This is a genomic window from Cedecea davisae DSM 4568 (assembly GCF_000412335.2).
Taxonomy (GTDB): domain Bacteria; phylum Pseudomonadota; class Gammaproteobacteria; order Enterobacterales; family Enterobacteriaceae; genus Cedecea; species Cedecea davisae.
In genome coordinates, this window is sequence record NZ_KE161030.1 from 2,184,370 (window position 1) to 2,242,040 (window position 57,671).

At 52.5% G+C, this 57,671-nt stretch carries 39 protein-coding genes (2 of these 39 only partly in view); 14 read left to right on the forward strand and 25 right to left on the reverse strand.

Annotation, left to right across the window (positions count from 1 at the left end; translation table 11 throughout):
- Positions 1–5,454 carry the 3' portion of a cytotoxic necrotizing factor Rho-activating domain-containing protein gene (locus HMPREF0201_RS10085; protein ID WP_244878506.1) on the forward strand. The gene continues 1,845 nt to the left of window position 1, outside the view, so only the last 5,454 of its 7,299 coding nucleotides appear in the window; its start codon lies off the left edge, out of view; its stop codon occupies positions 5,452–5,454.
- A gap of 425 nt (positions 5,455–5,879) precedes the next feature.
- A complete protein-coding gene (locus HMPREF0201_RS10090) occupies positions 5,880–13,199 on the forward strand; it encodes a cytotoxic necrotizing factor Rho-activating domain-containing protein (RefSeq protein ID WP_039898244.1) in 7,320 nt (2,439 codons plus the stop codon).
- A gap of 53 nt (positions 13,200–13,252) precedes the next feature.
- On the opposite strand, the gene HMPREF0201_RS10095 is transcribed toward HMPREF0201_RS10090, so the two are convergent.
- The 5 genes from HMPREF0201_RS10095 to sad form a co-directional block, all read right to left on the reverse strand.
- On the reverse strand, positions 13,253–14,305 hold the full coding sequence (locus HMPREF0201_RS10095; RefSeq protein ID WP_016536515.1) for a diguanylate cyclase: 1,053 nt from the start codon (positions 14,303–14,305) through the stop codon (positions 13,253–13,255).
- 82 nt (positions 14,306–14,387) lie between these two features.
- Positions 14,388–15,857: a GGDEF domain-containing protein gene (locus tag HMPREF0201_RS10100; protein WP_016536516.1), complete on the reverse strand. Its 1,470-nt coding sequence runs from the start codon at positions 15,855–15,857 to the stop codon at positions 14,388–14,390.
- A gap of 449 nt (positions 15,858–16,306) precedes the next feature.
- The gene (gene glsB / locus HMPREF0201_RS10105; protein ID WP_016536519.1) at positions 16,307–17,233 is read right to left on the reverse strand and encodes a glutaminase B; all 927 of its coding nucleotides are present in this window, start codon (positions 17,231–17,233) and stop codon (positions 16,307–16,309) included.
- 69 nt (positions 17,234–17,302) lie between these two features.
- A complete protein-coding gene (locus tag HMPREF0201_RS10110) occupies positions 17,303–18,904 on the reverse strand; it encodes a methyl-accepting chemotaxis protein (RefSeq protein WP_039898248.1) in 1,602 nt (533 codons plus the stop codon).
- A 194-nt stretch (positions 18,905–19,098) separates the two neighbouring features.
- Positions 19,099–20,490: a succinate-semialdehyde dehydrogenase gene (gene sad / locus HMPREF0201_RS10115; protein WP_016536521.1), complete on the reverse strand. Its 1,392-nt coding sequence runs from the start codon at positions 20,488–20,490 to the stop codon at positions 19,099–19,101.
- Between the two features lie 102 nt (positions 20,491–20,592).
- Here sad and ptrR point away from each other — a divergent pair, with 102 nt between their 5' ends.
- Both ptrR and HMPREF0201_RS10125 read left to right on the forward strand, forming a co-directional pair.
- Positions 20,593–21,459, forward strand: coding sequence for a putrescine utilization regulator PtrR (gene ptrR / locus HMPREF0201_RS10120; protein ID WP_039898249.1), 867 nt, complete (start codon positions 20,593–20,595; stop codon positions 21,457–21,459).
- A gap of 175 nt (positions 21,460–21,634) precedes the next feature.
- Positions 21,635–22,570, forward strand: a complete 936-nt coding sequence (locus HMPREF0201_RS10125) for a ChuX/HutX family heme-like substrate-binding protein (RefSeq protein ID WP_016536523.1) — start codon at positions 21,635–21,637, stop codon at positions 22,568–22,570.
- A gap of 111 nt (positions 22,571–22,681) precedes the next feature.
- Here HMPREF0201_RS10125 and HMPREF0201_RS10130 read toward each other — a convergent pair whose 3' ends face one another.
- Positions 22,682–23,473 carry a PhzF family phenazine biosynthesis protein gene (locus HMPREF0201_RS10130; protein WP_016536524.1) on the reverse strand — a complete coding sequence of 264 codons (792 nt, stop codon included), beginning with the start codon at positions 23,471–23,473 and terminating at the stop codon, positions 22,682–22,684.
- A 196-nt stretch (positions 23,474–23,669) separates the two neighbouring features.
- Between HMPREF0201_RS10130 and HMPREF0201_RS10135 the strand changes: the two genes are divergently transcribed.
- Positions 23,670–24,869 (forward strand): sugar transporter, encoded by a 1,200-nt coding sequence (locus tag HMPREF0201_RS10135; RefSeq protein ID WP_016536525.1) that lies wholly within the window; start codon positions 23,670–23,672, stop codon positions 24,867–24,869.
- Between the two features lie 29 nt (positions 24,870–24,898).
- Here HMPREF0201_RS10135 and HMPREF0201_RS10140 read toward each other — a convergent pair whose 3' ends face one another.
- On the reverse strand, positions 24,899–25,567 hold the full coding sequence (locus HMPREF0201_RS10140) for a MarC family NAAT transporter (RefSeq protein ID WP_016536526.1): 669 nt from the start codon (positions 25,565–25,567) through the stop codon (positions 24,899–24,901).
- A 176-nt stretch (positions 25,568–25,743) separates the two neighbouring features.
- On the opposite strand from HMPREF0201_RS10140, the gene marR reads away from it, so the two are divergent.
- From marR to marB, 3 genes are read left to right on the forward strand one after another with little or no spacing between them, the layout of a single operon-like run.
- The gene (gene marR, locus HMPREF0201_RS10145; protein WP_039898250.1) at positions 25,744–26,178 is read left to right on the forward strand and encodes a multiple antibiotic resistance transcriptional regulator MarR; all 435 of its coding nucleotides are present in this window, start codon (positions 25,744–25,746) and stop codon (positions 26,176–26,178) included.
- A 21-nt stretch (positions 26,179–26,199) separates the two neighbouring features.
- Positions 26,200–26,592, forward strand: coding sequence for an MDR efflux pump AcrAB transcriptional activator MarA (marA, locus tag HMPREF0201_RS10150; RefSeq protein ID WP_016536528.1), 393 nt, complete (start codon positions 26,200–26,202; stop codon positions 26,590–26,592).
- Between the two features lie 40 nt (positions 26,593–26,632).
- Positions 26,633–26,851 carry a multiple antibiotic resistance regulatory protein MarB gene (gene marB, locus HMPREF0201_RS10155; protein WP_016536529.1) on the forward strand — a complete coding sequence of 73 codons (219 nt, stop codon included), beginning with the start codon at positions 26,633–26,635 and terminating at the stop codon, positions 26,849–26,851.
- A 58-nt stretch (positions 26,852–26,909) separates the two neighbouring features.
- Here marB and eamA read toward each other — a convergent pair whose 3' ends face one another.
- Complete coding sequence (gene eamA / locus HMPREF0201_RS10160) at positions 26,910–27,812, reverse strand: O-acetylserine/cysteine exporter (RefSeq protein ID WP_016536530.1); 903 nt, start codon at positions 27,810–27,812, stop codon at positions 26,910–26,912.
- Between the two features lie 198 nt (positions 27,813–28,010).
- Here eamA and HMPREF0201_RS10165 point away from each other — a divergent pair, with 198 nt between their 5' ends.
- Complete coding sequence (locus tag HMPREF0201_RS10165; protein ID WP_055696362.1) at positions 28,011–29,222, forward strand: MFS transporter; 1,212 nt, start codon at positions 28,011–28,013, stop codon at positions 29,220–29,222.
- 13 nt (positions 29,223–29,235) lie between these two features.
- On the opposite strand, the gene HMPREF0201_RS23480 is transcribed toward HMPREF0201_RS10165, so the two are convergent.
- The 13 genes from HMPREF0201_RS23480 to HMPREF0201_RS10230 all read right to left on the reverse strand — a co-directional run bounded on the left by HMPREF0201_RS23480 (position 29,236) and on the right by HMPREF0201_RS10230 (position 46,479).
- On the reverse strand, positions 29,236–30,414 hold the full coding sequence (locus tag HMPREF0201_RS23480; protein ID WP_016536532.1) for a GNAT family N-acetyltransferase: 1,179 nt from the start codon (positions 30,412–30,414) through the stop codon (positions 29,236–29,238).
- A gap of 94 nt (positions 30,415–30,508) precedes the next feature.
- Positions 30,509–31,207 (reverse strand): urea ABC transporter ATP-binding subunit UrtE, encoded by a 699-nt coding sequence (gene urtE / locus HMPREF0201_RS10175; RefSeq protein ID WP_016536533.1) that lies wholly within the window; start codon positions 31,205–31,207, stop codon positions 30,509–30,511.
- Positions 31,208–31,216: 9 nt separating this feature from the next.
- Positions 31,217–32,014 (reverse strand): urea ABC transporter ATP-binding protein UrtD, encoded by a 798-nt coding sequence (gene urtD / locus HMPREF0201_RS10180; RefSeq protein ID WP_016536534.1) that lies wholly within the window; start codon positions 32,012–32,014, stop codon positions 31,217–31,219.
- Positions 32,014–33,087 (reverse strand): urea ABC transporter permease subunit UrtC, encoded by a 1,074-nt coding sequence (gene urtC, locus HMPREF0201_RS10185; RefSeq protein ID WP_016536535.1) that lies wholly within the window; start codon positions 33,085–33,087, stop codon positions 32,014–32,016. The genes urtD and urtC overlap by 1 nt, the downstream gene beginning before the upstream one ends.
- The gene (gene urtB, locus HMPREF0201_RS10190) at positions 33,087–34,658 is read right to left on the reverse strand and encodes an urea ABC transporter permease subunit UrtB (RefSeq protein ID WP_016536536.1); all 1,572 of its coding nucleotides are present in this window, start codon (positions 34,656–34,658) and stop codon (positions 33,087–33,089) included. The genes urtC and urtB overlap by 1 nt, the downstream gene beginning before the upstream one ends.
- A 121-nt stretch (positions 34,659–34,779) precedes the next feature.
- Complete coding sequence (urtA, locus tag HMPREF0201_RS10195; RefSeq protein ID WP_016536537.1) at positions 34,780–36,051, reverse strand: urea ABC transporter substrate-binding protein; 1,272 nt, start codon at positions 36,049–36,051, stop codon at positions 34,780–34,782.
- Positions 36,052–36,083: 32 nt separating this feature from the next.
- Entirely contained in the window at positions 36,084–36,764 is a 681-nt protein-coding gene (locus HMPREF0201_RS10200; protein ID WP_016536538.1) for a GntR family transcriptional regulator, read from the reverse strand.
- Between the two features lie 4 nt (positions 36,765–36,768).
- On the reverse strand, positions 36,769–40,389 hold the full coding sequence (uca, locus tag HMPREF0201_RS10205) for an urea carboxylase (protein ID WP_016536539.1): 3,621 nt from the start codon (positions 40,387–40,389) through the stop codon (positions 36,769–36,771).
- 9 nt (positions 40,390–40,398) lie between these two features.
- Complete coding sequence (gene atzF, locus HMPREF0201_RS10210; protein ID WP_016536540.1) at positions 40,399–42,195, reverse strand: allophanate hydrolase; 1,797 nt, start codon at positions 42,193–42,195, stop codon at positions 40,399–40,401.
- A 230-nt stretch (positions 42,196–42,425) separates the two neighbouring features.
- Positions 42,426–42,659: a DUF2526 family protein gene (locus tag HMPREF0201_RS10215; RefSeq protein WP_016536541.1), complete on the reverse strand. Its 234-nt coding sequence runs from the start codon at positions 42,657–42,659 to the stop codon at positions 42,426–42,428.
- Positions 42,660–42,726: 67 nt separating this feature from the next.
- On the reverse strand, positions 42,727–44,325 hold the full coding sequence (locus HMPREF0201_RS10220; protein ID WP_016536542.1) for an ABC transporter substrate-binding protein: 1,599 nt from the start codon (positions 44,323–44,325) through the stop codon (positions 42,727–42,729).
- Between the two features lie 136 nt (positions 44,326–44,461).
- Positions 44,462–45,181, reverse strand: coding sequence for a glutamine amidotransferase (locus HMPREF0201_RS10225; protein WP_039898256.1), 720 nt, complete (start codon positions 45,179–45,181; stop codon positions 44,462–44,464).
- A 98-nt stretch (positions 45,182–45,279) separates the two neighbouring features.
- Complete coding sequence (locus HMPREF0201_RS10230) at positions 45,280–46,479, reverse strand: MFS transporter (protein ID WP_039898257.1); 1,200 nt, start codon at positions 46,477–46,479, stop codon at positions 45,280–45,282.
- A gap of 92 nt (positions 46,480–46,571) precedes the next feature.
- On the opposite strand from HMPREF0201_RS10230, the gene HMPREF0201_RS10235 reads away from it, so the two are divergent.
- Entirely contained in the window at positions 46,572–47,090 is a 519-nt protein-coding gene (locus HMPREF0201_RS10235) for an Lrp/AsnC family transcriptional regulator (RefSeq protein WP_016536545.1), read from the forward strand.
- Between the two features lie 2 nt (positions 47,091–47,092).
- On the opposite strand, the gene HMPREF0201_RS10240 is transcribed toward HMPREF0201_RS10235, so the two are convergent.
- The 4 genes from HMPREF0201_RS10240 to HMPREF0201_RS10255 form a co-directional block, all read right to left on the reverse strand.
- Positions 47,093–48,154 (reverse strand): DUF2955 domain-containing protein, encoded by a 1,062-nt coding sequence (locus HMPREF0201_RS10240; RefSeq protein ID WP_016536546.1) that lies wholly within the window; start codon positions 48,152–48,154, stop codon positions 47,093–47,095.
- On the reverse strand, positions 48,144–49,205 hold the full coding sequence (locus HMPREF0201_RS10245; protein ID WP_016536547.1) for an HlyD family secretion protein: 1,062 nt from the start codon (positions 49,203–49,205) through the stop codon (positions 48,144–48,146). The genes HMPREF0201_RS10240 and HMPREF0201_RS10245 overlap by 11 nt, the downstream gene beginning before the upstream one ends.
- A gap of 59 nt (positions 49,206–49,264) precedes the next feature.
- Positions 49,265–49,723, reverse strand: a complete 459-nt coding sequence (locus tag HMPREF0201_RS10250) for a MarR family winged helix-turn-helix transcriptional regulator (RefSeq protein WP_039898258.1) — start codon at positions 49,721–49,723, stop codon at positions 49,265–49,267.
- Between the two features lie 162 nt (positions 49,724–49,885).
- Complete coding sequence (locus tag HMPREF0201_RS10255) at positions 49,886–50,437, reverse strand: flavodoxin family protein (protein WP_039899314.1); 552 nt, start codon at positions 50,435–50,437, stop codon at positions 49,886–49,888.
- A gap of 279 nt (positions 50,438–50,716) precedes the next feature.
- On the opposite strand from HMPREF0201_RS10255, the gene HMPREF0201_RS10260 reads away from it, so the two are divergent.
- From HMPREF0201_RS10260 to HMPREF0201_RS10275, 4 genes are all read left to right on the forward strand, one after another.
- Positions 50,717–52,087 (forward strand): SrfA family protein, encoded by a 1,371-nt coding sequence (locus tag HMPREF0201_RS10260; protein ID WP_016536550.1) that lies wholly within the window; start codon positions 50,717–50,719, stop codon positions 52,085–52,087.
- A 2-nt stretch (positions 52,088–52,089) separates the two neighbouring features.
- Positions 52,090–55,062, forward strand: a complete 2,973-nt coding sequence (locus HMPREF0201_RS10265) for a virulence factor SrfB (protein ID WP_016536551.1) — start codon at positions 52,090–52,092, stop codon at positions 55,060–55,062.
- The gene (locus HMPREF0201_RS10270; protein WP_016536552.1) at positions 55,059–57,200 is read left to right on the forward strand and encodes a virulence factor SrfC family protein; all 2,142 of its coding nucleotides are present in this window, start codon (positions 55,059–55,061) and stop codon (positions 57,198–57,200) included. The genes HMPREF0201_RS10265 and HMPREF0201_RS10270 overlap by 4 nt, the downstream gene beginning before the upstream one ends.
- Positions 57,201–57,583: 383 nt before the next feature.
- A protein-coding gene (locus tag HMPREF0201_RS10275; RefSeq protein ID WP_016536553.1) for an ABC-F family ATP-binding cassette domain-containing protein crosses the window boundary here: on the forward strand, positions 57,584–57,671 show its start. It continues 1,643 nt past the right edge of the window; 88 of the gene's 1,731 nt are visible here — the first part of the coding sequence; the start codon lies at positions 57,584–57,586; its stop codon lies off the right edge, out of view.

The window sequence follows — 57,671 nt, forward strand, 5'->3', positions numbered from 1 at the left end:
GGCGACAGCCTGGTGACGACATTTGATTCACTCTGGGCGCAATTGCCGGAATTCAGCGACCCATTACGCTTTCCTGAAGCCGAGGCGGCCGCTTTTCCACAAGCACAGAATGATGAAAAAGAAGAAACAGAATTCTTGCTGGAACTCTTCTCTATTGCCGGGGAATACAACAAAGGCAATAAGCGAGTATGGGTACAGGGGGATGCTTCTCTTACGCAGGATGCGGGAGTGGTTGCCGGGTTGTCTGCCGGATGGCTGGCTTCTATTTATATGCTCTGGCGTGCTTATAATTACCCTGCGTCACACCAGGAAATAGCCTCTGACACAGAGATGCAGGTACTTCAGCCGCAGCGCATATCCGGGGCGCGCCCGAGAATTACTCCTGCTAATACATCTGCCTCTGCTGGTATCGCTAATGTCAATAAATATATCTTACCAATGGCGCTCCTTTCAGGCATGGGGGCCGCTACAGCATGGGTTGCCTGGCAGGCATGGGGAGCCGAAAAGACTTTAACGCTCCAGCAGGTATTCAGGGATATGCTTGGTGACGAGCGGGAATATCTGAATAACCAGCATAAGTTAATATTGGGTACAAATAATGGTAGAACAAAACGTATGTTGCCGAATATTCAGAGCAGAACAGTCAGACAAGCACCCTTATCGCCCGATCATGAGATAGGTTATGAAGCGCTTGAGGCAAACTTAAGTATCTGGAATGTCTCAGCTAACACTAAAATCAAACAACACACTGACGCGCTTATTCGGGTGTTAAAGAACACCCGAAAAGATATACGCAAAGAAGAAATCATTATTGCTGGAATGATAATGCATTTGGTTGAGGCTCTGGGAAAAAAAATCAACGCAGTATACCCGAAGGGAAGCATCAAATCTTCAGTCCAAATTAATGCATTCGATGTGGAATTTTTCATTTACACTCTTATATTAATTTCAAAAATAATAAATAGATTACATAGAATAAATTCAGAGATAAAAATAATATCAAGGCTGGAAAAAACTGGCCCTTATAAAAAAATCATCCATTTCATAGAGAATGAATTAGCATCGATTCTTAATGAAAAACACAACCATAAAGATGATGTTTCTACTGCGACTTATGATTTTATGTGTAATGACACATCCTTTGGCTTTATAAAGTTTCCTCAAATAAAAAGTGAAATGGAGAAAAACAACCCAAGCCTTTCTCTACGGAATGCCGTAGGAGTGTATAACAGTAAAACTATTGAAACAGTGAGGAAGTTGGTCTCCGCGCAAATGTTACCCTTTGAGACAAGCGAAAGTATTATTTCCAACAAAAAGGAAACCTTTAAGTTTTTCATGAGAGAAATAAATGAAATGCAGAATGATGCTCCCCTTGATGCATCATTGGACGAAGTGGAAGATATTATGATGCGTGCCGGAACCGCTATTATAGACATGCTTACCCTCTCCGATTACGAAAAAATCACAAATAATGCCCGGGAAAATATATCTAAAAATCTTTATGGCATAATAAATGAAGAACAGCTGCATATATATGTAGAGCAGTGGGAAAGATTTAATAAGAGTTATGCGAATGTGATAAATGATTTTCTGGATAGAAAAGTCAACCAGCATAATGCTGATTCATACACATTAGCTGCATCTGATGCGATCAATTGTTTATTTAATGAAAGAATTATGGTTTTTAAAGATCTTCTCAACAACTTTACAGACATCCCTGGGGCTGAACAGCAATATGCCTTGTATATAATAACATCAACACTAGTCAACAAAATAATTTCATTCAGGCAGGACTGGTATAAAATCCAATTTTACTGGAAAACCGTCATTGAAAACCAGGAAATAAAAAAAGCCATCATCTCTCTCTATCAGCAAACTGATTACAGCGTAGATCGAACAATCAGGGTTATAAAAATACAATCAATTAAAACAACGCTTAAGAAGATAAACATCACGCCAAGCGACAATGATGCAATTGCATTTTATGATGAAATCACCACCAGCAGCCATAAAGATGTGATAATAATCAAAGAAGAGCTTAAACACTATGTGCAAGCTGGAATGTATTTACTCTACCAATATATGACGAAAAACATTCATGAATATACAAAAAACACATACTCTCCAGAGAGTTATTATTCGCTGGACCTTAATACACTTGAAAAAGCAGCTATCCCCTATATGTTTGGCAGCATTCATGACAGAAATATTCATACGCTGGAACAGGTAAGCAGAGAGTCTCTCGGATCATCTATAACCACTAAAATGTTTTACAACCTTTACGATAATTATATCGCAGATGATGCACGAGCAGAGGCAAGGATTGCTGCAACTAATATGATTTATAAATATGGAGACCAGCTACTGACATGGCATAGCGTTGTGAAAAAGATAAAAAGCATTGAAAATTTCAAATTTACTCATTCGTTTTATATTCATGCACAAGACTCACCTGCCTATGTGTCTGACTGGACCAATGTTGGCGAGGCAAAAATTATTACAATTAACGATGACGAGAAGTATTTGTATGCCAATTTTCTTAGCTACCCTGCAATTGCTTTTCTCGGTAAACAATCAAAAAACAGGTTAAGTACCCCACCAACGTATGAGGAAATATATGAGATCTTATACAAAATCTCAGACATAATTGAGAGCGATAAACTCAAATTAATTGCCCCTTATAAAAAGGAAAATATTAGTTCCACAATTAAAGTTGATGCTATTGCAAAGGATATAACAGATTTTACCACCATCAAAGATATCTTCATAGATGAGTTCTACAAGCAATATGTAAATGCTGCCAGGGCGCAAAGGGAAAAAGGTAACGGTTCAATATTAGATTCAATACTCAGTATTATCCCATTCTACACTATAGTTAAACGGAAAATTAACGATCCGCTATATCACCCTACGCTTGCAGATATGAAATGGGACATTATTAATGTCGGCATAGCTCTATCTCTACCGGGTATCAAGCTTGGTAACACTGCATTTTTAGCTCTTCGAAGAATATTCATGGAATCAACCCGAGTATTAGAAGAATCTGAACCTGAACTGAAAGGGCTTGAAAAGTATCAAAAAATAGTTCAGCTCTCATTACCCTCCTTGAGAGAGAAATTACCCATAGCAAGAGAATCGCTGATAAACGCCCTGAAGACTACGGCCAATGCTCTCAATCCAGTCGAACCTTTTCAGTATGTTGGCACCAAAATTTCTCAGATTCTTGATCAGAGCATTCGAAATGTACCCGCCCGTGCGCGAAAATTAGCCGAGGACAGTGAGCTATATAATATGTCAGTTTTCTTACCACAGCTAAATATTACGCCGCCTTATCAGGCGTTTCAATCAATCGGAGCGAATATTATAGACGAATTTCAATATATCGATGAAATCCCACCTGAGCATCTGTCCATAGCAAAGAACCAGCTTCCTGATAGTTTGGTTACAGATGTGCAATTAAAAGAATTTACTCTTTCACCTGAGGGGAAAAGTGCAGAAGCCACACAACTTGCAATTAATGTATTACAACTCCACGGATATGACACTCGGGTTATTGGTTGCCTTATATATAAGAATCCTCTGGATAAGTCACCTCTCAGTTATTATGCAGCTTACGCTAGCAAACAAGGGGATGAATTAATGATTGATATAACCTATGAGCAATTCATCGCTAAGACAAAAAGAAAACACCAGCCAATGTTTACTTCATGGGAAGACTGGGTAAAATCAATAACTAGTTCAGAAAAACTGCAAAACAAATTGATTATTATTAAGCAGTTTAAAAACATTACTGATGCAAAGTCAGATCTTGCATTTTTCGAGGGTGTTAACTACCTTGAAGCTAATAATATAAAAGATGATGAGTTCCAGATTATTAACACTCCAACCAGATTTATAAAACACTATGCCCAGGTTTATTTTAGAGATATGCAATGGATGAAAAACCCTGCGGTGCTAAGTATGCTTGACTCACTTGATTCGAAGATAGATGAGCAGCAGATAAAACTAAATGAACTTTATAAAAATGAATCCTCTTATATTCAAAAAGGAATAGAAGTACCGCAATCAATTTCTGACGAGATAATAAAAGTCAAAGAGACATTGTATTCCCTGGAAGAAACCAGTCATTTACCTAATCGGCTGTATAACTATCCTTATTATAATAAAAGACAGTTTCTGACCGACAACAAGGAAGTTACCTTTAGCACCCCGGTTTCTAATGAAATAGTGACATTGCTGTCGACTCCCGGTGCCCTTTCCACCTCTGAAAACATCCCCCACCCTTTGATGAGGATGATTGAAACCATCGATGAACATGGATTGGTCTATGCTGATAACCTAACTTATCTCGCCAATAATGGTAAGCTTTTCAGGGTAGATAAAAGCAATCGCGGGTTCAAAAACAGCCTGCGTTTACAGCTTGAAAGCAGAACTCTTAATATGAATTTCGTCAATTTCAGATGGGTTCTTGAAAAAGGGTCAACCATGACTATTCAACAAAAAAACATGGCGATAACGAAAACTTTGCTTTCTGGCTCAACCTTGCCACTAAGAAACAAAGGATTATTAAACACGCTTGAAAATAGCCCTATCCAAACTGCATTTGATTTTTTTAGAACAGATGAAAAAACGCGCATGGCTGGCTTAAAAAAATTTTCTCGTTCTGATTTGAAGGATTTACTGGCAGGAAAAATAAGCACCACTACAGGAAATAATCTCACATCAAGAACTCTCGAGGGTCCCATTCTTGGAGAGTGGAAGCAAGGCGATATCAATAATGACGTAGATTTTATCCATGTTAGCAATGGTAGTTCTGGATGTGTTGGTATACGAATCGCTTTCGCAGACTTACAGCCAGACAGGCCATTAATCATTTCCGCGGGTCGCCTGAGTGGTTGCACTATGGTCTATGCTACTGATAATAAATATTTTTATGCTTACCATGCCGGGCAAGAACGCGGCGACGCATATTGGTTCACAAGCCAGCAAGGTGTCGGCAGTATTTATGAGGCGCATCTCGCTTTAAAAGGAACGACAATAGATTCAGTTGCACCGGCAGACCTTAAAAACCAGCATCTCCCTACAATACTTTCTGATTATAACAGCAGTTTGATAACCTATTTCGGAAAAAATACCCAGGCAACAGGTGATACCCGCATAGCAATTGATCGGTTCTCTGATATCAAAGCTTTTGATTATAACAAACATAATACTATTCAGAACCAGGCCAGAGTGGGTCTGGCTTATGCCGTAATAAGTAAAAGCGATGGTGTTGTTAATGCCGTAGCTTACTCGGAAGATCTATCAATATCTGTTGAAAATAATAAATTGACAACCCTCTCCAGACTTCACCAAAGATTAACGGGGAACGTAACCAACACCAATAACTCAATCTTCGATACCTCGGAAGACACATTAAGCGATCTTTATTTTGCATTTGCGATGACTCGATAGAAATAATCATCTACGAAGCGCTATGAGCTTGCTGGATGTTGTCGTCTACGCCTGTTACACCAGCAGGCGTACTTCCCATTATTTTGACTCTTCCAGGCAAATAAAAATATGCTTATCCCCTGCACTTAACATTGCAAAGCACAGTCCCTGCGGTCCATAACCCACTCCGGCATATCTATGACGTGGACGATATCCATGCCCAAAGCACGAGCATCCTGGCCAATACACTCTTATTTGGTCCAATGGCGCCATACGCCGTGGTAAAGGCGCTTTTTCTGCAAATAGCTTACCTGGCATTGCGCATAAAACCGCGCATAGTATCAGGCCGGTTAATCGATATTACGGGCCAATGTGATTATTGAAATCTCTGAATCGGTTAGTCCCTGACGCAATTTCCCCTTACAACTCACAAAGAGAAAATGGATATGAATATTTCCGATTGCAAAGGAACATCCTGGCAAGGAATAAATAATGCCTCCTCGCATCAACGCGACGTGGTGGAAAATGTAGATTCCGAAGACGATATATATTTTGACGCGCTTGACCATTTCCCCCAAACCACAACACCGGCATCTGAACCTGAAGCATTGGGTAACAGTGGAAACGCCCCCGCCACTTCTCCCGTTAATGCGCTCTTCGGGCATATGGTGGATAAAATTCTCTACAGTATTTCGCTAAGGCTCCTCTCGCGGCTGGGCGGCCTGGAGGAGTTACATTCCGAGTTACGCACCCTGGCGCAAAGCCATGGTGTATTAAGCGCTCGCCTGAGGATGCTCTGCGAACTCCTTTCCCGCTACCACCAACATGTTCCTGAGCACTACAGACCCCTGCTCAAAAACCTCAGTGAACTAGCTCGTGCAGGGCTGAGTATTTACCAGCTTTCTGCCACCAGGCTCCCCACGCTTTGTGCTGAAATACGGCAATTCGCCAGCCAGGCTGAATACCTGTTGTCCCTGGGCGTTGTGAAAGAGCAATTACCTGCCACCCTGCTCCATCAGTTATCCGCGCTTCCCATGCAGCTGCGCAAGGTGGCTGATGTACTGCTTCAGGCCCGCCTTATGCCGGAGGGCACCACCCCAGAAGAATGGCTACTGGTTATCCAGCAGCATGACATATTACCAAAGCCCTTACAGCACATGCTCGTCAGTTATACGCAGCTTTGGACGCAACTGCGTGCGCTACATGAAAGCAGCAGAGAGCTGGCCAGTCGCTTTCCTTTACCTACCTGCAGCGACTGGCCGGAGCGCATCAACTGGTTTTTGCGGCTTTTAAACGATCCGCGTGTCGTACGCCATATTGCAGCAGAACGCCCCTCAGCTTTAATTGATGCGGTAAAACTGAGCACGCCGTTACTGCGTATGGTCAGCCAGTTTCCTTCAGAAGGAACGCTGGCTCAACAGCTGGAATGGGCCAGGCAGAATGCAAATGCTCCTACCAGCGAGCTAAATCCTTTACTGGCGCAGCAGCCTCTCAGCAAATTTATTAACGCGCTCCGCCAGCAGGTCGACAGTAGAGTGGTCAATCCCACCCTTTTTAATGCGCTTATTATCCTCGCCAACCCGGAATCACCCATCCGGGAGAAATCCAACCGGATTATTTCACTATGCCTGAGAAATTTTAGATTTCGCGCGGGCGTTGCCTACGCCATGCGTGAAGCGGTGCGAACATTTTCCGGGGGCTCGCTGGCTCTCAGCACCTGGGACTGGTATCAACAGCTTCCCGCCAGGCTCACCTGGCAACAAACAATGGAGCGATTTTTTACCGATCTTCAGCGAGAGATTAATACTACGCCTGACCTGCTCAGGGAATTACTGCCCGACTATGTTCTACAGAGTGCAGAAACGCTCTCAGCCCTTGTTGAACTGCCCGTCGACCAGCCGTGGCAGGATACGCTGCGCTGGGCCATCAGAAAACTTGGCCTGTCCCAAGTTAATGACTGGCTTTGCCAGCGATATATTGAGCTGTGTTTGATTCGGGGCATTTATGAATCCCTGCTGCAAGGTGATGCCCTGGAGCGTGAAGCCATACTGCGCGATCTTACTGTTAACCTGAAAGATTATTTTGCAATCCGGCCCCACTCGGAGCTTGCTGGATTAGTCGATCTGGTGCCTTACCTGCCGCTGCTTTCGAACCTGCACGACACAATAAAACAAATACCGCCTACCGACAGCTGGTTAACCTGGACCACCAATCTGCTGGCGGCAATAGAGCAGGATCCTCATCCCGGGCTGGCAACTTTGCGTAGAGAGATGGAAACACGAATAGCCAATTACCTTAGCGACAGTCTGGTCGCGACCTTTGATTATCTCTGGGCGCAATTGCCGGAATTCAGCGACCCATTACGCTTTCCTGAAGCGGACGCGGCCGTTATACCGCAGGCCCAGGTAGAAGAAAACGACGGTGTAGTTCAAAAGGAGGAAAGCGAATTCCTACTGGAACTCTTCGAAATTGCCCAGGAATACGACAAAGGCAATAAGTCAGTATGGGCAAAAGGTGATGCCTCTCCCGCAAAAGAAATTGGCGTGGTTGCCGGGTTGTCTGCGGGGTGGCTGGCCTCGCTCTATATGTTCTGGCGCGCCTATAATCCCCAGGCTCCTCAGCGGGAAATCGCAACCGGGGCTGAGATGCAGGAACTACAACCACAGGGCGTAACGACGATCCCCCCGACTACTGCACCGGCTCATGGCCATAAATATATTGTACCAATAGCGCTTCTTTCAGGTATGGGGGCCACTACAGCCTGGGTTGCCTGGCAGAACTGGGGAGCAGAAAAGACGCTAACGTTGCAGCAGGTTTTCAGGGATATACTTAATGATGAATACCGCGACCAGGCTAAACATCACGAACCAGCATTAAATACCAGAGCAACGAGGGTGAAACGCGAGTTAAGTCCTGGCAATAATGCAACACGAATTGCTCAAAATTACAACAGACCAGAGCCAGAGTTAGGCCTCAGTGATATTAATCTCCGTTTCAAAACATGGAATATTTCGTCCAATAAGATAATTAATAAACACATCAGCACATTTATTAAAATATTAAATGCTGAAAATCCCCCCATCAAAGAGGAAACGAAAATTGTTTCTGGAGCAATCTTATTTTTCATGAAAATCCTCAGTAATTATGTGAAAAATCTTCATCCTCCAGGTAACTCATCTTCGTCTTTATCTCCAACTCAATTTGATGCAGACTATTTCATCTACAGCCTCATCCTATTAGATAAATTGATCTCAAGAATAAACAAAATAGGTCCAAGTGTAGAAATAAATAAAAGGGTTTCAGCAACCATTGAATATCACACCCTATGTTATTTTATTGAAAATAATCTCTCTGCAAATTTATATACAAAACACGCAACAAAAAATAACATTCCTGAGATAATTTACGACTTTATGTGCAATAGTGTTACCTTTGGATTTAACCAGTTTCCACACCTCAGAGATGTAATGGAGGGCGAAAATAAAAATCTTTCATTCCGTAATCAGATTGGTCTGTACGCAGAAGACACTTATAAAAAAATAGAAGAGTTGATATCGAAAGAATTATTTAAACTTGATAAAACCGATGATATCATCACTGATAAAAAATCAGCCTTTGATTTCTTAATAAAGAAAGTAAATTCCTTACAACAGGATGATCGCTATGATGTGTCTCTGGATGAGATGGAATACATGCTAATACGCGGCAGAGATAAAATTATTAACATCATGCTCACAAGTGATTATGATGGATTTATAAAAAACTCTCAGTCTATAGCATTCAAAACTGATGTGAGCTTTATCAATTCATCAAAATTATTAAACTACCGGAAAAAATGGGCAAAATGTAGCATTGATTATATGGAGATCATAAAAAATAATTTACCCAAAACAACAACAGGCAATCATGGTAATTTATATTCTCGTGCAGCAACTTCAGCCATTAATGATTTATTAAACGATAGAGATGAAATCTCAACTCTTTTAATTGAAAACTTCACTAGTCCACCTGATGCTTATCAGCAGTACGCATTATACATTATGCTTTCATTGCAAATAAACAAAATAGCCTCTTTCAAACAGGAATGGGATAAAATAATGTTGTATTGGCGAGACCTTATTAATGATAAAGAAATAAATTCAAAAGTAATAGCTCTTTATAATACTAAAGATGACAATATATCTAATTTTCTAAAGATTTTAAAATCAACCGCTATTCAAAAGACATTCGACGAAGTAGAAAAAATCCAAAGCATTGAAATTAGAAATGACTTCTATGATGCACTGGCGTTGGATCTATCCAATAGAGCAATAACATTAAAAAATGAAATTGATAATTATATAAAAACAGGAAGTTACCTGCTGTATCAATACATGTCGAAAGGCACCAAAAAGTATAAAAATGCAGATTTTTCCCCTGAGTCATTCTATTCAATAGACCGCAGCATGCTTGAAATAAAATCCGTTCCATTATTAACGGGCAGCTTCTTTGAAAGAAACCTACATCCTCTTGAACAGGTACAGAGAGAAGCTCACGGTGCCTCTATAACCGCAAAAAAATTGTACAGGATTTATAATGACTACATTGTCAGCGATTCAAAAAAGGAGGCCATTATAACGGCAACAAATTTCTTTTATTTATTTGGAGAGCAATTTATTTCATGGGAAAGTCTTATAAAAACGGTTAAAAGCACACAGGAATATAAATACATACGTGAAATCTCGATAAAAGACTCCAGAGTGGGCCATTATCCGATAAAAAGAGAGTACCTTGGTTCAGCGATAACCATAGAACTTGAAGACTCAGAAAAATATTTATATACCAACATGCTTGGTTATCCGGCACTAATTAATCTCGATAAAAAACTAACAAAAAAAATCAGTGCAACACCAAAATATGAGGAGTTATACACTCATGTGTATAAAGCATTAAATATTGGCGATGATCTTTCATTCCAGGCAAAAATGCCTTTTAATGATAACATAACAATTGCGGAGATTTTGATAGAGGCTGACAAAAAAAATCATTCAGATTCTGTGATCTTCAAGAATGTAATTATCGATGATTTTCATAAAAGATACACCCACGCCGCTAATGAGTTAAAAAACAAAGGTAATCAATCTATTTTCGATGATTTACTTTCATTAATACCATTCTATTCGATGCTAAAAAGAAAAATTTACGACCCACAGTATCAACCTGTTATGGCAGACATGGTGTGGGATATTATAGATGTCGGCGCAGGACTTTCTTTTCCCGGCATTAAACTCGCAAATTCTGCTTTCCACACTTTTAAAAAAATCACAAGAAAAACTCAAAAAATGTTATTAAAATCTGACCCCACCCTTAGAGGAACAGAAAAATATATAAAAACCCTCCAGCTATCATTACCTATGGTGCGAAAAAAAATACCCAGAATTCAGGATGCTATTGTTAACACCATTGAATTCTCCGCTTCTCTACTAAACCCTATTGATCCTTTTATACTTATGGGTTCTAAATTAGCAGGTCTGGGTGACCGTGCCATAATAAAAATATCAACCAGAACAAGGGGGGCAATTCCAGGTGATAGTAATAATATATCGATCAAAATACCCGCTAAAGGCATGACAATTACCAATCCAGAATCAAAATATTTTACAGGAAACCCGGCCTATAATTACAGATATATTGATGAAATAACAGGTATTGAACTGGATGAAATGATATCACGAGCCCCCAATAAATTATATACAGATCAAATACTAGAAAAATTTGTTCGAATACCTCAGGGGCAATCTGATAAAGCCTGCCAACAAGCGTCTAATATATTGCAAAGTCAAGGCTACGACACAAAAATCATCGGATGTCTGGTATATAAATTCCCGTCAGATACCGCCCCACTTACCCATTATACTGTTTTAGCTAATAAAGCTGATGATAAATTGCTCATCGATGCAACTTTTGAACAGTTTGTTTCCTTAATGGATCGGAAGTATAAAATTAGGATCACATCCTGGGAACAATGGGTTAGAGATATTACTCAATCTGATAAGCTAAAAAACAATCTAATTATCCTCAAAGAATATGATAATCTCACTGCCGCAAAGTATGAATTATCTAATGTTAGTAGTTATAATTACCTTGAATCATCATTTGTAAAAGATCCTGATTTTCATATGGTAAATATCCCTAAGGGATTTATTAATGATTTCGCACACACATACTCTACAGATAGTCATAGAGTCAAAAATGCAACAACCTTAAGTATGCTTGACTCAATTGATGAGAAAATAGATACGCAGAAAACTATTCTGCTAAATCTTCAGGATGAAGAAATTAAATACGTTAATAAAAACATTCCCGTACCCAATAGGATTGAAACTACACTAACAAAAACCAGAAGAATAATAGAAGAATTGGAGTGCGTGCAACGTTTACCAATCAGGCTATCTAACTATCTATATTTCAGCAAAGTAAACCTATTAACCGAACACAATAAAATTATATTTAACACCCCGGTTTCTGATGAAATTGCATCATTCTTATCAACTCCGGAGGCGATATCTATTTCAGAGGATATTACATCACCTGTGATGAATTCGATACAATCTATTGATGAGTATGGTTTAGCCACAGTGTCAAACATACGTTATGTTATCAATAATGGAAAATTATATAAAATATATACCGGAAGAGCTATGGCCAGACAAACAGCATTAATAGAGTTAGATACCAGCCTCATTTGCATGAACTTTATCGATTACCGATGGGTTATTGACCACCGCTCTACAATTCCTGGTAAGGCCAAAACCAATGCGTTACAGAAACAATTAATTTCAGGTTCGACGCTTCCTTTTAGGAGTAAAGGCATTCTTGATGTTAAGAGCAACACAAAAATCTTAACGCCATTTACATACGTTCGTCGTGATAATAAATTTAATATGGCAATAACAAAAGAGTTCGCCCATTCTGATCTAAAAGGCACTTTACAAGGAAAAATAAAATCAACAACTGGAAATCATCTGTCGTCTCAAACCATAAATGGGCCTATTATCGGGAAATGGAAACTCGGAGAGCTGGATGAAAATGTAGAATTTATACAAATATCTAATGGAAACTCAGGGTGTGTAGCAATAAAAATAGCCTTTGACCTACTACCTGAAGGCAAACCGGTGATTGTTTCAGCCGGGAACCTCAGCGGCTGCACAATGATTTATGCAACTGACAACCACTATTTTTACGCTTATCATACCGGGCAACAACCCGGTGATACCGAGTGGCTAACAAGCCAACAAGGGGTCCGAAGCATCTATAATGCTCATGTTTTAATGAAAGGAACGTCGGTATCTGGCTTTGAGACAGCACTATTAAAAAACCAGGATCTGCCATCAATTTTCTCTGATTATTCCAGTTCTTTAATAACCTATTTAGGGAAGAATACAAAAACAACAGGAAGTACGAGAATAACATCAAACTTATATACTAACGTAACGACATTTGACTACAATAAATATCATACAAATCAGGATCAATCCAGAACGGCGCTCGCTTATGCTGTGCTAAGCAAAAACAAGGGAGTTGTTAATATTTCAGCCTATTCAGAAGACCTGTTAATAAACCATGCGAACGGAGATTTAACCACTCTCTTCAGCCAGCATCAAAGATTAAACGGCATAGACTCCACAATAAATGATTCAATTTTTGATACCTCAGTGGATACCTTAAGTGACCTTTACACTGCGTTTATCGGTATGCGTATTATATCTAAAACAAATAAAGAGTAACCCGGTTGCACGCCTGCACCTGCCGCAGGCGTGCTTTCATTACGAAGCCATTTTCAGGAAGCAAAGATACGGTTCTTGCCTGCCCGCTTCGCGTTGTAAAGCGCATCGTCGGCGGCCTTTAGCCATTCAACGGCATCCGGCATCTCCTTCGTCGCGCAGGCAATGCCGATACTCAGCGTGCAGTAAGCGTTCTTTTCCGGCAATACACGTACGTTAATAGACTCCAGTAATATCCTCCTGGCAATACCCTCTGCTTCTTCCATCGTGGTTATCGGCATCAACACGACAAACTCGTCGCCACCCAGCCGGGCCGGAGTGTCGGTCGAGCGTGTTACGACCCGCAGTACGTCAGAAACCGCCATCAGAATTGAATCCCCGACTTTGTGCCCGAAGCGATCGTTAACTTCTTTGAAATTATCGATATCGATAAACATTAACGCCGAGCTGCCGCAGGCGCTGCGCAGCTTGGCGAGTTCATTATCAATCTTTTTCTCAAGCAGGCGACGGTTGGCTATACCCAGCAGCGGATCCATCATCGCAATGCTTTCCAGCTCGCGGCTTTTCTCACGCAGCTTTACCGCAATCGAGGCGGTAAGCATGCTAAGCGCGATGGTGTAAACGGAAATAAGCGGAAGCGTGGCGTACATCGTTCGCGTCGAAACGGCAGACTCAAACGGCATGCCGTGGCTCAGCCAGGTTAGCAGGAACGTCACGACCATCGCCAACATGGCTTTGATCATCAGCGGTTTTCCCCCGGCGGCCAGGCGGTCGGAGATGAGTATCGTGACGATGGCAACCGACGGCAGCGGGCTTAGCGCCATCATGGCAATCCAGAAACCGCCGGCGGCAGCATCTATCACCAGGTTTTGCTTTTCACTGTTTACCGGGGAGCGTGAGAAACGAGCCTTCAGCAGTGCAACGTGCGGCCACACAAAGGCGTTAGCCACCAGCAGGCAGATAACCGGTAACGACGCGCCGTGTTGGTTCAGCACCGACAAGATAGGAAAAAAACACAGCAGCGTGCCCAACATCCGCATCAGATACATGCGGTTGACGAATCGTGAGCCTTTTTTTCTGGCTTTTGGTGCAGGATCGGGGGCTATCATAAATTTCTCAGGCAAACAGACCGGCAGCAACACTAACAATAGAGTGTAAGAGATCTCATATGGACAAAGCTATGCCATAAGATTACCGAGGCGTCGCGGGCATCTCTTCGCCTCCGCTATCCGTGATGCTCGTCTTGTTTCTCCCCTGTCGCTTCGACAAATAAAGATTCTTGTCCGCTTCCGGGATAAGCATATTAAAGGTATCTTCCAGCGTTTTTTCTGCCACTTCTCCGGCTGCAAGTCCGATGCTCACGGTAATAAATAACGGCTGCTGCTGGTACAAGAAACTGCCCTGCTCGATGGTTTTACGGATCTGCTCTGCAATTTCGTAGCCTTCCTGCAGATCATGGGTTCGGCAAACCACCACGAACTCCTCGCCGCCGATACGAGCCACCATCCCCCGATCGCCTACGGTGTCCAGTACCCTGGCGGCAAAAGATGCCAGCACCGCGTCTCCGCATTCGTGGCCCCAACTGTCATTTATGCGCTTGAAGAAATCGATATCAAGCAGCATTACACACAGCAGCGGCTGCTTGTTCAGCGGCAGATGCCCGGTGCGTTTTAATGCTTCAAACAGGCCGGAGCGAGAATAAACGCCGGTAAGATAGTCGAAGTCGGCGCGCAGTGAGGTCTGCTTTATTAGCTGATTGATCGCATCCACGCTGATAGACACAATCAGCGGGCAGATGGCAATTGTTGCAATCCCCAGGCGGGCGGAAAACATCTGATCGACCAGCAGTAAAGGCTGCTCGGAATGCAGGTTAATCGCGGCGTGGGAAACCAGCACTATCTCCGTCGCACCCGTGATAAGCGTCAGCAGCGCAGTGACCGGCAGCGGATAACGAATGGCGCACCAGATTAACGCCGGAAGCGGGAAAGCGAGGCTACCCGCCCCACCGATAGCAATAGCGGTGCCGACTGCGATAACCACAGCAAACAGCGGATAAAGATCGGAAGGCACCAATGAGGGCCGTTTGCGCCATTTCGGCCAACTCGCGCTGAGCAAACAAGGCAGCATAAGCACGCCGGTTGAGAACTGTTCGCTCACCCAGTCGGCGTACAGCGGCATAAATTTTTCATGGTAGTCGCCGCTTATGCCAAGTGAACCTATTGCACCGAACAACGAGCTTAATATCGCCGCAATGAGCGAAAAGTTGAAAATATTAAAGGCGTTTAGCGCCCAGTTGCTCTCGTCCATATTCCGCGAATAGCGCAATAATAGCCGCGCCGCGGTAACGATAAACACCATGTTGGAAAAGTTAATGATGGTTGACTGCCAGCCCCACTGCGTAGTGAACGCGTCATAAACCAGCATTGCCGCATAGCTAATAAAGTAATATACGGCTTTATTGAGCCACGGATTACGCACAAAAATGGCGGCCAGCACCGCGTTCAGCGGCCAAAATAGCGACAGATCGTTAACCAGCCGCAATGAGGCGCCGAAGAAGTAAAACAGCGTGGTAAAAACGAAGATACTGACAGCATTTAACAGCATCTTTTCCGGGGAAAAGAATAAAAACTTAGGTCGATTAATCATGCCATCATGATTCATGTTTATTCATTCACCGCTGAAAAGAATAGCGCCATCAGGTGATTGCGGAAATAAGCAATAGCTTAGCATGTTTGCTGCGGCCAGGAGCCCGGTTGTTGAGAGAAAAAGGGAAAATCACCGCCCTGGCCCGGCTCACCGCATCAACTATTACTCATAAGCTAAATTCTCGCCACTTGATAACCTGGTGATGGAAAGCTTCGGGATTTCTGACTAAAAATTCAGACTTATTGCCAATTAATAATTAGCAGCCTCAGGTTTAACCGATGTTTAAAGTGACTGCCTTATAGTCACAGCATACAGGTTTTCCCGGAGATGAAATGCGCAAAACACCTTGGGCGGAACGATTAATCATCACCGCCATTATGCTAACCGTTCTGGCAACCGTTAGCCTGGTTGGCGTCCTGTGGTTGCGTGTGCCGGGATTGTTGCTGCTGTAAGCCCCGGCAAGTTTAGAAAATTGAACGCCCAATGCGCTGAGAAAGTATTTCCAGCGCTGCCGTGCCCGCCAGAGAGTTACCTGACGCATCCAGTTCAGGGCACCACACCGCGATAGACATCTCGTTCGGCACCACTGCGATAATCCCGCCGCCGACGCCGGACTTACCCGGCAGGCCAACACGATAAGCGAATTCGCCCGCTCCGTCATACATCCCGCTGGTTATCATCAGGGCGTTAATCTGCCTTGCGTGCTGGGCCGAAACCACCGGCTCCTCGAGATGCAATGCCTGCCCCTGGTTTGCCAGGAACAGGAAAGTTTTCGCCAGTTCAAGGCAGCTCATTTCCAGCGCACAATAATGGAAATAAGTTTGCAGCACCGTTATTACGTCATTTTCAAAGTTGCCGAAGGACTTCATCAGCCAGGCAATGGCGGCGTTGCGGGCAGAATGTTCAAATTCGGAACGCGCCACGCGGGTGTCGTAAACCAAATCGTCTGCGCCTGAAAGCTGGCGTACCACTTCCAGCATGCGTTGTTTTGGCGCACTGAGCCGCGTTTGCAGCATATCGCACACGACCAGCGCCCCGGCATTAATAAACGGATTTCGCGGCTTGCCCTGCTCCAGCTCCAGCTGCACAAGCGAGTTAAACGGCTGGCCGGAAGGCTCTTTGCCCACGCGCTGCCAAATTTCATCTTCTTCGTAGCGGCCCAGCGCCAGCGTCAGGCTCAGAACTTTTGAAATCGACTGAATAGAAAAGCGTTCAGCGGCGTCCCCGGCGCTAAAGAATTCCCCGTCAACGGTACACACCGCGATGCCAAGCTTACTGCCGGACACTTCTGCCAGCGCGGGAATATAGTCGGCAACCTTCCCTTTACCGAGCAAAGGACGGACTTGTTCGAGGATCTCTTCCAGTAACTGATTATTTAATTGGACCGGCACCGTGCTCTCCTGAGCGATGTGTTAAGCGGCGCAAGTATATCAGAGCGACGGGCCGATAATAAAACGAACTCAGGCCGTCATCTGGAAGCGAGCAACGGCTTTTTCCAGTCGCTGCGACTCGCTGAGCAGCCGCTGGGAGGTATGCGTCGAAGCCTTAATCAGCCGTCCTGTTTGATTCACCGCATGGTTGAGCGTGGTAATACGACTTGTCACATGATGGACGCTGGTCCCCTGGTCTACCGAAGCGCTGGAAATTTCGTTTAACAACCCGCTCAGACGGGTGACCTGAGCAATAACGCTCTTGAGTTGATTCTCCAGTTCCGACACCGCCTCGCTGCCCTGTTCAATGCCCTGCAACGAGTTGTTGATAAGCGCCTGAATATTTCTCGTTGACTGGCTGCTCTGCTTCGCCAGCAGGCCAACTTCACGCGCCACAACGGCGAAGCCACGCCCCTGATTACCGGCATGAGCAGCCTCAATTGCGGCATTAAGCGCCAGGATATTAGTCTGGAAGGCGACATTATCGATCATCGCCACAATGCCGCGCATTTCCGCAGAACGGGTGACAATATCCTGCATCGAGGCGTTAACCGTATGCATCATCTGGTCACCTCCGGCTACCATCTCCCGCGCTTCATCGGCGCGCTGGTTGGCCTGAATAGCATACTGACTGTTTTCCTGAACGCGAGATTCCAGCTCGGTAATGTGCTGCGTCACCCTTTCCAGCTCCTGCTCTTGTTGAGAGGATTGGTTAAACAGCTCATTATTACTCTCGGCGAGCTGGCCGATATTACTCAGCAGCGTAGCGGAAGATTCTCGCACCTCCAGCACCAGCTGCTGTATTCCCTGCTGCATTTCCAGCACGCTGCCGTGGAGCTGCTTCACTTCGCGGTTTACCAGCCTGCGTTCGGCTGGCAGGCGCGATAAATCTCCGGCTGCCAGCACATGCAGATGCTCAATCAACCCTCTAAGCGGGCGGATAACCCAGCGTGCGACGCCGAGCCATACCGCGATTGCTACAACCAACAGAATACCCAACGCGATAATAAACAAAGTCTGCGCCTGGCTCAGGCTGCTCAGAAGCGAGCCGCTGGCCTGCACGGTTTGCTTTTCACCCTCGCTCTGGTAGCGCGCGTACTGCTCGTTGAAATCGGACTGAAACGCCTGAATCGGCACTTCAAAGAATGCGTCTATCGAGGCGTGTTTCTGCATCCCTTCTAGTTGCTCTTTCAGGCCGCTGAAAAATAGCTGATAGCTGCTGGCCAGCGCGTCGCTGCTTGCCGGGTGCAGTTTTTGCCAGGCGGAGAAGTTTTGCTGCGACTCTTTTAACGACTTATCGGCTTCATCTACCAGGCTGTTCCAGCTGCCGACCGAGCCGGTTTCTTTATCCTGCATAAAGTAGACACCCGCGCGGTTTAAGAGGTCGCTGGTCATTAACAATGAAGTTCTCGCCTTTTCCATTACCACCTGCTGCTGGTGAAGCTGGCCGCTTTCAAGCACGCTTTGGCGGGTATCACGGAGGATGTTGGAAAGCGAAACGGTCGAGAGAATTTGCAGCACCGAAAAAAGCGCAATCACGCCAACAACCCCGCTCAACAACCCAAACTCGCGCGGCCGCCCGGTGAACAGGTTAAGGGGATTTAAACGGCGAAAAATTTGACTTATGTTCATGATTTTCTTCAGTAACACAACGATGCCGCGAGTGTACTGAGCGAAAATGACAGAAATATTTCACTCCCATGACAAACAAGGCCACCCGAAGAGTGACCTTGTTTAGTGCTGGCTAAATCGCCAAAATCCAGCTCTATCTCTTAATTTGAGGCGACAATAGAGCATTATCCGCCGGCAGTCTGGTGTCGTTTAAACTAGCGACGATCCTTCCATACGGTCTGAATGTTACAGAACTCATGCAGGCCAAAGTGGGAAAGTTCGCGGCCAAAACCGCTCTTTTTCACCCCGCCAAACGCTACTCGTGGGTCACTGGCGCTGTAGCCGTTGATAAATACGCCGCCGCACTCAAGGCCAGCCGCCATTTCCAGCGCCAGGTTCTCGTTAGCGGTATAGACCGTTGCCGACAGGCCGAAATCGCTGTCGTTAGCCAATTCCAGGGCATGTTGGCTATCGCGGGCAACGGTAATAGCGGCCACCGGGCCAAACAGTTCCTGGCGGAAGGCGGTCATATCTGGCGTAATACCAGCCAGCACTGTTGGCGCATAGTAGTTGCCTTCTCCGGCCAGTTTTTCTCCGCCAATCAACAATTTTGCACCCTGACTAAGTGACGTTGTCACTTGCTCATGCAGCTCATCTCGTAGATCGTAGCGAGCCATAGGCCCGATACGGGTTGACTCTTCCTGCGGCGCACCCAGCTGGTAGTGTTTAAGCTCGGCAATGAATTTGTCGGTAAAGGCATCGGCGATACCCGCTTCAACGATAAATCTTTTCGCCGCGGCGCAGACCTGCCCGGTATTCTGGAAACGGCCCGCCACCGCGGCTTTTACCGCCTCGTCAAGGTCGGCATCGTTCAGGACGATAAACGGATCGGAACCGCCAAGCTCCAGCACACATTTTTTCAGCGCCGCGCTTGCCTGAGCGCCAATTGCCGCCCCCGCTCTGCCGCTGCCGGTCACCGTGACGGCGGCAATTCGTGGGTCGTTAATCGCCTGGCTAACGCCTTCCGGCGTGACGTTAAGCAATTCGAACAGCGAGGCAGGGAAACCCGCAGCGATAAACATCTGGCGAATAATCTCGGCGCAGCCCATCACATTTGGAGCGTGTTTCAACACATAGCTGTTACCGGCCAGTAAAATCGGCACCGCACCTCGCAGAACCTGCCACAAAGGGAAGTTCCACGGCATCACGGCAAGGATCGGCCCCAAAGGACGGTACTCAATAACCGCTTTATTATTTTCAACCAGCGTGGACTCTGCGCCGAGCATCGCCGGGCCGTGTTCCGCATACCAGTCGCAGAGGTTGGCCGACTTAGCGACTTCGGCACGAGCCTGAAGGATAGGCTTACCCATCTCGGCGCTTATCATCTGCGCCATCGCCTCACCGTGCTGGCGCACCGCTTCACCTAAATCACGCAGCTTTTGCGCGCGGGCTTCCAGCGGCGTAGCCCGCCACTGTTTAAAAGCCTGGTGGTTGCGGGCAAGCGCGGCATTAATCTGCTCTGCGTTCTCGAAAGGATAAACCGCAATGCGCTCACCGGTAGCGGGATTGCGTGAAATGGCGTGGGTTTGCCCGGTTACTGATTGCATGGTGGTGCCTCGACAGGTGAATGAGATGTTAACAGTAGCCTTGAGGCACGAAGTTTAAAAATGAATAATACTGAGCAAACCATTCACGATTTGAGAAAGCTTATGGACCTGAACCAGCTGGAAATGTTTAACGCCGTTGCCGAAACGGGCAGTATCAGCGCCGCCGCGCAGCAGGTACACCGCGTACCGTCCAACCTCACTACCCGCATCAAACAACTGGAGGCTGACCTCGGGGTTGCGCTATTTATCCGCGAAAACCAGCGGCTGAGGCTTTCGCCTTCCGGCCACAGCTTCCTCGACTACAGCAAACGCATTCTGGCGCTGGTGGATGAGGCCCGAACGGTCGTTTCCGGCGATGAGCCTCAGGGGCCGCTGGCCTTAGGCTCGCTGGAAAGCACAGCGGCTGTACGCATTCCCGGGCTGCTGGCGAACTTTAACCAGCGCTACCCCAAAATCCATCTTTCACTGGCTACCGGGCCTTCCGGGGACCAGATTGACGGCGTGCTTGAGGGCAGGCTTTCTGCCGCTTTTGTTGACGGGCCGGTGCTACATCCGTCGCTTGAAGGCATTGCGGTTTACCGGGAGGAGATGGTTATCGTCGCGCCCGCCGACCATCCGCCAATTGTGCGGGGAAGCCAGGTGAACGGCGCTAATATCTACGCCTTCCGGGCCAATTGCTCCTATCGCCGCCACTTCGAGGGCTGGTTTCACGATGACAAAGCCATACCGGGGAAAATCCACGAAATGGAGTCGTATCACGGCATGCTGGCCTGCGTTATTGCCGGAGCCGGGCTGGCGTTAATGCCCAAAAGCATGCTGGAGAGTATGCCTGGCAGTCATCAGGTGAGCACCTGGCCGCTGCCGGAGGAGAAGCGCTATCTGGACACCTGGCTGCTGTGGCGACGGGATGCTAAAACGCGGCAGCTTGAGGCTTTTATTTCCCTTATCGATCGGGCTCAAATTGATTAAATATTGCATAGGAAACATGGCGATCGGGTTATTTATTGAGCATTGCCACTAATTATTACGACAATAACTAACCGGTCGTCACTTTATATAATATAGCTCTTTTTTGATAGATTATTTTATGGGGGTAAACTAAAAGTAAAATGATTTTTAATATTTTTTAAAACAGGAGTTCATTATGATTAACAATGTAAACTATTCAATAAAGGAAACAAGTAATGCCTGGGGCGTTGATTTAAACAAAACACCAACTCCCTCATCATTGAAAAAAATAATAGAAAGTATAAAAAATGTCGCTAACTCAAATGTTGAGGTCGCTACCCCAGGGCCACTTAATCGTTCGAACATACGCGTGTGTGGGCGGGTAAAACAACCCTCCGCCAATGGTCATCTAATCCTCAATCCGGAGGGTGTTGACGTCAGAATAATACCAGGAAAAATAAATAACGTTGAATACGAGAACGTTTCAGGTGATAGATACAAGGCCCGGTTTAAAGATTGTGATAGCAATGATGTGATGAGCATGAGCTTTACCTCGAATGAAAAAATTGATCGCGGCGTCAGGCCTGTCTACTCCAGACAAATCCAAATGAAGAATATCGACAGTCAAAAAAGCATTGAGGAACTCTGGAGAGGCATGACGGACCCTCATCATTTTTATCCTATGTTACAGCAGCTTGGGATAAGCAAGCTGGACGCTTTTCGGCGTGTGCCGCCCGATCTGGCCTCCCGGGTTGACACCGATAGTTTAGGGCTAACTCTACAGAATATACATAAGAGAAAAGATAACATCATGGCCTTCGTTGGCAACAATGCCGTTGTACAGATTTATACCGGCCCGGTATTAAAGATCGCCGAAGTGAAAGGCAGTGATAAAATATTTATTCATGGAGTAACAAAAGAAGGAGAACCAGCAGTCATTAATTTATCAAAAAAAGATATTGCTCAGGCATGGGTGGTAAATAAGAGATCAAATGACGGTTACATTACTAGCCTGGAGATTTTCGATCATCAAGAAAATCACATCGCACAGTTTTACGGGGTCAGAAAAGAAGGTCAGAAACAAAATGAAAATTGGCATAAACTGATGAAAGAACTTCCAACCATCATTTAGCCATACTCGAGCCTTCCGAACGGTAACTTGCTTTCAAAAAGGCTCGTTTGATATCTATGGCTTAATAATCAAATTAAAACCATTTCCACCCGTTATTTATTCTTTATTGCACTATCGCAATAACACTTTCCCAATCAAATAAGTCACCGCTTTGCCGCCAATCAGCACTCGCTCACCTTTATACTGGCAGCGTAAATCTCCACCGCGGTAAGAAACCTGGCGCGCCAGCAGATGGGTTTTATTTAATTTATCCGCCCAGTACGGGATAAGCATGCTGTGGGTAGAACCGGTCACGGGATCTTCCGGCACCGACTCACCGGGGCAGAAGAAACGGCTAACAAAATCGTATTCCCCCTCGCCCGGCGCGGTCACGCAGACCATTTTATCCAGCGGGATCATCGCGTTGATATCCGGCTTGATAGCCTCTACTTCCGCCTGGCTCGCCAGCACGACCATATAATCCCTGCCCACACGCAGCTCTTTGCACTCGCTAATACCCAGCGTTTCCAGCAGTTGCGGCAGCGGCGCTATCTGTTCGGTTTCCCATGCGGGGAAGTCCAGCGTTAGCCACTCGCCGTTGCGGGTCACCGTCAGCGGGCCAACAAAACGGGTGCTGAAGTGGATCACCGATTCCGGATAATCAAGATGTTCAAAAATAACGTGCGAGGCCGCGAGCGTGGCGTGCCCGCAAAGGTTGATCTCGCTCTGAGTGGTAAACCAGCGCAGCTCGAAGCCTTCATCGGTATTCACAAAGAAGGCGGTTTCCGACTGGTTATGCTGCTGCGCCATCTTCAGCAGCGTTTCGTCCGGGAGCCATTCGATGAGCGGGCAAACCGCCGCCGCATTGCCGCCAAACGTGGTGTCGGCAAAAGCATCTACCATATAAAAGTCAATTGCCTGCATAAGTCATTCCTCTGTTTGTCGTTATTATTTTCGTCCTGTCTACCATGACATACTCATTTCCGGCATGCCTGTTTTTTCTCACCCATTTTTTCTCTGCGCCATCAAATGAGACTTAAATCACAAAATGGGTTGTCTGTGTGTTTTGATGGTTTTATCATCCGCCCATTCCTTCCTTTGTTCACCTGCGCGATAAAATATGACTATCAATACAGTTTCACGCAAAACGGCGTGGCTGCGGGTAGTGACGCTTGCCGTTGCGGCCTTTATTTTTAATACCACCGAGTTTGTGCCGGTTGGCCTGCTGTCGGATATCGCCCAAAGTTTTGGCATGGAAACGCCGCAAGTTGGCATCATGCTGACCATTTATGCATGGGTTGTGGCGCTGATGTCCCTGCCGTTTATGCTGATGACGAGCCAGGTAGAGCGCCGCCGCCTGCTTATTGCCATCTTTTCGCTGTTTATCGCAAGCCACGTGCTGTCGTTCCTTGCCTGGAACTTTACCGTGCTGGTGATAAGCCGCATTGGGATTGCTTTCGCCCACGCTATCTTCTGGTCGATTACCGCCTCACTGGCTATTCGTATGGCTCCGGCCGGTAAAAAAGCCCAGGCTCTGAGTCTGATTGCCACCGGCACCGCGCTGGCGATGGTGCTCGGCCTGCCGCTTGGCCGCATCGTTGGGCAATATTTCGGCTGGCGCACCACCTTCTTCGCCATCGGCGTAGTCGCCGCCATTACCCTGTTCTGCCTGATAAAACTACTGCCGAAGCTGCCCAGCGAGCATTCGGGATCGCTCTCCAGCGTGCCAAAATTATTCAGCCGCCCGGCGCTGGTCAGCATCTATGTTCTGACCGCAGTCGTGGTAACGGCAAACTATACCGCCTACAGCTACATTGAGCCGTTTGTTCAGCAGGTTGCCGGGCTAAGCGCCAACTTTGCCACCCTTCTGCTTCTGCTGCTCGGTGGCGCGGGGATAGTCGGCAGCGTGCTGTTCGGCAAACTGGGCAATAAATACGCGTCGCTATTAGTCAGCTCGGCTATCGCTCTGCTGACCCTTTGCCTGGCGCTGTTGCTGCCCGCCGCAGGCAGTGAGCTAAATCTTGGGATGCTGAGCCTGGTCTGGGGCGTGGCGATTATGATTATCACCCTCGGCATGCAGGTTAAAGTGCTGGCCCTGGCGCCGGATGCCACCGACGTGGCGATGTCGTTGTTTTCGGGGATTTTCAATATCGGGATTGGGGCAGGCGCGCTGCTGGGTAACCAGGTCAGCCTGCATCTTTCTATGTCGAACATTGGCTTTGCCGGGGCGGTTCCGGCGCTGGCGGCGTTAATCTGGTCGGTGCTGGTGTTCCGCCGCTGGCCGGTGAAACTTGAAGAACAGGCCCGGACGACGCACTAAAAAAAACGCCCCGAGGGGCGTTTTTGCTATCAGGCGTGGTAAGTCTTAACGATTTCAAGCACGCCGTTAATAATAAACTGAACGCCCATACACACCAGCAGGAAGCCCATCAGGCGGGAAATAGCCTCGATGCCGCTTTTGCCGACCATGCGCATAATTGCCCCGGAGCTGCGCAGGCTTACCCATAGAATCAGGCCGACAGCGAGGAAGATAAGCGGCGGCGCAACGGTAATCACCCATGCCGGGAAATCTGACCCGGCGCGGACGGTAGAGGCCGAGCTGATTATCATCGCAATTGTCCCCGGCCCGGCGGTGCTCGGCATCGCCAGAGGAACAAACGCGATATTGGCTTCAGGCTCTTCGCTCAGCTCTTCTGATTTGCTTTTTGACTCCGGCGATTCGTGCGCCTTTTGCTGCGGAAACAGCATGCGGAAGCCGATAAAGGCGACTATCAGCCCCCCGGCAATACGCAGCCCGGGAATCGAAATGCCGAAGGTGTTCATCACCACCTGCCCGGCGTAATACGCCACCATCATAATGGCAAACACATTCACCGATGCCATCAGCGACGTGCGGTTACGCTGGCGGGTGTTCATGTCTCCCGAAAGCCCGAGGAAAAGCGCCACGGTCGTTAGCGGGTTGGCAAGCGGCAGCAAAACCACCAGACCCAGGCCAATGGCCCTGAGTAAATCCATCATATTTCTGTCCTTTTAATAGCGGGCTGTTAGCGGGTCTGAGTATAGCAGCAAGCAGTTTACCGACGGCAGGTGAAGCGTTTTAGCTTTTCGTGGCATCGGGTAAATCATCAAGTTGACTTATACTTGCCCCGGCAATAATATCTGCCGTGACTAATCTACTTGCCTGGGCAAACATAGTGAAAAGCACCTGTGATCTGTTTAACGAAATCATCCCCCTCGGGCGGCTGATCCATATGGTGAATCAACATAAAGATCGCCTGTTAAACGATTCACTGTCGCCGCTGGATATCACCGCTACCCAATTTAAGGTGCTGTGCTCCATTCACTTTGAAGTGTGTATCACCCCTGTCGAGCTGAAAAAAGTGCTTTCCGTCGATCTCGGTGCGCTAACCCGCATGCTCGACCGCCTGCTGTGCAAAGGCTGGATTGAGCGTTTACCGAATCCCAACGATAAGCGCGGCGTGCTTATCAAGCTGACGCCGGAAGGCGTTGCGCTTTGCGAAGAGTGCCGCAACCTTGTGGGGCTAAGCCTCCATAAAGAACTCACAAAAAACCTGACGGAAGACGAAGTGGATACGCTTTATCGACTGTTAACAAAGGTATTGCCGTAAACCTGCAAAAGAGGTGAAACGATGTCCAGACGCAACAATGATGCGATTACGATTCATAGCATTTTGGGATGGATAGAACAGAATCTGGAAACCCCCCTCTCGCTTGAGAAGGTTTCTGAGCGTTCTGGCTACTCTAAATGGCATCTGCAGCGGATGTTTAAAAAAGAGACCGGTCATTCACTGGGCCAGTACATCCGCAATCGCAAACTGACGGAAATCGCGCTGAAGCTCAAAGAGAGCAACGAACCGATTCTCTACCTGGCAGAACGCTATGGTTTTGAGTCGCAACAGACGTTGACCCGCACCTTTAAGAACTACTTTTCGGTGCCACCGCATAAGTACCGGGTGACGCGGCTTGCCGGAGAAGGCAAGTATCTGCATCCGTACAACCAGTATTGTAGTTTGTGTAATTAATAGTATCGCCGCCTGTTTTTGCAGGCGTAAACGAGGGAATATGAAATTCATCTCCGCAGCCACCCTTATTCTGGCTCTGGCATCGGCAAACGCTCTTGCGGAGCAATCCGGCAGCTTCACCGCGTCTCAGGCCAATTACGGCAACATGATCTCCTGCTCGGGCGGTCAATTATCTAAAGGCCCACAGCACACCGCTGCCGAAAAATCTGAACAACTTGGCTCACCTTATTACCACGGTAACGCCGGTTTCCAGGATTGAGGCTAACCCGCCCGACTCAGGGCGGGTGCCGCAAGACTCAGGGCGGGTGCCGCAAGAGCTATGAAGATAGGCCCTTCACCGAACGACGAAGACGCAGGCCAAAAACGTTGATATACAGCCCCGCCATAATCAGTACCGCCCCCAGTAACTGCATTACCGAGAGCTTCTCATCCAGCAGCAGCGCAGCGCTCGCCATGCCGACAACCGGCACCAGCAGCGACAGCGGCGCCACGCGCCATGTTTCGTAGCGCCCCAGAAGCGTCCCCCAGATCCCGTAGCCGATAATGGTCGAGACAAACGCCAGGTAAACAAGCGACAAAACGGTCGTGATGTCGATATTTACCAGGCTAGTCAGCATCACGGCCGGGCCATCCAGCAGCCAGCTTGCGGCAAAAAACGGCAGCACGGGAATAAGCGCGCTCCAGACAATCAGCGACATAATCTGCGGACGCGGCTGATGCTGCATAATTATCTTGTTAAAGATATTGCCGAACGCCCAGCATAGCGCCGCCGCCAGCGTCAACATAAAGCCAAGCAGCGCAACATGCTGCCCGTCGAGACTGCCTTCAATCAGCACCAGCACGCCAAACACCGCCAGAGTTATCCCCGCCAGCTGCTTGCCCTGTAGCCGTTCGCCAAAGAAAAAAGTGCCGAGAATAATGGTAAAAAAGGCCTGTGATTGCAGGACCAGCGAGGCAATACCGGCGGGCATGCCGAACTTAATAGCGGAAAATAAGAAGGCAAACTGCCCGAAGCTGATGGTCAGCGCATACCCAGCCAGCAGGCGAAAAGGAAGTTTTGGCCGGGCGACAAACAGCAGCGCGGGAAACGCCACCAGCAGAAAACGCAGACCCGCTAGCATCAGCGGCGGCATATTGTGCAGCCCCAGCTTGATAATCACAAAATTCACGCCCCAAATCACCACCACCAGCAATGCCAGTAGCCCATCTTTACGCGTCATAACCCTGCCCTGTATTTATTATCAGTATGTAAAAAAATAATCCCGATGCGCGAAATCAAACAGATACAGATCGCACTTTTTTGTTGGGATACAGATGTGTTGTAACGTGCTTTGCCGCCGTTTATTGTATGTACTCGGCTGATTCTTCATGATAAATCTGTTCCCCACGCACATAAACCTATAATAATGCACACAACCATGACCACCCTGAGCAAACTGTTTTCCGGCAAGCAATTAGCAACAACTGTGTTACTTCTTTCCTCCCTGTTACTCACAATAGGGCGCGGCCTGACCCTGCCATTTATGACCATTTACCTTTCGCGCGAATACCATATGCCGCTGAAGGACATCGGCATGGCCATCACCGCCGCGCTGGTTGCTGGCGTGTTGTTCAGCCTGTGGTTCGGTATTCTGGCGGATAAGTTCGACAAGAAAAAAACCATGCTGCTGGCGGTCATTATCTTCTTCGGCGGCTTTCTTGCTATTCCGATGGTGCATCACGCCGGGCTGGTTGTGCTGTTTTACTCCATCATCAACTGCTCTTACACGGTGTTTTCCGTGGTGGTAAAAGCCTGGTTCTCGGACACGCTCGATATCAGCCTGAAGCCCAAAATTTTCTCGCTCAACTACACCTTCGTGAACGTTGGCTGGACGGTTGGCCCGCCGCTTGGCACCTTCGTGGTGATGTACAGCACCAACCTGCCGTTTTTGCTCTCCGGCCTTACCGCCGTCCTGCCGCTGCTGATGATTGGCCGCTGGGTTAAACCCCTGCCGATGAGCGCCTCTACCGCTGATGCCTCGGACAAAGTCCTGCCCTCACCGCGCATCATGCTGCGCGACAAACAGCTGATGTGGTTCACCAGTTCGGCGTTCCTCGGCTCGATGGTCTACGGCGCGTTCGCGGGCTGCCTGTCTCAATATGCCATCGTCATCGGTGACGCAGGATTGGCGGAAAAAGTGGTCAGCGTGGTGCTTTCGGTTAACGCTATCGTGGTGGTGGCGTTTCAATATTTCCTCGGCAAAAACATCCGCCCCGATAACATCAAAAAAATGATGTTCTACGGCACGCTCTTTTTCGTCTGCGGGCTGGGCGGTTTTATGCTCTCCGGCACTAATCTCTGGCTGTGGGGGCTATCTTCACTGGTGTTTACCATCGGAGAGCTTATCTATGCTCCGGGCGAATATATGCTGATCGACAACATTGCGCCGCCGGGGCTGAAGTCGAGCTACTTTGCCGCCCAGCAGCTTGGCTGGCTCGGCGGAGCCTGTAACCCGCTGGTCACCGGGCTGCTGTTAAGCTGGCTGCCGCCGTATATGCTGTTTGTGGTGCTGATGGCCACCATCCTGCTGGCTTACTACGCCGTAGTGGTCGGGATGAAAGCGCCGCCCCGCCAGCCGATGGCGGCCTGACGGGGCGCCCAGGTTAGACTTCTTTCTGGTATTGAATAAAACCGGACTTCGCCGCTACTTTGTCATACAGGGTTTGAGCGGTGGCGTTAGTCTCGTGGGTGTGCCAGTAGAGGCGGCCGCTGTTATTCGCCTCCGCGTGCTGGCGTACGGCCTCGATTAACGCACGCCCTACGCCCTTGCCTCTCGCCTGTGGAGCCGAGAACAAATCTTCAAGGTAGCAGTAGTGAGTCTCAGACCAGGTGCTGCGATGATAGAGGAAGTGGGTGAAGCCGAGCAGCCTGCCCTGGCCGTCAAACGCGCCCAGCGCCCACATCGGTTCTTTGTCATCAAGCATGCGCCGCCAGGTGAGCGCCGTGACCTCGTCGCTTATTTGCGCATCATAAAACGTCAGGTAATCCTGCCAGAGCGCCAGCCACTGCTCGCGATCGCCGTGATTGAGCAAGCGCACGTTCAGCGAAGGATTGAGTTCAGTATTGCCGCCGCTAAGCTCCGTGCGAATAGCGGCCAGCCCCTGCTGCTGGACGCCACCAACGATATTCGACGCCGAAAGCCAGCGCTCAAAAGCGCTTTTCACCAGCGGCCATTCACCGTCTGTAATTGAGAACCAGGCCGTATCGCGGGTTCTGCCTTTATAAATGCTCATCTGGCGGAAAACGCCTTCAAAACGAAAACCTAAACGCAATGCCGCGCGGCGAGATGGCCCGTTAAGGCTATCGCACTTCCACTCGTAGCGGCGGTAGCCGAGGGTTTCAAATGCGTACTTCATCAGCAGGTAGTGCGCTTCGGTTGCCTGAACGGTACGCTGCAACAGCGGGGAGAACACCACGAAACCGACTTCGATAGAGCCGTTTGCCGGGTCGATTCGCATCAGTGAAAGCGTGCCCATGGCCTGGCCGCTTGCGTTATCCACCACCGAAAAATGGAACGGATCGGCGCTTTTCTCAGCCCCGGCAATATAACCCATAAAATCGGCTTCGGTTTCAAAAGGCCCCACGCTGAGGTAGGTCCAGCCGCGCTGGTCTTCGGCCTGGCTCCACGCCTGCCAGAGCTGAGCGCCATGCTTATCGGCACTCAGGGGTTCAAGGCGACAATATTGCCCGTTGAGAGTGACCCGCTCAGGCAGCGGGCGACGCTGCCAGTCGGGAAGAGAGAAACCAATCGGCTGCTGAAAACTGTTAACGGTAAAAGACATGATAACCTCAGGAATTCGATAGGGAATACCGAAAACTATAGGCGCGCAGAGGTTCAGCCAGAAGTACCACAATCATTAATTTTTGGCAGACCACTTAAATAGCGACCAGCCCGCGCACGCCCTCCTGCTCCATCTCGCTTCCGCGCCCGCTCTGGACGATTTCTCCTCGCGACATCACCAGATAATTATCCGCCAGTTCGGCGGCAAAGTCGTAAAACTGCTCAACCAGCAGGATAGCCATATCGCCCTTTCCGGCCAGATGGCGGATAACCTGAGCAATCTCTTTGATGATTGAAGGCTGGATGCCTTCGGTTGGCTCATCGAGGATCAGCAATTGCGGTTTGCACGCCAGCGCCCGGCCAATCGCCAGCTGCTGCTGCTGCCCGCCGGAAAGATCGCCCCCGCGCCGCTGCCTCATCTCATGCAGCACCGGGAATAGCTGGTAGATTTCATCCGGCACCGTTCTGGCCTGGCGACCGGGATACCGTGAAAGCCCCATCAGCAAATTTTCCTCAACCGTCAGGCGCGGAAAAATATCGCGCCCCTGCGGCACATACGCGATTCCGGCCTGCACCCTTTGGTGAGGTTTACGCTGGGTTATCACGCTATCCTGCCAGCTTATGTTTCCACTTTTCACCGGGAGCAGTCCCATCAGGCACTTCAGCAGCGTGGTTTTACCCACGCCGTTGCGCCCCAGCAGGCAGGTCACTTCGCCGATCTTAGCTTCGAAGCTGACGCCGCGCAGAATATGACTGCCGCCGTAATATTGATTTAATTCGCTCACCCGCAGCATGCTCGCTCCTTAACGTCCGAGATAAACTTCGATGACCTGCTCGTTAGCCTGCACCTCGCGCAGAGATCCTTCCGCCAGCACCTGCCCCTGATGCAACACCGTTACATGGTCGGCGATGGTTTCCACAAAGCCCATATCGTGTTCGACCACCATCAACGAGTGTTTTCCCGCCAGGGCGCGAAACAGCTCGGCGGTATATTCGGTTTCCGCATCGGTCATGCCCGCAGCGGGTTCGTCCAGCAACAGCAAATGCGGCTCCTGCACCAGCAGCATGCCGATTTCGAGAAACTGTTTTTGCCCGTGCGACAGCAGCCCGGCCCGGCGTTGCCGCTCGCCCGAAAGCCGCAGCGTAGTGAGCATCTCGTCGATGCGATCCCGCTGGTCGCTATTCAGCTTTGCCTTAAGGCTGGCCCACACGGATTTATTGCCTTTCTGGGCAATCTCCAGATTTTCAAATACCGTCAGCGCCTCAAACACCGTGGGTTTCTGAAACTTGCGGCCAATTCCGCGCCTTGCAATCTCACCCGGCTCAAGGCGCAGCAAATCGATTGACTGGTCGTAAAATGCGCGTCCGCTCTGCGGCTTTGTTTTGCCGGTAATCACGTCCATCAGGGTCGTTTTTCCCGCGCCGTTGGGGCCAATAACGCAGCGCAGTTCGCCGACGCCAATCTTTAAAGACAGATTGGTGAGCGCCTGGAAACCATCAAAATTGACGTTAATATTCTCAAGATCAAGCACCGGATCGGTTTGCTCCCGGAAGCGGTCGGTTGGGTGCTGGCGGGTGAATAGCGGTTCAGCAGGCTGCATCACTTCTCTCCTTTGCGCAGCAGGCCAATTACCCCGCGCGGTAAAAACAGCGTCACCAGAATGAAAATCAGCCCGAGAAACAGCTGCCAGTATTCCGGCACGGCTACGGTAAAATAGCTTTTCGCCCCGTTAACCAGCCCGGCCCCCAGAACCGGGCCAATCAGCGTGCCGCGTCCGCCCAGGGCCACCCAGATAGCCGCCTCAATAGAGTTAGTCGGCGACATTTCGCCGGGGTTGATGATGCCGACCTGCGGCACGTACAGCGCTCCGGCCAGGCCGCACAGCACGGCGGAAAGCGTCCAGACCAGCAGCTTGAATCCGCGCGGATCGTAGCCGCAGTAAATCAGCCGGTTTTCCGCATCGCGCACCGCGGTCAGCACCCGGCCAAACTTGCTGCGGGCAAGCGCAAAACCAATGCCCAGACTTGCAACCAGCAGCAGCACCGTAGCGACAAACAGCCCGATGCGTGTGCCGGTGGCAGTAACCGACATACCGAGCAGCGTGGTAAAGCCGGTAAAACCGTTGTTGCCGCCAAAGCCGGTTTCGTTACGAAAGAACAGCAGCATTCCCGCGTAGGTCAGCGCCTGGGTCATTATCGAAAAATAGACGCCTTTAATTTTTGAGCGGAAAGCGAAGAAGCCAAACAGCAGCGCCAGCAGCCCCGGCACCGCCACTATCAGCACCAGCGCCCAGGCAAAATGCTGAGTGCCCCACCAGTACCACGGCAGCTCGCTCCACGAGAGAAAAGACATAAAACCCGGCAGCCCGTCGCCCGCGGCCTGGCGCATCAGATACATGCCCATTGCATAACCGCCGAGGGCAAAAAACAGCCCGTGACCGAGCGACAGCAGCCCGGCATAGCCCCATACCAGGTCCAGCGCCACGGCAACGGTTGCATAGCAGAGGATCTTGCCGATAAGCGTCATAGTGTAGGTTGACAGGCTCAGAGGGCTCCCCGCAGGCAGCAGGGTAAGAAACGGCAGCGTCAGCATCAGAGCAACCAGCAGCGCCCCCAGAACCAAAGTGGCGCGCGGAGCTTTACGGCTCAGCGTTAAAGTCAGCGGCATGCTCATCAGTCAATTACCCTCCCTTTCAGCGCAAACAGCCCTTGCGGACGTTTCTGAATAAACAACACAATCAGCACCAGGATAATGATTTTCCCCAGCACCGCGCCCGTCTGCGGCTCGAGGATTTTATTAAAGATACCGAGGCCGAAAGCCGCAGCCACGCTGCCCGCCAGTTGTCCGACGCCGCCCAGCACTACCACCAGGAAGGAGTCGATGATGTAGCCCTGGCCAAGCTCCGGCCCGACGTTACCAAGCTGGGAAAGCGCGACCCCGCCCAGGCCGGCAATGCCCGACCCGAGGCCAAAGGCCAGCATATCCACACGCCCGGTAGAAACGCCGCAGCAGGCGGCCATCGTCCTGTTTTGCGTGACCGCACGCACGTTCATCCCGAGGCGGGTTTTATTCAGCAGCAGCCAGGTAAACAGCAGCACCAGCAGCACAAACCCCAGCACCGCCAACCGGTTCCACGGCAGAATCAAATTCGGCAGAACCTGTAGCCCACCGGAGAGCCACGCGGGGTTCGCCACCTCAACGTTTTGCGCGCCGAACGCCATACGCACAATCTGGATAAGCATCAGGCTTATGCCCCACGTCGCCAACAGCGTCTCAAGCGGGCGGCCATAAAGGTGGCGGATAACGCTGCGCTCAAGCGCCATGCCAATCCCTGCGGTCACGACAAAAGCAACCGGCAGCGCGACCAGGGGGTAAATCGCCAGCCATGAAGGGGCGAACTGCTGGAAGCCAGCCTGCACCAGCCAGGCCGAGTAGGCCCCGAGCATCAGCATCTCGCCGTGCGCCATGTTGATGACCCCGAGCAGGCCGTAGGTGATGGCCAGGCCAAGCGCCGCCAGCAGCAATATCGAGCCAAGTGACAGGCCCATAAACGCCTGGCCCAGAATCTCGCCCAGCCACTGCCGGTGCTCAATCTTGCGCAGCCCGTCGATGGCGGCCTGGCGTACAGCAGCATCCGGCTCGCCTGCGGCATCGCTTAAGGGTTTGAGTACTGCCTCGGTGTCCGGGTCAGCCGAGTGGCTCAACAGCGTCACAGCAGCCAGGCGCTCGGACGCCTGCGGGCTGGCAAGCTCAAGCCTCGCAATGGCGGCCTCCAGCGCTCCGCGAACGGCATCGTCTTTTTCCATGCCCAGCCTTTGCTGCAATACGGGCAGCAGTTCAGGCGCGGCGTCTTTCTGCAACGCTCTGGCAGCGCTCAATCTTATGGTGACGTTGTCACTTAGCAGCTGATGGCTGGCAAGCGCCCCCGCCGCCAGAACGCGTAATCTGTTGGTCAGGCGCAGCTTTTTAGTTTCGCCCTGCGGCACGGCCTCCTGCCCAAGCGGAGCTAATCCGCTGCTGGTCTGGTTAAACGCGCTATGCCCGTCGGTAACCAATGTCTCCTGCTGCAAAGCGTTTAGCAGCGGCAGGCGAGCCGGATCGGGCTTAACCGCCCAGGCCTGCAACAGCCCGGCCTGCTGGCTGCGGTTAGCCGCCGCAAATGTCTCTGCATCACCGGCAGCGACAAGCCCCGGCAGCAGCGCGGCCACAACCAGCAGCAGCCGGGCCAGTGTTGCTAATGTCATGGCTTTCTCCTGTTTGATTTCATCCTGTTGCCCCTCACCCTAACCCTCTCCCCGGAGGGGCGAGGGAATAAAGGATTTCCCCCTCTCCCTCCCAGGGAGAGGGCCGGGCTGAGGGTAAAAATCAGTTACTGGCGGTCTTCACCGGTAGATCCGATTTCTTATCATTTCCCGGAATAAAAGGACTCCACGGCTGGGCGCGAACCGGCTTGTCGGTCTGCCAGACCACGTTGAACTGGCCGTTGCCTTCGATCTCACCGATCATCACCGGCTTATGCAGATGGTGGTTGGTAGCGTCCATTGTCAGAGTAAAACCGGACGGAGCCTTAAACGTCTGTCCGGCCATGGCGGCACGGACTTTATCCACGTCGGTGGTTCCCGCCTTTTCAACGGCCTGCGCCCACATATGGATGCCAACCCAGGTCGCTTCCATCGGGTCGTTGGTCACAACGGTTCCGGCGTTCGGCAAATTGTGGGCTTTGGCATAGGCCTTCCACTCGCTGACAAACTGTTTATTGGTTGGGTTATCAACGGACTCGAAGTAGTTCCAGGCCGCAAGATTGCCCACCAGTGGTTTGGTGTCGATGCCGCGTAACTCCTCTTCGCCCACCGAGAAGGCCACAACCGGCACGTCGGTCGCCTTCAGCCCCTGGTTAGCCAGCTCTTTGTAGAAAGGCACGTTAGAGTCGCCGTTGATGGTGGAGATAACCGCCGTTTTGCCGCCCGCTGAGAACTTCTTGATATTGGCAACAATGGTCTGGTAATCGCTGTGGCCAAACGGGGTATAAACTTCTTCGATATCTTTATCCTGAACGCCTTTAGAGTGCAGGAAAGCGCGCAGGATCTTATTGGTGGTGCGCGGATAAACGTAGTCGGTACCGAGCAGGAAGAAGCGTTTTGCCGCCCCGCCGTCTTCACTCATCAGGTACTCCACGGCGGGAATGGCCTGCTGGTTTGGCGCCGCGCCGGTATAAAACACGTTCGGCGACATCTCCTCGCCTTCGTACTGCACCGGGTAGAACAGCAGGCCGTTCAGTTCCTCAAATACCGGCAGCACCGACTTGCGGGACACCGAGGTCCAGCAGCCGAAAACCACGGCTACTTTGTCCTGGCTCAACAGCTGGCGAGCCTTCTCGGCAAACAGCGGCCAGTTGGATGCCGGGTCAACCACTACCGGCTCAAGCTTTTTCCCCAGTACGCCGCCCTTCGCGTTGATATCGTCGATGCTCATCAGCGCCACGTCTTTTAGCGGCGTTTCGGAGATGGCCATCGTGCCCGACAGCGAGTGCATAATCCCGACCTTGATGGTGTCGGCGGCCTGAGCCGCAAAGGCCAGCCCAAAGCTGACAACCGAGGCGGACAGCGCGAAAGCTTTAACAAAGGTACGACGTTGCATAAGTCTGACTCCCCTAAAAGAAAAATAGATAGTTAGCCCAGCTTGAGCTGCCGGGCCTGGTGCAGCATATGAAGCGTTATCTGACGAACCTCTTTCTGACTGGCGGCGATATGGTCGTGTAGCCGGGTTTGTGCCTCCTGAAGGTTGCGGTCCCATACGGCGAGCAAAATCTGCCCGTGTTCTGCGTAAGTCGCGGTAACTCGAGGCTGGCGGGTAAAATCCAGCCTGCGCACAATGCGAATTTTTTCGGTGATTTCCCGGTGGATCCTCGCCATTTCCGGGTTGCCCGCCGAGGAAACCAGCGTCATATGAAAAGCTTCATCGTGCGGCGCAACATTCATGCCCTCGTCGAGCTGCGGGCTGTCGAGCCAGAATTGTTTAAGCGCCTGCAACGGCTGCGGCCAGTCCGGCTCCGCCCGCAGGCATAAGCGCTTCACCGCCTCAAGCTCCAGCACGATGCGCAGGTCATAAAGTGACTCGAGACTTTCGAAATCCACCGCTTTGATCTGCCAGCCGCTACGGGGCTGCACATCGACATAGCCTTCCTGTTGTAGGGCATAGAGCGCCTGGCGAACCGGCGTGCGGCTGGCGCTCATGCGGTCCGCAATTTCGTTTTCGCTGAAGCGATCGCCCGGCAGCAGCTGGAAGTCGAAGATCTCCTGCTTTAGCTGCTGGTAAATGCGTTCGGCTACGGCTTCTGGTCGCTTTGGCATAGGCTTACACCGCGTCCAGCCACAGCAGCGCATCTCCCGGCCCCACCGGTCGCCCCTGCTGGCACTGAATACGCACCACCTTGCCGTCGCACGGGGCGCTGACCAGCAGCTCCATTTTCATCGCCTCGACCACAATTAGCGGCTCGCCCTGCTTCACGCTCTGGCCCGGCTCCACAAGAATTTTCCAGACGTTGCCGTTCAGGTCAGCGCTAACCAGCTGCCCTTCCTGCTCTTCATCCGGCACTCCGGCGGCGAGCAGCGCGCTTTCAACCGCGGCGCTTTCCTGTTCCTTCCAGTGCGCGACTTCGCTGTGGAAGGCGGCCTGCTGGCGGCTGCGGAATGCGGCGATATCTTCTGCGTTGTCGGCAAGGAAGCGGCCGTATTCGGCGAAGTCGAACTCAACCTCTTCAATTTCAATCTGCGCTCGCCCCTCACGGAATGCGGTGCGCAAGCGGGTTAGCTCTTCTTCACTCACCGGGTAGAAACGCACCTGGTCGAAGAATTTCAGCAGCCACGGCTCGTCGCCAAACTGCTCGTTTTTGAGGAATTTGTTCCAGATAGGCAGCGTGCGCCCCACCAGTTGATAGCCGCCGGGCGAGTCCATGCCGTAGATGCACATATACATGCCGCCAATGCCCACCGTGCCTTCTGCCGTCCAGGTGCGTGCCGGGTTATATTTGGAGCTCAGCAGACGGTGGCGCGGGTCGAGCGGTACCGCGCAGGGTGCGCCGAGATATACGTCGCCCAGGCCCAGCACCAGATAGCTGGCGTCGAACAGGATCTGCTTCACCTCTTCGCGGCTTTGCAGCCCGTTAGTGCGCTGAATAAAATCGACGTTGTTTGGCAGCCAGGGCGCCTCCTCCCGCACCGTCTCCCGGTAACGTTCCACCGCAGCCAGCGTGGCGCTGTCTTCAAATGCCAGCGGAAGGTGAATCACGCGAGAAGGAATTTTCAGGCTGGTTACGTCGCCAAGCTGTTTTTCCAGACTCAAGAGCAGCGCCAGCAGCTGGCTCTGGGAAATTTGCTGGCCGTCATAGCGAATTTGCAGCGAACGCACGCCCGGAGACAGCTCTTCAATGCCCGTCTGTCCGGCCTGTTTAATCGCTTTCATCAGCAGGTAAATGCGCAGCCGCAGCGCCAGATCCAGCACGTTGTCGCCGTATTCAATCAGCAGATAGTTGTCTCCCGCCTGGCGATAAGTCACCGCAGGCAGCGCCCCTTCGGCGGCCAGTTGGGCAAGAATAGCGGCGCTGGTCGTCGCACCCGGCTCGATGGAAGGATGCAAGTCAGGCAAGGTGTTTACCGCACAGAGATGGTTGACGGCCACCTGCTGGGCAATTTCCAGCGACTGAGCGTGCTCAAAACTGATGGCGTGAAAACGAATCCGGTCGCCGGGCTTAACCTGCCCGACCTTCCACAGCTCGGCTTTGGCAATCGTAACCGGGCAAACAAAGCCGCCGAGGCTTGGCCCGTCTCGCGTGAGGATCACCGGAAAATCGCCGGTAAAGTTCACCGCGCCGATGGCATATTCGCAGTCGTGAACGTTAGACGGATGCAGCCCCGCCTCGCCGCCGTCGGCTCTCGTCCATTCGGGTTTTGGCCCCACCAGGCGCACGCCGAGACGGTTAGAGTTGTAGTGAACCTGCCATTCGGCGCTGAAGAAGGTTTCCATCGACTCAGGCGTGAAGAAGTCCGGCGCGCCGTGCGGCCCGTACAGCACGCCTATATCCCAGACATCGCCGTACTGCGGGATAAGCGCCGGTTCCGGGGCCTGCGGCAGGCCGATTGGCGCAGGCGTGGTGCAGGCCGGAAGACCGGGCTGCGAGATAGCCAGCACGTCCGCAATGCGCAGAGTGCGCCCGGCATGGCCGCCAAACTGCCCGAGGGCAAAGGTCGAACGGCTGCCGAGATAAACCGGCACGTCGAAACCGTTACGCACCGCCAGATAGGTGCGACACCCGCTGCTGGCGCGACCCAGCTTGAGAACCTGCCCGGCTTTAACCACCGTCGGCAGCCAGAAACTTACCGGCTGGTCGTCAAGCGTGGCCGGGCAAGGCGCGCCGGTGAGCGCAATTGTCGCCTCGCTGTGAAAGCGCAGCGTTGGCCCCTGCAACGTAAACTCCAGCCCGGCGGCGGAAGGATGGTTGCCGACGATACGGTTAGCCAGCCGGAAGGCATAATCGTCCATAGGCCCGGAAGGCGGCACGCCGATGTCCCAGTAGCCCAGGCGACCCGGGCTGTCCTGGATGCTGCTCCAGGTGCCTGGCTCCAGCACCTCAACGGCATGAGCCTGATAACTCACGCTATCCAGCAGGCGCGTCCACATCACGCCCGCTTTAAACTCCGGCAGCTGAATAATCTGGCGCAGATAGTCGATATTGGTGGCAATGCCGTGCAGGCGGGTCGCCGCCAGAGCCGCGTTTAGTTTACTTAACGCCTGCTGGCGGTCTGCGCCGTGAACGATGATCTTGGCGATCATCGGATCGTAAAACGCGCTCACTTCGCTGCCGGTGCTGACCCAGCCGTCTACCCTGACATTCGGCGGGAAATACACTTCGCTCAAGACGCCAGGCGAGGGCTGGAAGTTTTTCAGCGCATCTTCCGCATAAATACGAACTTCGATGGCCGCGCCCTGAGGGGCTTCCGCCATTTTCTGCCAGTCCGGGGAGTTTCCCGCCGCCACGCGAAGCATGCATTCAATAAGGTCAAGACCGGTTACACACTCGGTTACCGGGTGCTCAACCTGCAAGCGGGTATTCACTTCGAGGAAATAAAAAGCATCCCGGGCCGCATCGTAAATAAACTCCACCGTACCGGCGCTGCGGTAGTTGACCGATTCACCCAGCGCCACGGCAGCACGATGCATAGCCTCGCGGGTTGCCTGCGGCAAATTTGGCGCGGGCGTCTCTTCCACCACCTTCTGATTGCGGCGCTGTAGTGAGCAATCACGCTCGCCGAGCGCCACGACCTTCCCTTTACCATCGCCAAAAATTTGCACTTCAAGATGACGAGCCTTATCGACAAAGCGTTCGATAAACACGCCGTCATCGCTAAAGAATTGCGCGCCCATGCGCTTAACGCTTTCCCAGGCCTCAAGCAGCATTGCTTCGCTATCGCAGCGCGTAAGGCCGATACCCCCGCCGCCTGCCGTAGTTTTTAGCATCACCGGATAGCCAATTTTTGCCGCCGCCAGCTGCGCCTCTGCAAGCGATGTCAGCAGGCCGGTTCCCGGCGTCATGGGGACATCCACCCCGGAAGCCAGTTCACGGGCGCGGTGTTTCAGGCCAAAATCGCTTATTTGCTGCGCGGTTGGGCCGATAAAAACGATGCCAGCGGCCTCACAGGCTTCGGCAAACTCGGCCCGTTCTGAGAGAAAACCATACCCGGGGAAAATCGCCTCCGCGCCGCTCTCTTTGGCAGCAGCCAGGATTTTGGCAATATTCAGATAAGTGTCGCCGGCTTTGTCTCCGCCCAGAGCAATCGCCATATCGGCGTCAATAACGTGCTGCGCGCTGGCGTCGGCGTCCGAATAAACGGCAATGCTGGCAATGCCCATTTTTTTCAGCGTGCGGATGGCACGGCAGGCAATTTCACCGCGGTTGGCTATCAGTACCTTGCTAAACATGTTCCCTCCTCAGGCGCTATGATGGCGAGCGAGCCAGGCTTTCCAGCCGCCCCACGCGGTAATGTCCGTCGCGCCTTCTGTTGCGCACGGTTCACAAATAAAACCTTTCACGCTGCGCCCGTCGTTCAGGGTGAGCGTGCCAATGCCAAGCGGAGCCGGGATCTCGGCAACAAATTCCCCGAAACGAGCCAGCGGGATGTCCCAAAGCTCAACGGCAATCGGCTGCCCTTCTGCCGATCGCACCAGGCCAGGTTTTGGCGGCTGGGTATTAGCTAAGGCGTACAGGCGGTAGGTTTCGGCGGTGTGCGTTTCTTCGATAAACACCGCATTACGATCGGTAAGCTGGTGGTTCAGCGGCATACCGCGCAGATGAGCGCCAACGACCGCCACGCGCACGTAGCCCTCATTCGGAGTAAAAGGCCGGGTCGCAGGCAATTTCTGCGAGGTGGCTCCTGCTTGCAGACCAGACTGGTTTTGCCAGACCGACCCGAAGTGGCCGAGCGCGGCGTCATGCCAGGCTGGCGCAATCAGCGTTATCCCCGCAGGTAAACCGTCGGCACGGAAATCGGCGGGCAGCGCCAGTGCGCTGAGATCGGCGAGATTTGTGAAGTTGGTATAAGTGCCAAACTGCGAGTTGTAGCGCACAGGCTCATCCCGCATTTCCGCGATGGTATGGATGGTTGGCGAAGTCGGCACGACCAGCGCGTCAAACTCCGCCAGTTGCTGATTGATACGGCGCGACAGCCCGGCGCGGGTATATTCGGCCTGCCAGGCATCGCAGGCTGAGTAATTCAGCCCGCCCGCAACAATGCTGCGCACGGTTGGGTCCATGGCTTCCGGGTGTTTTTCAAAAATCTCTTTTACCGCCACGGTACGTTCTGCAACCCATGCGCCGTAATAGAGCTGCTCTGCGAGCGTGATGAAGTCGCTGAAATCAATGGCAACCAGCTCCGCGCCCATTGCCATCAGCCGCTCCAGTGAACGCTGAAACGCCTCTTCGCTCTGCGTATCGCCGAAAAACTCCAGCCGGTCGGGAATGGCAAAACGCATAGCCGGATTGAAACGTGCCGGAGCGGTATTGGGATTCGTGCGCGAATAGGGATCGAGCGGATCGTAGCCGCCCGCCACGCTGGCAACCAGGCTGGCATCTGCTGCGGTATGGGCGAAAATAGATACGCAGTCATTAAGGCGGCAGGCGGGCACCACGCCCGTGGTTGAAAGCCAGCCTTTGGTCGGCTTTAAGCCCACAATATTGTTAAACCCGGCGGGTACGCGGCCGGAACCTGCTGTGTCGGTTCCCAGCGAGAAGCAAACCAGGCCCCGGGCCACCACGGAGGCAGAGCCAGAACTTGAACCGCCGCTCACATAATCCGGGTTAAAGGTGTTTACCACCGCCCCAAAAGGCGAACGTGTTCCCACCAGGCCCGTAGCAAACTGGTCGAGGTTGGTTTTGCCCACCACGATTGCCCCAGCCGCTCTAAGGCGCGCAATTACAGTGGCGTCTTTGCCCGGTTGATAAGTAAATTCCGGGCAGGCGGCGCTGGTTGGCATCCCGGCAACATCGATATTATCTTTAACCGCAAACGGCGCGCCTAATAAGGGAAAGTCATCCACCGTTTTCGTTCCGGCATTTAACGCCTGCAACAGAAAATTTAGCTGGTCAGCTATTTGCTGCTCGCTGGCAATATAAATCCAGGCATTATCCTGCCGGGAAATATCCGTCATCAGCTGGCGGTAAGCGCCGACGAGAAGGCCGGGCTGCGGGCGGTAATCATTAATCCACTGCGATAACAGAGCGACTGTCATAAACTGGCATCCCAACTGGTATACAAGATGGAATAGATAAAGCAATTACGATGCCAGAATAATCAATTCATTAATTAACAATAAGATAGAATTTAAACATAAGTTTTAATTATATTGATCGCACCGTTATGGCGCTTTATTTTAGTGCGGATGGCTTATTCAGAGGAGATATCCGGCGACGGCATTTGCCGCCGGATATATTATTTGAAGTGATACCGTGAGCAGGCAGTTTAAATAATAGTGCCGCTGCGCGTCAGTAACTCGCGGCGTTCTTCGGTTTCTTCTTTATGATGATTGCCCTTGTGGGCAATGGCGATACGCAGGCGCTGCTGCTGGGCGTAGCGATCTTCACGCGTTAACTCTGCATCTTCACTTAATTCGATAAGTAACTCGTTCATATGAACAATGACGTCTTCGGCAATTGCCGCGTCTACACGGCTGATAACGTCTTCAAGATGAGCCATAGATATTCCTTACGATTCTTACAGTGGTTCGCCCCTCACACCTGCATTCGTGAGGGGCGAGAGTGTCTTAGTCCAGCTTCGCTTTAGAGAAGTCGCTTCCGGCCAGGCTCACGCTATAGCCGCTGACGTTGCTGCGGGTAACGTAGAAGGTTTTTCCGTTAGCCAGCGCAATCCACGGAGCCTGCTGGTAATAAACCTGCTGAGCCTGAACGTAGAGTTTAGCGCGGGCGGCCGGGTCGCTGGTTAACTTAGCTTTCTGTACCAGAGCATCGTAGTTTTTGTCGCACCAGCGGGCAACGTTGGAGCCGCTGGCAACGCTGCCGCAGCCCAGCAGCGTATCCGCGAAGTTGTCCGGGTCGCCGTTGTCGGACATCCAGCCGAACAGCGCGGAGGAGTGCTCGCCTTTGCGCATCCCGGCCAAATATTCGCCCCATTCGTACGTCACGATTTTGGCGTTAACGCCAACTTTCGCCCAGTCGCTCTGGATCATCTCGGCAATACGGCGTGAATTTGGATTATAGGGACGCTGCACCGGCATCGACCACAGGTCGGTATCTAAGCCCTTCTCCAGCCCGGCTTGCTTCAGCAGCGCTTTAGCTTTCTCCGGGTTGTAATCGTAATCTTTTAAATCTTTGTCATAACCGAGCATGGTCGGCGGGATCGGGGATTTAGCCACCGTGCCGGAGCCCATAAACACTGCGTTAACAATGGCTTTTTTATCCACCGCGTAGTTCAGCGCCTGGCGCACCAGAGCATTATCAAACGGCTTTTTGCCGGTGTTAAACGCCAGATAGCCTACGTTCAGGCCGTCGATGCTGTGCAGCGCGAGATTTTTATCCGCTTTGATGGCGTCAAACTGCACCGGGCTGGGTGCCGGGATAATCTGGCATTCGTTTTTCTGCAACTTGGCCAGGCGCGTTTGCACGTTAGGCGTAATAGAGAAGATCAGGTGCTTAGTCGGCACCTCGCCTTTCCAGTAGTTCGGGTTGGCAACATAGCGGATCACCGAATCGATTTTGTAATCCTGTAGCGCATACGGCCCGGTGCCGATAGGGTTGTTATCCACGCGCTCCGGCGTGCCCGCTTTTAGCATCGCATCGGCATATTCCGCCGAAAGAATAGAAGCGAAGTCCATGCCCCAGTCGGCAAGGAAGGCGGCGTTCGGCTCGCTGAGGGTGAACTGAACGTGGTAATCATCCAGTTTTTTCACATCGACAATAAGCTTGTCCAGCCCGACGTCGTTAAAGTATTCGTAATTCGCCTGGGAGACTTTGTGGTACGGGTTGTTGGCGTCTTTCTGGCGCATGACCGAGAACACCACATCGTCGGCGTTGAAGTCGCGCGTCGGCTTAAAGAATTTATTGCTGTTGAACTTCACGCCCTGACGCAGCGTAAAGGTATATGTTTTGCCGTCCGGGCTGATTTTCCATTCTGTTGCCAGAGAAGGGATCGGCGTATTGTCGCTCGGGTTGAAATCAATCAGGCGGTTATAGAGCGTTTGCGAGCTGGCGACAAAGCTTGGGCCGGAGCTGGCGATTTGAGGGTTAAAGGATTCCGGAGAGGCTTCAGAGCAGTAGACCAGAGTGCTGTTTGCCGCCGCCATTGCGCCGCTCGCCGGGAGGAGCGCGCTCAGCAGCAGGCCGAGCAGAGTTTTCCCTGTAGACATGTTGTTTGCCTTTTATTTGCTTGCCAAATGGTTGATCAACTTATTATTACTCACAGTAATAACAGCACAGCATGGCGCCACAATCAAACAGCAAACATCCGGTTTCCTGTGCAATTGTGGCGGTTAAGGTGTGTATTCAGGCAGATGGCAATACAAAACGCTGCAAAATGGCTCTGGCTTCGGGCGTTCCACTGACCTCGCTCAGCAAGGCCTGTTTGTCTTTGCCCTTCAGCGCCGCCCGCTCGCTGCGGCTGGCAATTATCTTGTTCATCACCGAGGGGGTGAATTCAGGGTGGAATTGCACCGAAATCGCGCTCGGCGTGTAGCGGATAATCTGGTTGGCGTCGTGGGAGGACGCTCCCAGGCAGACCGCGCCCGGAGGCAGTTCCAGCACGCTTTGCTCATGGCTTAAAAATACCGGAAACGCCGGGGGAAGATGAGCGAGCGCCGGGTCTTTTTGGCCCGCCGCGTTTAGCTCAACCTGAAGTTGCCCGACTTCACTTCCCTGCGGGTGGTAGTCCACTCGCCCGCCCAGCGCATAGGCCATAAGCTGATGCCCGTAACAGACGCCAAACAGCGGCGTTCCGGCGGCCACCACCTGTTTAATCCATTCCGCCGTGCGCTCGCTCCAGGCTTCGTGCTCGGTCACCATCGACCAGGAGCCGGTAATTACCGCAGCCTGAAAGGTCTCCGGCGCAGGCAGCGGCTCATCCAGGAACGGGCGAACAATTTTAAGCTCGACTTCCGGGTGCTTTAGCGCCGCCTCAAACCACGACGGCTGGTCGCCCACCGCGTTGCGAATATCGACCGGCGGCCGCCCCATCTGCACCAGCAGAGCTGGCAATTTTTCACTCATGCGTAAGTCATCCTCAGCGTAATCCCGATGCTCCAGAATTAGCACAGGCCGCCGGGGTTGTCTCAGACAAAAAAGCTATAAAATGTAAGCCAGAATGTTCAATCTGCTGCCCTGATTGCCTGACCGGCGAAGTCCCTCCACAGGCAGGTAAGCACCGCGAGAACGGTTAAACCCAGCGAAACCAGGGCCGCCAGTGCAAAGCCATAATGAGTGTAGAGTGGCCCATAGCCGCTGCTCCCGGCAAAGACCGCAAGGTAGGTTACGGCGCTGTTCAGCCCCATCAGCGTGCCGCGCTTTGCCGGATCGATTGCCGTAAGCCGCTGGATCAGCAGATTAACGCCCAGATGGTTAACCAGCCCAAGCGTAAACAGCAGGAAAATGACGGCCATAAAGCTGCCGCCCAGCAAGGCCAGCCCGAGGTAAACCGCTGCCGCCACCAGCAGTACGGGCGGCATCAGCCCTCGGGTGCCAAGCTTATCCACCATGCCGCTAAGAAATGCCGCACAGCCAAACCCTGCGCCGTAGGCCACGGCTACTACGCCGTTTGCCGTAACCGGCAGGCCCAGCCCCTGATGGAGATGATCGCCAAGGTAAGCATACAGCCCATAAAAAGCGGTCATAAAAGCGCCGCAAACCACCAGCAAGGATTTTATGCCGGGTAAACTCAGCGCAGAAAGCGGAGACGGCGCGATCCCGGCTGCCGGGCGATCCTGCATGTTTAAGCGGATAAGCGCGAATAACGCCAAGGCTGCCAGCCCGCTCACAGAAACGTAAACCGCGCGCCAGCTAATCAGCTCGGTAAGAATCACCGAGAAGGAAACGCCCGCCACCATACTCAGCGTCCAGCCGGTCAGCACTTTGCCAATGGTCCGGCTCTCCCTGCCCGGCTGAGCTATGGATGCGGCGCTGGCATAAATAGCGGGTAAGGCGATCCCGGAGGCCACTCCGGCAATAAGCTGAGAAGCAACGAAGAACGTTACGGACGGTGAAGATGCGCAGAACAGCAGAGCCGCACCCAGCAGGCTCATGGTGAATTTCAGCATTCTGGCCGAACCAACCAAATCAATAAACCGGGCCAGGAATAACGCGCTTGCTGCCGTCCCGAGACCAAAGGCCGCAGCGGCCATCATGACCGCCGGCACCGTCGCGCCGAGTGAAGCGGCCACTTCAGGGCCAATAGGCCCCAGCACCATTGAGTTTGCGCCGATTACGCCGACGCAGCCGGTGAGTACATACACGGCTTTAGAGGATGTCAGAGACGGCTCCGGATGACACTCCAGACACTGGCTAGTTTTCATATTTCTTCCAGGATAACGATTAGAACTTGACTTATATTCAATAAAAACCAATTTTAACCGAATGAAATTCAGGGTCATCAGCCAGAGGCAATATGAAAAAAGAAACAGATAGTATTAAGCAGAACGGCGTGGCGGAGCGAAATATCGATGCCGCCGACCGAAGAATATTAAGCGCACTGGTGGAAGATGCCACCATCAGCTATGCGGATCTGGGTGAAAAGGTGGCGCTTTCCGCTCCGGCGGTGCACGAAAGAGTTAAGCGGCTGCGGCGCTCAGGCGTCATTCAGCAGACCTCCGCGATTATTGACCCGAAAGCTATCAACAAGAACCTGCTGGCCTTTGTCCACATTGACACCAAAGGCTGGGGAAAGACGCCGGATCTGCTGCGTATCTCCGCCTACCCGGAGGTAGAAGAGATCCATTCTGTGGCGGGCGATACCTCAATGTTGCTGAAAGTCCGTACCGAGGATTCACATGCCCTGGAGGCCCTGCTCGCCCACCTCTACGAGATTAACGGCGTGCTGGCGACCAGAACCTACATTGTGCTTTCGACCTACCTCGAACGCCCCGTTCAGCCCGGCATCACCAGCGACTGGCCGGGGCAGGAATAGCCTTACTTCATCACATAGCGCGTTGAGGCGAAATTATTCAGCAACTTATGGACAATAAAAGTGACCGCCAGAGTGCCGATAATCGCCACCGAAACCGATGAAATGCGGTACAACGCGCTAAAAACAATGTCCTGATTCGGGTGCATGTATTGCCCGAACATCAGCGCCAGGGTGGTAAGAATAGAGAAACCAACGCCCGGCCCCACTTTCTCAAACACATGTATACGCGCCGCGAGTAAAAAGCCCAGGCTAATCAGCGGCATCAGCAAAATCAGGTGGCGGCTGAAGTCATAGATAACCAACTGCACCAACAGAGCATAAATACAGCCTGCCACCACGCCAACAATGCGCCACCACGAAGAAAGGATCGCCCCGCGAAAGTGCATCGGGAACAGCGCAAATATTCCGGCCATCAGCGCCGCCAGCGAATCATTCAGCGTGTAGATTTGAAACACCGTAAACAGGAGAGTAGCGGTAATCGAAGCCAGCAGCGTTTCATGCATTACCCTCGCCCCATCCTTTTGGATGGCGGGAGGCGGCTGCCGTGGCTCCAGGTCGGGCAGCAGGTAACAGCCCAGCGCCGAAAGCCCGACGGCCAACAGGCTGCCGATGATGTTTGAAATCATCAGGTCGCTCATGTCCGTTGTCGGATAGCTGAGAAAGTTCGCCATCACGCTCAGGCAAACCACGCCCATTGAGCCAAAAAGAAACAGCGGCCCGCGGCTCATCAGGTAGAACCGCACCATATACATCAGAAAAACGATAATTGTCATTGGCAGCGGGTATGTCGCCAGCACGGTGAACAGCACCGTCATTTCAACGCAGTTAATCAGGGCGTTGGCTATCATCTGCCGGGCAATGTGGCCGTTAAATATCGGCACCAGCCCGGTCAGCATTATCGGGTAGACAACGTAAAACACCCCGTACTGAGTATTCACCCAGCTATAGACAAACATCCCGATGCAGCCCGCCATCACGATGCGCAGCATATGGCGGAAGTCATTACCGCTGAAGGGTGTCGGCTTATTACGCTTGAGCGGGCCGAGGATAAATTTAATAAACATAGTGCAGCCAGCTCACCAGTTTTATCTGCATGCTGCCGATAAACGAGGCAAATGCCGAGGGAGAGTTGTATAGCTGAACCGTTGCTCTGGCACCCGCAGGCAGAGCGGGCATGGCCTCGCCTTCAAGCGTCAGGTGGATACGCATTCGCTGCGCGTCACGCACCCAGCGGTTTGAGGTTTCAGGGGCCGATAGCTGGCCGTTGATGGCCTGCTGCCCCGGTAAAACGCCCGCATCTTTGCTGGAGACATGTGCTTTAAACACCTGCCCCGGCAGGCCGTCAAAGACGATATCTGCGGCGGTATTGGGCAGGGTTTTACTCAGGCTTTTTTCGCGAAAATCGGCCACGATATCGAGATTATCGCTCACCAGCGCCAGCGCGGGCGCTCCGGCTCCTGCATACCAGCCCTCTTTCAGTTGCAGGTTACTGATTACCCCGTCGCTGCTTGCTACCACGCGGGTGTAATCCAAATTCAGTCGGGCATCGTTGAGTAGGTTACGGTACTTCTGTAGGGTGACGTTTTGCTCATCGCGGCTGCCGCGTGAAATAACCAACTGATCGAGCGCGGCCTTCAGGTTATTGACGTTTTGCTCCGCGCTCTGCCAGCGCGTGAATGCGGTATCTAAATCCTGCCTGGATATCAGGTTGCCGCTGCTCAGACCGTTGTAGCGGTGATAGCTGCGCCCGGCGTTATCGGCGTCGAGCTGCGCCGCTTTGATTTTCGCCCGGCTGGCAGCAATCTGCGCATCAATTTGCTGGTTATCCAGAATCGCCTGCCGGTAACCAATTTCCGCGCGCTCGAGCTGGTTCTGATAAGGCTTATTATCGATTTCAAACAGCACGTCGCCCTTTTTCACCAGACTGTTATTGCTGACGTAGATATGCGTCACGTAGCCGGAAACGCGGGAAGATATCGGGGTAACAACGCGCATAACCGTTGAGTCCGGGGTTTGCGGCACCCAGATATCAGCGGCAAGAAAATAGAAAAACATTGCGGCAAACAGCGCCAGCGTCACTTTTACCCAGCGGGTAAATCGTTGTTCAGGGGTCATAACTACTCACAAAAAGAGGACAAAAACGGGCCGCTCATGCCGCAGCCAGAAAAAAGGTATTAGCGAATTTTGATCATGTTGGCCGCGAGCTGGTTAACCGTCTGGCTAAACTGCTCGAGCTGTTCCTGAGGAATGTCCTGCGCAACCTCAAGCTGACAGCGCTCGACGGTTTCGCTCACGGCTTTAATCGCCTGCTTCCCCGATTCCGTCAGCGAGATAAACTTCACCCGGCGATCTTTCTCATCCGGCGTGCGGGTCACGTAGCCCTCCTTCTCCAGCACCGCGAGGGTTCGGGTCAACGGAGGTAAATCAATGCCCTGCGCCCTGGCAAGATCCGTCACGGTCGTTTTATCCGCCGCGACGCTAAGCTGCATCAGCACCGTCCAGCTGCATTGGGTCAGGCCGGTAAAAGCGACGGCATCATCAACAATCCCTCGCCACAGACGAACCAGCATCGCCAGACGCATACCCAGCGGCCGGTCGGCAAAGCCTGCTATATCGTACTTATCTTCATGCATGATGGATTCCTGCCGGGAAATAGTTACTTTGATAGTTATCATGATAACTATAACTTTGGAAATTAAAACCGATAATCACCAGGGGTAATCAATACGGGGAAATAGCGGGTGGGATAAAACAAAAAAAAGCGCCCGCAGGCGCTTAGAAGGTAAAGGCAGGATTTAGCTCAGGCGAGCGGCTACATCGGCAACGCGAGCGCCATATTTAACCGCAGTGTCCAGGTCGCCCTGGGCAATTTGCTCTGCGCTGGCATCGGCTGGAGACTGGACCAGCAGGCCAACGGAGCCGCCGAGGTTGTTAACGTCGTCGCGGGTTGCCGCCAGGGTGTTAGAAGGCAGTTGACCGAGGCTGACCCAGATCCCGCCGTGCTGGGAAGCAAGGGTCTGCATCCACTGCAGGCTAACCTGCTTGTCGCCGTTCAGGCTGGCGCTGTTGGTGAAGCCGCCGAACACTTTGTCCTGCCAGCCGCGGGTGAACCAGACTTTGGAAGAGGCATCGGCGAACTTCTTGAACTGCCACGGAACGTTGCCCATGTAGGTTGGTGCGCCGAAGATAATCGCGTCGGCGTCGTTAAGCGTTTGCCAGTCTGCTTCCTGAATATCGCCATTGCTGTCAACGGCGATAAGTTCGGCGTTAGCGCCTTTGGCGACATGCTCCGCCACTCGTTTGGTGTGGCCGTATCCGGAAAAGTAAATAACAGCGATTTTAGCCATAATTTTTCTCGACATGGTTAGTGGAAAGGCTCCGGCCAGATGGCCGCAAAACTTCATCCATCCTCACCTTCTTTTACTTACAGGTCAAGAAGTTACCCGACCGTAAGTTACTTACCTGCGGGTAAGTATCGGCTTTGTAGTTAAGCCACTGTTTTATCTAATAGCCAGATAATTTACCCATTTTGCCGTCTCTTCTGCCGTTTGACTTAGGGCCGCCTGGTTAAAATGCTAAGCGTGAAGGTGGCTCTCGGGTGAGCCGTTAACAGCAGGATTGATGACGTGGCAAAAACATTATTGCGCAGTGGATGCCTTGATGACTTTCTCGCACTGGGCGAAAACGGTCAGGCGGTGTTTGATTCGGCGTTTCAGATACGCGAAACCTTACGCCTTCGTAAGCAGCAGGCCGTCGCCGACGCGCTGGCTATTCCCCAGCCGAACGATGAAGGTGACCGGGTAGACTGGTATTCTCCGCAGGAAGGCAGCGTGACCAGCTGGGCCGCCGCCAGCGATGAAGAACGCCGCACCGCCCTACGCTACCTCGATAATTGTCTGTCTAACGTGGCTTCGCTTAGCGCCCGCTGCCAGCAGGCGGAAAAAACCTCCATTCGCCTGTTTGGTGCCCTGCTCGAGAAAGCGCTGCAATTTCCCGGCAGCCAGCACGTTTACCTGGTGAACGGTAAACCAGTTATCACTTTTTGGGGCTTTGTAAACCTGAACCAGGGCGCGCGTGACGATGTGCTTGAATGCCTGCGTGCGGTCGAACCTCGTGAGCCGGAGATTGCTTTTATCCCGGAAGAGGTAATGCCGGAGCCGGAGCCTCTGCCGGTAGTGATTAGCGAGCCGGAAAAACCGCTGCTCGAAGCGCCGGTTGCGCTCCAGGCCTCAGATGAATCGCCGGTGTACAGCATCGGCCCCGCCCCTGCTAACGCCGCCGTGGTTGAAGAAACACCTGAAGTTCAACCGCAGCCCGCTTCCGCGCCTCAGGCCCGACGCCGCTGGCTACTGCCGGTAGCCGCCGTGGTTGCTCTCGCCGTTGCCGTTCCCGTTGGTTATTTCCTGATTTCAGGCCAGCAGCCCGCACCGGTCGCCGTTGCCCAGGCCGAGGTTGTGCCTCAGCCTGGTGCCCCGCGGCCCGTTCAGGTGGTCGAGGTGGCTAAAAGTAGCCTGCCGCTGACCCAGGCCGAAGTCGTGGTGCCGCCAAAACCCGAGCCTGCGCCAGTAGCCGCCCCGGAGCCTGAGGTTATTGCCGTGGCCGCCGACGTACCGAAGAATGCGCTGATCCTCCCTGCCGAGGCGTTAAAGATTGGCTCCACCAAATTCCTCAACGGCACCTGGCGGGCACAGATCAACTTTAGCGATCCTATCACCGGCAAGCCGCCGAGCCTGCGCTACCAGATTGCCAACAACAAAGGCAGCGTGCGCCTGGTTTACGGCGACAATGTAGTCTGTAAAGCCGAAGTCTTCTCCGGCCTGCATCAGTCCGGCGCGTTGATGATTAAAACTCGCGGCAGCGCACGTTGCAGCGACGGCAACCGCTACCCGATGCCGGAAGTCACCTGTAAGACCGGCAGCAACGGTGCCGCAGAGTGCACGGGCCGCTATGAAAACGACAAAGTCGTGCCTATCACCTTCCGTAAAGTGAGTAACTGATAATGCTGGCGACTCTTTTTAACTACAAGCCGAGCGTTACGCTCATCAAAGACAGCGGCATTCAGTTCCTGGATTTTGGCCTGGCGCCGCAAACAAATGCCGCCCACGCCGGGCGCTTTGTGCGCCAGACGGCCAATGGCCCGCTGCTGCGCCTCGACTACGACGTAGTTCCTGGCAAATTTACCCTGCCCGGGGAGAACGGCTCCGCGCCTGAAGTGGTGAAACCCGAAAGCACCATTACGCTTGGCCACTCTCTGCGGGTGATGGACAAAACCTGGCTGCCGCTGCCGTTCCTGCGCTTTAACCCGCCGCGTACCTTTGTGGGCGGCCCGGATAACTGGGCGCGCGTGCAGGTTCGTGTCCTCGATACGCCGGACTCTGCTGGCAACACGGTGCGTATCAGCATCGCGCTGGACAGCAAAATCTACGCCGACGATCATCCCGCGGCGCACCTCGCGCCGACCGAGAGCGACGTGCGCAACGGCACCCGTTTTGCGCTGGCATGGCACAACCACGAAATCAAAGATTTTCTCGACCAGACCTGGGTCGACGGCTGGCTGCGTGAAGCCTTTAGCCAGTTTGCCACACGCGTGGAAGAGCGCGCCGAACGCGACCTGAGCGCGGCAATGAAAGCGTTCGAATACCAGGCGCATTACCTGAACATTCTAGAGCTTATCGGCAATCAGCTTGCGGTACCGGAAGTGAAAATCGTCACCGCTACGCTGCAATCTCCGGCGATTGACGTGGATTTAGTGCTCGACGTCGGCAATACCCACACCTGCGGCGTACTGATTGAAGACCACGGCGAAGAGAACGACGGCCTGCGCCAGACAGCCGAACTGCAAATCCGCTCCCTTAGCGAACCGCAGTTGATCAACGACGCAATGTTTACCAGCCGCCTGGAGTTCAGCGAAGCCAAATTCGGCAAGCAGCATTTCTCCGTGGAGAGCGGCCGCGACGATGCGTTCGTCTGGCCTTCTATTGCCCGCGTGGGCGACGAAGCCCGCCGCATGGCCTGCGCCCGCCTGGGTACGGAAGGTGCCAGCGGCATCTCCAGCCCGCGCCGCTATCTGTGGGACGTTACGCCCGCAGGCCAGGACTGGCACTTCAGCCAGATGGGCGTGAAAAGCCAGCGTGAGCCGCTCGCGACCGCCTTCCCGCTGATGAACCTGATGAACGACGACGGCCAGCCGCTTTACGCCCTGCCGATGGACGAGCGCCTGCCGGTATTTTCCCCGCAGTACAGCCGCAGTTCACTGATGACCCTGATGCTGTGCGAGTTGCTGTCGCAGGCGCTGATGCAGGTCAACAGCATCGGTTCGCGCCAGAGCATGGGCCACCCGACGTCGCCGCGTCAGCTGCGTAACCTCATTCTTACCCTGCCTTCGGCAATGCCGAAGCCCGAGCGCGAGCTGTTCCGCCAGCGCATGCAGGAGGCGGTAGGCCTGGTCTGGAAAGCAATGGACTGGCACCCGACGGACGAAGGCTTCACGCTCGAGCGTGATAAGAAAAAAAGCATTGTGCCGGTGCCGGAAGTGCAGATGGAGTGGGACGAAGCGACCTGCGGCCAGCTGGTCTGGCTGTACAATGAGGCGCTGGTTAACTACGCCGGGCAAACCGGGCGCTTCTTTGAAAGCCTGGCCCGCCCCGACCGCGCGCTGACGCCAGACGAACCAGCAGGCAAAACGTTGCGCGTCGCCTCTATCGATATCGGCGGCGGCACGACGGATATGGCCATCACCCAGTATCAGCTGGACGACGGCGTAGGCAGCAACGTGAAAATCGCCCCGCGTTTGTTGTTCCGCGAAGGGTTTAAGGTTGCCGGTGACGACATCCTGCTGGACGTTATCCAGCGCTGCGTACTGCCCGCATTACAGGCTCATATTCATAAAGCCGGCGTGGCCGATGCTCCGGGTTTGATGACGACGCTGTTCGGCGAGTCAGGACGCATGGATACCCGCGCCACCCTGCGCCAGCAAACCGCGCTCCAGCTGTTTATCCCGCTGGGACACGCGGTACTTTCGTTCTGGGAAGAGAGCGACCCGGAAGAACCGGATTCGGTGCTGGAAGCCACCTTTGGTGAGCTGCTGACGCAAATGCCAACCCGCAACGTCATCAATTACGTTCAGCAGGCGGTGCAGCATGAGCTCCCCGCCGACGCGCCGCAGTTCGACGTGATGAGCGTGCCGTTACAGGCAGAAATTGCCGCCCTGCAGGATGCGCTGCTGGCGGGCCAGTTTACCCTCACCGCCCCTTTACAGGCGCTGTGCGAAGTGATCAACCATTATTGCTGCGACGTACTGCTGGTCACCGGCCGCCCGGGCTGCCTGCCGGGCGTGCAGGCGCTGCTGCGCCATTTGCAGCCGGTGCCGGTCAATCGCATAGTCTGGCTGGATAACTACCAGACCCACGAATGGTATCCGTTCAGCCAGCAGGGGCGCATCGGCAACCCGAAATCTACCGCTGCGGTGGGCGCGATGTTGTGCAGCCTGGCGATGGATCTGCGCCTGCCCAGCTTTAACTTTAAGGCCGCCGATATTCAGGCCTACTCCACGGTGCGTTATCTCGGCATGCTGGACGGCAACGACCGCCTGCTGGAAGAAAACGTCTGGTATCGCGATATCGATCTTGATAGCCCGCAGGCGAGCCTGGACACCCGAGTCCACTTCCCGCTGCGCGGCAACGCCTGCCTCGGTTTCCGTCAGCTGGATAATGCCCGCTGGCCCGCCACGCCGCTGTATACCCTGGCTATCAACTCGCCGCAGCTGGCCAAGTCCATCGCCGGAGACGGCGTACTTAACGTCAGGCTGAAGCAAACCCGTGAGGCCGAGTCGTTCCATCTGGCGGAGGCGTGGCTTTCAGACGGCAGTAAAGTGCCGCTTGAACAACTGAGTTTTAAATTGAATACCCTCGCCGGCAGCTACAGCGGCGCGACGCATTACTGGATAGACAGCGGGAGCGTGTACCAAAAATGAAGCAGTCAACCACCTCGCTTAACCATCTGGTGAACTGGGTTCAGATGACCCGTACTTTTGCTCCGCTGCTGGACAGCGAAGCCGACAGCCTGCTGATAAAACTCCAGCAGCTTAGCGAACGAAATCGACGCATTACCTCGCTTGAAGACGCGCCGCTAACGCTCGGCATCTACGGCCACGCGCTGGACGGTAAAAATCATCTACTGAATACTCTGCAAGGCAACCCGAATGGCCGCATTGATATTCAGCTTGGCGACAAACGCCTCGATTACCTGACGCACATTAATCCGGGCCATACTCCGGCTGCAATGGCGGTACGCTTTAGCTCACAACAGCCGCCGGAAGTGGATAATTACCCCCTGCTGCTGACGCTGTATAGCGAAGTCGAGCTGGCTCAGCAGTTTATTAACCAATACCACGCAGCTCCGGCTCCGCGCCTTGCCACTTCCAGCGCGGTAACCCTGCGCTTAGCCGAACTTGAATCCCGCCGTCAGGCCACGCCGGTAGAGGGGCTAACTGCCGAACAGGTAGCCGATCTGCTGCGCGGCTACCACCGCTTGCAGCGTCGCCAGAATCACCTCGACGTTAACGTTTGTTATCAGATGGCACAGCTCGCCCCGCTGCTTACGGTGGAAGATCGTGCTTCGCTGTTTGCCCTGCTGTGGGGAGAGGACAGCGCCCTGACCGAGACCTGGCTGCGGCTGGCTCACGCGCTCCAGCATCTCGGCGGCGTGGAGCAAGTATTGGCTCCGGCAAGCTTGGTGGTGGACAGCTTCCTGCTGCCAGCCGAAGGCTTCCTGATCCCGGCAAGTCCTGATGATCCTCAGGAGCAGGCCGACGTAATGGTTTGCCCGCTCTCGGAGCGCCAGCCTGGCCCACATCTTAGCCTGCCGCAGAGCGATCTTGCCCTGCTGTGCGCCGAAGTTGTGTTTACCCTGAACCAGGAATCCGCGCTGCCGCTGGTTGATTTGCTGGACATTCCCGGGCACCAGCTCACCTGGTACACCAACCGCCTTCAGCCCGATACGCTGCTGGTTTGCAACGCGGTAAGCGAGCGCGCTGAAGTTCAGGCGACCGGTAAAGCGCTGGCATGGTGGGTGGACAGCACCCAAAGCCCGGGGCACAGTTCGCTGCCGGGTCTGGTCTGGACAATCACGCCGTTCGACGCCCGTTTCACCAGCGGAGCCAGTCTCGATGATGGCGTACAAAGGCTGGTCGGCCACCCCGGCAAACGTTGGGGAACGCTACAGGCGCTGGACAGCCGAAATATGCACCGCCTGCTTGAATGGCTGACAGACGCTCTGAATCACGCCCGCCGCGAACAGCGCATTGCCGCTTTGCGTAACGAGCTGGACGCGCAAACCGTGGCCCTGTTCCAGCGCTTTAGCGAAGCCCATCAGGTCACGCCGCAGCAGGCTCGCCAGCAGGCAGAAGATCTTGTTCGCGCCCTGCAATCCCGAGCGACCCAGCACGGCAACCTGCTTGCCAGCCTGGTGCCTTCCCGCGATGCGCTCCAGCAGCGCTGGCTTCAGCACCAACAGCAGCATCAGCCGAAGCCGGAAGGTTTTGCCCTGGAGATAGACCTGTTTGCCGACACCGTTGAGAGCGAAGCGCCGGTGACCGATGGCATCAGTTATGCCCGCGCCGTGCACCAGCTCTGGGTTAATCACCTGCGCCTGCTAGGTCATCGCCGCGAAGCCGCGCACCAGTTTGGCCTCGACGGCATTCAGCTTCAGGCACTGTGTGATGTGCTGATTGTCGCCAGCTACCGGCTGGATGTTCCTGCCATGCTGGAACGCAGCATGCAGAGCGGCGAGTCCGGCCTTGAGCTGGACATTTCCCGCGCCAGCACGGTGCTGGGTGACTTCATCGCCTGGCTGGGCTATGCCAGCGTTCCCGTTTCTGGCCGCCCGGCGAGCCGTGTAAACAAAGGACTGGCGGTATTTGCGCCCCCAGCTCAGGCCGACATCAGCCGCCGCCTGACAAAGCTTGGCGAGCAGCCAACACGGGGCAACGCCAGCTATGTTTACGACTGGCTGGTTGCGCTCTACACCCGAGCGACAGAAAACATCGGCTACCAGAACCCGCAGGATATAAACGATAAGCAGCGCCAGACATTGCTTAAATTATTGGGGTAAATGAGGTTGTCCTGACCCTGGCGGACATTTCACCCAGGGTTGAGCCAAGTTCATCTATGCAACGCTAAGAGGTTATCTTTTCTGGTTACAGGCGTTTATGTAGCCAGGAATTCTGGCAGTTGGCAGCCAGCTGAATTTCCCGCTACAATCGCTTCACCCATAAACCAACTGAATATAAGGAGGATCCCCATGTTGTCTTGTGAGCGTTTTAATCGTTCGCATACTTTTGGCGATCGTCACTGCTCAAGCGTTATCGGTTCCGTGCTGCGATAACTTCGGCTTGAGCGAAGACATTCACTAAATCCCTTCCCTCGGGCTTACCGGGTTATCGTCAGCTTTATACGACGAGGCGTTTTTACGCCCTAACTCTTGAGTAAGTACCTATGAGCACTTTATTAACCGCCCAATCTCTGCACCTCGACACCGCTTTCGGTTCGCTGCTGGAGTCCATCACTTTTACCCTGAAGAAAG

Bases quoted from the DNA above. Each gene is read 5' to 3' on its own strand.
- HMPREF0201_RS10090 (WP_039898244.1), top strand. From the start codon at position 5,880: ATGAATATTTCCGATTGCAAAGGAACATCCTGGCAAGGAATAAATAAT.
- HMPREF0201_RS10095 (WP_016536515.1), bottom strand. From the start codon at position 14,305: ATGATAGCCCCCGATCCTGCACCAAAAGCCAGAAAAAAAGGCTCACGA.
- HMPREF0201_RS10100 (WP_016536516.1), bottom strand. From the start codon at position 15,857: ATGAATCATGATGGCATGATTAATCGACCTAAGTTTTTATTCTTTTCC.
- HMPREF0201_RS10110 (WP_039898248.1), bottom strand. From the start codon at position 18,904: ATGAACATAAGTCAAATTTTTCGCCGTTTAAATCCCCTTAACCTGTTC.
- sad (WP_016536521.1), bottom strand. From the start codon at position 20,490: ATGCAATCAGTAACCGGGCAAACCCACGCCATTTCACGCAATCCCGCT.
- ptrR (WP_039898249.1), top strand. From the start codon at position 20,593: ATGGACCTGAACCAGCTGGAAATGTTTAACGCCGTTGCCGAAACGGGC.
- HMPREF0201_RS10125 (WP_016536523.1), top strand. From the start codon at position 21,635: ATGATTAACAATGTAAACTATTCAATAAAGGAAACAAGTAATGCCTGG.
- HMPREF0201_RS10130 (WP_016536524.1), bottom strand. From the start codon at position 23,473: ATGCAGGCAATTGACTTTTATATGGTAGATGCTTTTGCCGACACCACG.
- HMPREF0201_RS10135 (WP_016536525.1), top strand. From the start codon at position 23,670: ATGACTATCAATACAGTTTCACGCAAAACGGCGTGGCTGCGGGTAGTG.
- HMPREF0201_RS10140 (WP_016536526.1), bottom strand. From the start codon at position 25,567: ATGATGGATTTACTCAGGGCCATTGGCCTGGGTCTGGTGGTTTTGCTG.
- marA (WP_016536528.1), top strand. From the start codon at position 26,200: ATGTCCAGACGCAACAATGATGCGATTACGATTCATAGCATTTTGGGA.
- marB (WP_016536529.1), top strand. From the start codon at position 26,633: ATGAAATTCATCTCCGCAGCCACCCTTATTCTGGCTCTGGCATCGGCA.
- eamA (WP_016536530.1), bottom strand. From the start codon at position 27,812: ATGACGCGTAAAGATGGGCTACTGGCATTGCTGGTGGTGGTGATTTGG.
- HMPREF0201_RS10165 (WP_055696362.1), top strand. From the start codon at position 28,011: ATGACCACCCTGAGCAAACTGTTTTCCGGCAAGCAATTAGCAACAACT.
- HMPREF0201_RS23480 (WP_016536532.1), bottom strand. From the start codon at position 30,414: ATGTCTTTTACCGTTAACAGTTTTCAGCAGCCGATTGGTTTCTCTCTT.
- urtE (WP_016536533.1), bottom strand. From the start codon at position 31,207: ATGCTGCGGGTGAGCGAATTAAATCAATATTACGGCGGCAGTCATATT.
- urtD (WP_016536534.1), bottom strand. From the start codon at position 32,014: ATGCAGCCTGCTGAACCGCTATTCACCCGCCAGCACCCAACCGACCGC.
- urtC (WP_016536535.1), bottom strand. From the start codon at position 33,087: ATGAGCATGCCGCTGACTTTAACGCTGAGCCGTAAAGCTCCGCGCGCC.
- urtB (WP_016536536.1), bottom strand. From the start codon at position 34,658: ATGACATTAGCAACACTGGCCCGGCTGCTGCTGGTTGTGGCCGCGCTG.
- urtA (WP_016536537.1), bottom strand. From the start codon at position 36,051: ATGCAACGTCGTACCTTTGTTAAAGCTTTCGCGCTGTCCGCCTCGGTT.
- HMPREF0201_RS10200 (WP_016536538.1), bottom strand. From the start codon at position 36,764: ATGCCAAAGCGACCAGAAGCCGTAGCCGAACGCATTTACCAGCAGCTA.
- uca (WP_016536539.1), bottom strand. From the start codon at position 40,389: ATGTTTAGCAAGGTACTGATAGCCAACCGCGGTGAAATTGCCTGCCGT.
- atzF (WP_016536540.1), bottom strand. From the start codon at position 42,195: ATGACAGTCGCTCTGTTATCGCAGTGGATTAATGATTACCGCCCGCAG.
- HMPREF0201_RS10215 (WP_016536541.1), bottom strand. From the start codon at position 42,659: ATGGCTCATCTTGAAGACGTTATCAGCCGTGTAGACGCGGCAATTGCC.
- HMPREF0201_RS10220 (WP_016536542.1), bottom strand. From the start codon at position 44,325: ATGTCTACAGGGAAAACTCTGCTCGGCCTGCTGCTGAGCGCGCTCCTC.
- HMPREF0201_RS10225 (WP_039898256.1), bottom strand. From the start codon at position 45,181: ATGAGTGAAAAATTGCCAGCTCTGCTGGTGCAGATGGGGCGGCCGCCG.
- HMPREF0201_RS10230 (WP_039898257.1), bottom strand. From the start codon at position 46,479: ATGAAAACTAGCCAGTGTCTGGAGTGTCATCCGGAGCCGTCTCTGACA.
- HMPREF0201_RS10235 (WP_016536545.1), top strand. From the start codon at position 46,572: ATGAAAAAAGAAACAGATAGTATTAAGCAGAACGGCGTGGCGGAGCGA.
- HMPREF0201_RS10240 (WP_016536546.1), bottom strand. From the start codon at position 48,154: ATGTTTATTAAATTTATCCTCGGCCCGCTCAAGCGTAATAAGCCGACA.
- HMPREF0201_RS10245 (WP_016536547.1), bottom strand. From the start codon at position 49,205: ATGACCCCTGAACAACGATTTACCCGCTGGGTAAAAGTGACGCTGGCG.
- HMPREF0201_RS10250 (WP_039898258.1), bottom strand. From the start codon at position 49,723: ATGCATGAAGATAAGTACGATATAGCAGGCTTTGCCGACCGGCCGCTG.
- HMPREF0201_RS10255 (WP_039899314.1), bottom strand. From the start codon at position 50,437: ATGGCTAAAATCGCTGTTATTTACTTTTCCGGATACGGCCACACCAAA.
- HMPREF0201_RS10265 (WP_016536551.1), top strand. From the start codon at position 52,090: ATGCTGGCGACTCTTTTTAACTACAAGCCGAGCGTTACGCTCATCAAA.
- HMPREF0201_RS10270 (WP_016536552.1), top strand. From the start codon at position 55,059: ATGAAGCAGTCAACCACCTCGCTTAACCATCTGGTGAACTGGGTTCAG.